41 protein-coding genes are annotated in these 45,708 nt (G+C 58.8%); 16 read left to right on the plus strand and 25 right to left on the minus strand.

Annotated features, from left to right (window positions below):
- Positions 1–175 precede the first annotated feature (175 nt).
- Complete coding sequence (locus H8S59_RS09060; RefSeq protein WP_187521186.1) at positions 176–1,381, plus strand: DUF5924 family protein; 1,206 nt, start codon at positions 176–178, stop codon at positions 1,379–1,381.
- Positions 1,382–1,390: 9 nt separating this feature from the next.
- Here H8S59_RS09060 and H8S59_RS09065 read toward each other — a convergent pair whose 3' ends face one another.
- The 5 genes from H8S59_RS09065 to H8S59_RS09085 form a co-directional block, all read right to left on the minus strand.
- Positions 1,391–2,632 (minus strand): nucleoside recognition domain-containing protein, encoded by a 1,242-nt coding sequence (locus H8S59_RS09065; RefSeq protein WP_095092988.1) that lies wholly within the window; start codon positions 2,630–2,632, stop codon positions 1,391–1,393.
- A gap of 217 nt (positions 2,633–2,849) precedes the next feature.
- Positions 2,850–3,590 (minus strand): penicillin-binding protein activator LpoB, encoded by a 741-nt coding sequence (locus tag H8S59_RS09070; RefSeq protein ID WP_187521187.1) that lies wholly within the window; start codon positions 3,588–3,590, stop codon positions 2,850–2,852.
- 3 nt (positions 3,591–3,593) lie between these two features.
- The gene (gene lpoB / locus H8S59_RS09075; protein ID WP_187521188.1) at positions 3,594–4,181 is read right to left on the minus strand and encodes a penicillin-binding protein activator LpoB; all 588 of its coding nucleotides are present in this window, start codon (positions 4,179–4,181) and stop codon (positions 3,594–3,596) included.
- A gap of 38 nt (positions 4,182–4,219) precedes the next feature.
- Entirely contained in the window at positions 4,220–4,591 is a 372-nt protein-coding gene (locus H8S59_RS09080) for a YcfL family putative periplasmic lipoprotein (RefSeq protein ID WP_187521189.1), read from the minus strand.
- Positions 4,592–4,603: 12 nt separating this feature from the next.
- Positions 4,604–6,001 (minus strand): COG3014 family protein, encoded by a 1,398-nt coding sequence (locus H8S59_RS09085; protein ID WP_187521190.1) that lies wholly within the window; start codon positions 5,999–6,001, stop codon positions 4,604–4,606.
- A gap of 349 nt (positions 6,002–6,350) precedes the next feature.
- On the opposite strand from H8S59_RS09085, the gene H8S59_RS09090 reads away from it, so the two are divergent.
- A complete protein-coding gene (locus H8S59_RS09090) occupies positions 6,351–6,851 on the plus strand; it encodes a GNAT family N-acetyltransferase (protein WP_425504570.1) in 501 nt (166 codons plus the stop codon).
- 107 nt (positions 6,852–6,958) lie between these two features.
- On the opposite strand, the gene H8S59_RS09095 is transcribed toward H8S59_RS09090, so the two are convergent.
- The 17 genes from H8S59_RS09095 to tagH form a co-directional block, all read right to left on the minus strand.
- Entirely contained in the window at positions 6,959–8,305 is a 1,347-nt protein-coding gene (locus H8S59_RS09095; protein WP_214658259.1) for an MFS transporter, read from the minus strand.
- A gap of 421 nt (positions 8,306–8,726) precedes the next feature.
- Positions 8,727–9,488, minus strand: coding sequence for a hypothetical protein (locus tag H8S59_RS09100; protein WP_246475153.1), 762 nt, complete (start codon positions 9,486–9,488; stop codon positions 8,727–8,729).
- 372 nt (positions 9,489–9,860) lie between these two features.
- Positions 9,861–10,304: a hypothetical protein gene (locus H8S59_RS09105; RefSeq protein WP_187521192.1), complete on the minus strand. Its 444-nt coding sequence runs from the start codon at positions 10,302–10,304 to the stop codon at positions 9,861–9,863.
- 13 nt (positions 10,305–10,317) lie between these two features.
- Positions 10,318–10,764: a PspA/IM30 family protein gene (locus H8S59_RS09110; RefSeq protein ID WP_095092984.1), complete on the minus strand. Its 447-nt coding sequence runs from the start codon at positions 10,762–10,764 to the stop codon at positions 10,318–10,320.
- Entirely contained in the window at positions 10,761–11,666 is a 906-nt protein-coding gene (gene ssp4, locus H8S59_RS09115; RefSeq protein ID WP_095092983.1) for an Ssp4 family T6SS effector, read from the minus strand. The genes H8S59_RS09110 and ssp4 overlap by 4 nt, the downstream gene beginning before the upstream one ends.
- Before the next feature lie 94 nt (positions 11,667–11,760).
- The gene (tagQ, locus tag H8S59_RS09120) at positions 11,761–12,696 is read right to left on the minus strand and encodes a type VI secretion system-associated lipoprotein TagQ (protein ID WP_095092982.1); all 936 of its coding nucleotides are present in this window, start codon (positions 12,694–12,696) and stop codon (positions 11,761–11,763) included.
- An 86-nt stretch (positions 12,697–12,782) separates the two neighbouring features.
- Positions 12,783–14,504, minus strand: a complete 1,722-nt coding sequence (locus tag H8S59_RS09125) for a formylglycine-generating enzyme family protein (protein ID WP_187521193.1) — start codon at positions 14,502–14,504, stop codon at positions 12,783–12,785.
- On the minus strand, positions 14,497–15,699 hold the full coding sequence (locus tag H8S59_RS09130) for an ABC transporter permease (protein ID WP_187521194.1): 1,203 nt from the start codon (positions 15,697–15,699) through the stop codon (positions 14,497–14,499). Before H8S59_RS09130 ends, H8S59_RS09125 begins: the two co-directional genes overlap by 8 nt.
- Positions 15,699–16,415, minus strand: coding sequence for an ABC transporter ATP-binding protein (locus H8S59_RS09135; protein ID WP_187521195.1), 717 nt, complete (start codon positions 16,413–16,415; stop codon positions 15,699–15,701). Before H8S59_RS09135 ends, H8S59_RS09130 begins: the two co-directional genes overlap by 1 nt.
- Entirely contained in the window at positions 16,415–19,447 is a 3,033-nt protein-coding gene (locus H8S59_RS09140) for a serine/threonine-protein kinase (protein ID WP_187521196.1), read from the minus strand. Before H8S59_RS09140 ends, H8S59_RS09135 begins: the two co-directional genes overlap by 1 nt.
- An 11-nt stretch (positions 19,448–19,458) precedes the next feature.
- Positions 19,459–20,178: a PP2C family protein-serine/threonine phosphatase gene (locus H8S59_RS09145; RefSeq protein ID WP_187521197.1), complete on the minus strand. Its 720-nt coding sequence runs from the start codon at positions 20,176–20,178 to the stop codon at positions 19,459–19,461.
- On the minus strand, positions 20,179–20,829 hold the full coding sequence (gene tagF / locus H8S59_RS09150) for a type VI secretion system-associated protein TagF (protein WP_095092976.1): 651 nt from the start codon (positions 20,827–20,829) through the stop codon (positions 20,179–20,181). It abuts the gene before it with no gap.
- A complete protein-coding gene (tssM, locus tag H8S59_RS09155) occupies positions 20,826–24,332 on the minus strand; it encodes a type VI secretion system membrane subunit TssM (RefSeq protein WP_187521198.1) in 3,507 nt (1,168 codons plus the stop codon). The genes tagF and tssM overlap by 4 nt, the downstream gene beginning before the upstream one ends.
- Entirely contained in the window at positions 24,329–25,651 is a 1,323-nt protein-coding gene (locus H8S59_RS09160; RefSeq protein WP_187521199.1) for a DotU family type VI secretion system protein, read from the minus strand. Before H8S59_RS09160 ends, tssM begins: the two co-directional genes overlap by 4 nt.
- A 6-nt stretch (positions 25,652–25,657) precedes the next feature.
- On the minus strand, positions 25,658–26,992 hold the full coding sequence (gene tssK / locus H8S59_RS09165) for a type VI secretion system baseplate subunit TssK (protein WP_187521200.1): 1,335 nt from the start codon (positions 26,990–26,992) through the stop codon (positions 25,658–25,660).
- A 15-nt stretch (positions 26,993–27,007) separates the two neighbouring features.
- Positions 27,008–27,511: a type VI secretion system lipoprotein TssJ gene (gene tssJ, locus H8S59_RS09170; protein ID WP_095092972.1), complete on the minus strand. Its 504-nt coding sequence runs from the start codon at positions 27,509–27,511 to the stop codon at positions 27,008–27,010.
- A gap of 48 nt (positions 27,512–27,559) precedes the next feature.
- A complete protein-coding gene (tagH, locus tag H8S59_RS09175; RefSeq protein ID WP_187521201.1) occupies positions 27,560–28,987 on the minus strand; it encodes a type VI secretion system-associated FHA domain protein TagH in 1,428 nt (475 codons plus the stop codon).
- A gap of 401 nt (positions 28,988–29,388) precedes the next feature.
- Here tagH and tssA point away from each other — a divergent pair, with 401 nt between their 5' ends.
- From tssA to H8S59_RS09230, 11 genes are all read left to right on the plus strand, one after another.
- Positions 29,389–30,405 (plus strand): type VI secretion system protein TssA, encoded by a 1,017-nt coding sequence (gene tssA / locus H8S59_RS09180; RefSeq protein ID WP_187521202.1) that lies wholly within the window; start codon positions 29,389–29,391, stop codon positions 30,403–30,405.
- Between the two features lie 97 nt (positions 30,406–30,502).
- Positions 30,503–31,018 carry a type VI secretion system contractile sheath small subunit gene (gene tssB, locus H8S59_RS09185; RefSeq protein ID WP_027900005.1) on the plus strand — a complete coding sequence of 172 codons (516 nt, stop codon included), beginning with the start codon at positions 30,503–30,505 and terminating at the stop codon, positions 31,016–31,018.
- Positions 31,019–31,033: 15 nt separating this feature from the next.
- On the plus strand, positions 31,034–32,527 hold the full coding sequence (gene tssC / locus H8S59_RS09190) for a type VI secretion system contractile sheath large subunit (protein ID WP_027900004.1): 1,494 nt from the start codon (positions 31,034–31,036) through the stop codon (positions 32,525–32,527).
- Between the two features lie 137 nt (positions 32,528–32,664).
- Complete coding sequence (locus H8S59_RS09195) at positions 32,665–33,153, plus strand: Hcp family type VI secretion system effector (RefSeq protein WP_095092969.1); 489 nt, start codon at positions 32,665–32,667, stop codon at positions 33,151–33,153.
- 66 nt (positions 33,154–33,219) lie between these two features.
- Entirely contained in the window at positions 33,220–33,669 is a 450-nt protein-coding gene (locus H8S59_RS09200) for a type VI secretion system amidase effector protein Tae4 (RefSeq protein WP_027900002.1), read from the plus strand.
- The gene (locus H8S59_RS09205) at positions 33,669–34,109 is read left to right on the plus strand and encodes a hypothetical protein (protein ID WP_095092967.1); all 441 of its coding nucleotides are present in this window, start codon (positions 33,669–33,671) and stop codon (positions 34,107–34,109) included. The genes H8S59_RS09200 and H8S59_RS09205 overlap by 1 nt, the downstream gene beginning before the upstream one ends.
- Positions 34,106–34,618: a type VI secretion system baseplate subunit TssE gene (tssE, locus tag H8S59_RS09210; protein ID WP_371856676.1), complete on the plus strand. Its 513-nt coding sequence runs from the start codon at positions 34,106–34,108 to the stop codon at positions 34,616–34,618. Before H8S59_RS09205 ends, tssE begins: the two co-directional genes overlap by 4 nt.
- On the plus strand, positions 34,615–36,474 hold the full coding sequence (gene tssF, locus H8S59_RS09215) for a type VI secretion system baseplate subunit TssF (RefSeq protein ID WP_187521203.1): 1,860 nt from the start codon (positions 34,615–34,617) through the stop codon (positions 36,472–36,474). The genes tssE and tssF overlap by 4 nt, the downstream gene beginning before the upstream one ends.
- On the plus strand, positions 36,438–37,490 hold the full coding sequence (gene tssG / locus H8S59_RS09220) for a type VI secretion system baseplate subunit TssG (protein WP_187521204.1): 1,053 nt from the start codon (positions 36,438–36,440) through the stop codon (positions 37,488–37,490). The genes tssF and tssG overlap by 37 nt, the downstream gene beginning before the upstream one ends.
- A complete protein-coding gene (tssH, locus tag H8S59_RS09225) occupies positions 37,483–40,173 on the plus strand; it encodes a type VI secretion system ATPase TssH (protein ID WP_187521205.1) in 2,691 nt (896 codons plus the stop codon). The genes tssG and tssH overlap by 8 nt, the downstream gene beginning before the upstream one ends.
- Positions 40,174–40,220: 47 nt before the next feature.
- Positions 40,221–42,161, plus strand: a complete 1,941-nt coding sequence (locus tag H8S59_RS09230; RefSeq protein WP_187521206.1) for a type VI secretion system Vgr family protein — start codon at positions 40,221–40,223, stop codon at positions 42,159–42,161.
- Between the two features lie 14 nt (positions 42,162–42,175).
- On the opposite strand, the gene H8S59_RS09235 is transcribed toward H8S59_RS09230, so the two are convergent.
- The 3 genes from H8S59_RS09235 to H8S59_RS09245 are packed head-to-tail and all read right to left on the minus strand — an operon-like array spanning position 42,176 to position 44,441.
- Positions 42,176–42,709, minus strand: coding sequence for a hypothetical protein (locus H8S59_RS09235; RefSeq protein WP_095092962.1), 534 nt, complete (start codon positions 42,707–42,709; stop codon positions 42,176–42,178).
- The gene (locus H8S59_RS09240) at positions 42,706–43,983 is read right to left on the minus strand and encodes a PAAR domain-containing protein (RefSeq protein WP_187521207.1); all 1,278 of its coding nucleotides are present in this window, start codon (positions 43,981–43,983) and stop codon (positions 42,706–42,708) included. The genes H8S59_RS09235 and H8S59_RS09240 overlap by 4 nt, the downstream gene beginning before the upstream one ends.
- A gap of 23 nt (positions 43,984–44,006) precedes the next feature.
- Positions 44,007–44,441, minus strand: a complete 435-nt coding sequence (locus H8S59_RS09245; protein ID WP_187521208.1) for a DcrB-related protein — start codon at positions 44,439–44,441, stop codon at positions 44,007–44,009.
- Between the two features lie 220 nt (positions 44,442–44,661).
- Between H8S59_RS09245 and H8S59_RS09250 the strand changes: the two genes are divergently transcribed.
- From H8S59_RS09250 to H8S59_RS09260, 3 genes are all read left to right on the plus strand, one after another.
- Positions 44,662–44,913: a hypothetical protein gene (locus H8S59_RS09250; RefSeq protein ID WP_187521209.1), complete on the plus strand. Its 252-nt coding sequence runs from the start codon at positions 44,662–44,664 to the stop codon at positions 44,911–44,913.
- 129 nt (positions 44,914–45,042) lie between these two features.
- Entirely contained in the window at positions 45,043–45,375 is a 333-nt protein-coding gene (locus tag H8S59_RS09255) for a hypothetical protein (RefSeq protein ID WP_187521210.1), read from the plus strand.
- An 86-nt stretch (positions 45,376–45,461) separates the two neighbouring features.
- Positions 45,462–45,653 carry a hypothetical protein gene (locus tag H8S59_RS09260; protein WP_095092956.1) on the plus strand — a complete coding sequence of 64 codons (192 nt, stop codon included), beginning with the start codon at positions 45,462–45,464 and terminating at the stop codon, positions 45,651–45,653.
- The last annotated feature ends 55 nt before the right edge of the window (positions 45,654–45,708 follow it).

Here is a 45,708-nt window from a genome sequence, read left to right on the forward strand (position 1 = left end):
TTGTTCTGATTGATGAATTGCTATCGCGAGCAAGCTCACTCCTACAGGGTTTTGTATTAGCCGTTCCGCCGGCGCGGCTCCCGAGATAGCCGTATCAAAACACCGAACAATGAATTCGCTGGCAGCGCTGTTATCCTGCTGACCCTTTTACCTCATCACCAAGTGAATCGCTGAAATGCCTCAATGGAAATCCCTGATCGTCCGCATCGTTGAACTGATGAAACGTTATCCGGGGCTTATTGCGGCGGGTGGTTTCATTTCGGGTATCGCCAGCTTCATTCTGGTGGACCGTCAGGAAGGCCTGGCTACCTGGATTGCCGTGGTAATGCTGCTCAGCTGGCTGTGGCTGATGGTCGAAGGCAGCGCCATGGTGTTGTTCACCAAAGTGTTCAAACGCAAGATTCCTGAAGGAATACTGCGTTACGGCACGCAGATGATTCACCAGGAAAGTCTGTTCTTCGTTCTGCCGTTCTTCTTCATCACCACCACATGGAACAGCGCCCAGGCGATTTTTACCGGGATGCTCGGCGCAGCCGGGCTGATTTCCATCATTGACCCGCTGTACTACAAATGGCTAGCTCCGCGGCGCTGGCTGTTCATGGCCTTGCACACGCTGACGCTGTTTGCCGCCTTGCTGACTGCGCTGCCGATCATCCTGCACCTGACCACCGCAGAGAGTTACAAGCTGTCGCTGGGCATCGCGATGCTGCTTTCATTCCCCAGCCTGATATCGAGCTTCCCGGTCACCAGTTGGCGGCGCGGAGTAGGGGTTGTGGTCACGATTCTGGTGATCGGCGGCGCAGGCTGGTTGCTGCGTTCGTGGGTGCCGCCCGCGACGCTGTGGCTGACCGAAGTGGCGGTCAGTACTGACTTTGATAACAAGAATCGCACGCCAACCGACAGTGTTACTGAGGTCAGCGCTAACCAGGTGCGCAACAGTGGCCTGTATGCCTACACCTCGATCAATGCGCCGCGTGGTCTGGATGAGCGGATTTACCACGTGTGGCGGCACAACGGCAAAGAAGTCGACAGGATTGCGCTGGACATCCATGGTGGCCGCAAAGAAGGCTACCGAGCGTGGACCCACAAACGCAATTTCCCACAGGATGCGGTGGGCAAATGGCAGGTGAGGGTGCTGACCGAAGACGGGCAGATGATCGGCGTGCTGCGTTTCGAAGTGACCGCGACTGATCAGGCGCCTGTCACTCGACCTTCTGGCCGGATAATCCGTCTCAAGCCGGGTGGCGATGACCGCAACAGTGCGGCTGATGAGCCTGCGCCGCAGCGTTTAGAGCCCGAGGCAAAAGAGCCTGAAAAGGCTCAGCCTGAGGCGGCCGAGCCTGACGTCAAACCTGAAAATACCGAGCCCGCTGCTCAGTAACCTTGACGCTTACTGCGCAGTTGCGCCGAAGAACCAGTAAGTGACCATGATTGCCGCGATCACACCGGCAAGCTCGGCCAGCAGCGCGCAGCCTACGGCGTGGCGTGCGCGCTGGATGCCAACGGCACCGAAGTACACCGCCAGCACGTAGAACGTGGTTTCGGTACTGCCCTGAATCGTCGCGGCAGCCAGCGCTGCAAAGCTGTCCACGCCTTGAGTCTGCATGGTTTCGATCAGCAGCGCCCGGGCGGCACTGCCCGAGAACGGCTTGACCATTGCCGTCGGCAACGCATCGACAAATCGTGTGTCCACCCCCAGCCACTGAACCAGATGACGAATACCTTCCAGGCCCATATCCAGCGCGCCCGAAGCACGCAGCACGCCGACCGCACAGAGCATCGCTACCAGATAGGGCAACAGGCCTTTGGCGACGTCAAAACCTTCCTTCGCCCCTTCAACAAACGCCTCATAGACCTGCACCTTGCGTAACGCACCGATCACCAGAAACAGGATGATCAGCCCGAACAGCGTCAGGTTGCCGAGGATAGAAGAGAGGCCCGCCAACGCCGCTGCCGACATGGTCGCCAACAACGCCATGAAACCGCCGAGTATCAACGCACCGGGGATCAGGTAGGCCAATACGACCGGGTCCCACAGCCGCAGTCGCTGCATGAATGCCACGGACAGCAGACCCACAACCGTCGAGGCACTGGTTGCCAGCAGGATCGGCAGAAACACCAGCGTCGGGTCTACCGCGCCTTGCTGTGCGCGGTACATGAAAATCGAGACAGGCAGCAGCGTCAGCGAAGACGCGTTGAGTACCAGAAACAGAATCTGCGCGTTACTGGCCGCGGTCTGGCTGGGGTTGAGCTCTTGCAGCGAGCGCATGGCCTTGAGGCCGATCGGCGTTGCCGCGTTATCCAGGCCCAACGCGTTGGCGGCAAAGTTGAGGGTGATCAGACCAAGAGCAGGGTGGCCTGCAGGGACTTCCGGCATCAGGCGCAGAAACAACGGCCCCAGAATTTTCGCCAGCCAGTCGACGATCCCGGCTTTCTCCGCAATTCGCAGAAAACCCAGCCACAGCGTCAGCGTGCCGAACAACAACACCATGACTTCAACCGACAGCTTGGCCATGGCAAAGATGCTTTCGACCATGGCCGCAAAAATGCCGGCGTTACCGCCAATCAGCCACTGGCCGAATGCGGAAATTGCTGCAATCAGAAAAAAACCGAGCCATAGAGCGTTAAGCATTCACAAGTCCCCCGCAAGATGCCGCGATGATAGCGGTGCGGGGGCAAACAACAAACCCTGAAGAGATTTTCATTCGCCATGGAGACTGCGATGGCGTGGGACCGGCTTTAGCCGGGAAGGCGGCATTTCTAACGATACAGATGTATTGAATATCCCGGCCTCTTCCCGGCTAAAGCCAGTCCCACGACACATAAAATCTCTTACAGGAACTGAGGAGTCAGCGCAAAATCTTCGGCGCTTCATCCCTTGGCAGGTTGTTTTGCTGCTGCGGCTGCCCGATGTATTCCACTTCACCACGCAATTGCTCACGCAGTTGACGAGTGACATCCACACCCAATGACTGAGACACGTCGCGCACAACGCGAGGGCGATTCAGAGAGACTTTGACGTCGCGGCTGTTGACCAGCTTGGTGTCCTGCCCTTCGCCCATGGCCGTGAACGCCGAGGTGATCTCGAAGGTACGGGTATTGATCAAGCTGAAGTCAGCCACCAGCGTCAGACCGAGAATCGCCGAATAACTGTTGGTGTTCGCCAGTTCGCCGATGTCCTGCTGGAAATCGATATCCGATACGGTTCCGAACAACACGTAATCCGCGCCCTTGAAGCTGCCGCTCTTGATGCGCTTGATGACGTCATAAACGTCTTCTTTGGATTGAGCCGTGTACGGCGTGCCTTGCACCAGCTGGAACATACCGGACTTGATGATTTCGCCCTTGATATCACCACTGAATTTGCGCAGCTCGCCCTGCTCGATGTAGCTGTAACGCGCTTCATATTCGTCGTAGCTGGACGAGCCACTGGCGCTGTAGCGGTTGGCTTGCAGGTTGCTCTTGGCTGAGACGGTGTGGATATAAGCTTCCACGCGTTCCTGAAAAGCCAGGTCAGCCACGGCGATTTTCGGTGCAGCCTGAACGCCAAAGGCGCACATCAGGCCGAAGATGCCAATCCATGCACGCATTGCTTAACGCTCCGTGGTTTTGCGGATTTCTTTTTCGTCCATCCATTCGGCCAGACCGCTTTCGACGTCGATCAATTGCAGGCTGAATTTATAGAAGACGTCTTTGTAATCAGCGCTGCGCTTGACGATGGAGCTGATCGAGCCTTCCAGTCGGTACTTGGCAGCGATCATATTGCCGGTTTTGCTGACAGTCGACTTCTTGTACAGACCGCTCTGGTTTTGCAGTTTGAGCTGATCAACCTGGCTCTGCATTTCAGTGTTGTCGCTGGCGAAGCGGGCGGTGCCGGACTTCATCAACTGAGTCTTGATGGACGTGGTGATTTCACGCGTGTCGATGTACTCGCTGGTCTTGTTCTTCACGTCGTAAACCTGAACCACCGGACGACCCTGCAGGATCCCGGATTGAGCCAGGGAGCGAGTCATGGACTCGGCGATCATTTGCAGATCGGTGGAGCCGAATTCGTTGGTGATGGTTTCAACAGCTTTGGTATCGCCGTAGCTGATGTTCTTGCTGCCCAGCGATGGCGAGTTGTTGGCGCAACCGGTAGCCAGCAGGGCGACAGCGGCGATGGAGCAAAGGCGGATAAACATGCGGTAGTTCTCTTCAACTGAACAAATGAGGGGGGGGCTCAAGGCGTTTTCACTTCGAGGCGAAAGTCAGTGGCTTTCGGCGTCGGCGCAATAGCGGGCAGGTAGCTGGTCTGGGTGCCGTATAACGTCGTGCTTTTCCACGCCTCTGCATCGGCTACGGGAAACCCATCGTTACCCAGCCAGGCGAAGCGGTAATACATCTGTTTGTTGTAGCTGCTGGTGTTATTGAGTTGCACGTTGACGGTCATGAACCCGTTTTCGCGAGCCACACGCATGGCGCCAACTTCGATGTTCTTCATGTTACCCAGCGACACCACTTTGCTGGCAGCACTGCCGGGAGCTGGCGGTGGTGGTGTGGCACATCCGGCGAGCAGGGCCAGGGTGATTAGGCCGAGAATCTTGATACGCATGGGGGTCTCCATTCAGGGTTGTTTTGTGGTCGCGATGGCTTGCGGTGCCGTTGATGGGGTTACCTGAGCCATCAGGCCATCGGTGTAAACCTGATTGCCAATTGCACGCAGTGCGACGACTTGATAGCGCTGGTCGACCTTAACCTGCACGTGCGTGCCTCCGGTGGTAGAAGGCAGAATCACGGTGTGCGTGCCTTGTGGCAGACGCAGGCGAGCAACTTGTGTGTTGTCCGGCAGGGTTCGCCAGGTGCGGGTATCTGCACCCTCGGTAATGGCTGAGGCGATACCCACGGCCAGACCGGCTAGCGGGTTCACATCATTGATCTGCTTTTGCGCCACGCCGCGAGTGATTGCACGAACTGTGGTGCGCAGGATGATTCCTGGCATGTCGTCACGCAGAGCGCGGCGAGACATGTCCGTGGTGCTGTTGAGCTTGGTCAGGTTGATCTGCTGGCCGTCGAGGCCAATCTGGGTGAAGGCTGCGGTCGTGGTATCCGGCTTGATCACCGGGAACGACAGTGGAGTAATCACCAGATTGCCGCTGATGGGCAGGGGCAGCGGAATACGTACCGAATCGCGAGCGGGAGCGAAGCCGCTCTGTACGACGATCAATACTTCGCTGTAGCCGTCTTTGCTTTCATTGCCATCAAGTTTGAGCAGCGCTTCATCCAGCAATGGCGTGTTCGGGCGTAGTTCGGCTGCCTTGCGATAACCCGGCGCAGCGAGGCCTTTTTCGCCCATGGCTTCATAGACAAAACCCGACAGGTAATGACTGAACGCACTCTGATAGCTGTTCTTGAGGCCAACAACTTCAGGCGCATCAAGCGAGGCTACCGGGTAGCCCTTCAAGTCCTTGAACTGGGTTTTGACGCCCTTGTTCTCAGCTTCTTCTTCGCTCTTGAGGTATTCCTTATCACGCAGTTCAGCGATCACCGCTTCACGTTCGTGAGTTTTTTTGATTTCGACGCGGGCGCCTTCGAAGTCGTTTTTCGCCAGCAGGTTCAAGGCCATCTGCGTCGTCAGCATGACCTTTTCGTAGTCATAGCCTTCGTAGCGACGCACCTTGTCGTTGACCAGAAAACTGCCGAACTGGGCCAGGTACTTATCGGTATCGAGCTTGACCGACTCTTCCCACTGGTACACCACGTTGTCGGCGGAACGCCATGCGGCCTGGCTACCCGCGAGGTCGCCTTTGGCGCGGAGTAATTCGCCTTTCTCGAAATAATAGAGCAGGTCCTTATCGACGCTGGTGTTGTTCTTTTCCAGTACGCCCAACGCGCCGTCAACGTTACCGCTGGCCAGTTGCAAGTTGGTTTCTTTGAGTTCGGTATCGTAGCTACGGAAGGCAGAGCAGCCCGCCAGTTGCACTGCGGCGAACAGCGCAAGCGCAGTCAAGGCACGAGAAGACATGAGGCGTTCATTCCCTGAAATAGATAGCAGGGACTGAGTCATCTGCTATGCAAATCCGTTTGAGTGGGCAACCATTACCAGCCGCCCGGCGAGCCCCTTTGTGCGAGCTAATGTCACTTGCAGCCGAGGGCGCGGGATTATAAGCCGCATTCCAGTGCTGACAATGGCTTTTTGATGGCTCACAGGTTTTTAGGCCGATTCCTACACTTGAAGAGAGAATTCCCTCACGCATGCGGGTAATCACGATGTGCCTTGAGGCGGATCCAAGAGGGGGTTATACGATCAATGTAGCTGTGCAAATATCTCCTTTTTAGTTGTTGTTCATATCAAGGAGGCCTGCGTCTTGCCCATTTCAACCGTCAGCGACATCGAGATTCGCCGCTTTGAACCCGCTGATCAGCAAGGCGTGATTGACGTCATCCTGCCGATTCAACGTGAAGAGTTTGGCATTGCTATCAGCGCTGAGGATCAGCCGGATCTGCAGGCCATTCCTGACTTCTATCAGGTCGGCAACGGCGATTTCTGGGTTGCTAAACATCAAGGCCAGGTCATCGGCACCATCGGCCTCAAAGACATCGGTGCACAGCAGACCGCCTTGCGAAAAATGTTCGTTGCAGCGCCGTTTCGTGGGCGTGAGTTTGGAGTGGCGGCGCAGGTGCTCAGCACATTGCTTGAAGACGCATGGCAACGAGGCGTGCAGGAAATCTATCTGGGCACCACCGACAAATTCCTCGCCGCGCATCGGTTTTACGAGAAGCACGGGTTTGTTGAAGTGGCGAAGGAAGACCTGCCGGAGAGCTTTCCAGTGATGAAGGTGGACAGCAAGTTTTACGTGTTGCGGCGGGGGTGAGAAGAGTAATTGTTGGAGCGAGGCTTGCCCGCGAAGACGTCATCTCAGTCGATATATGTTGACTGATAGGACGCTTTCGCGGGCAAGCCTCGCTCCAACAGATTTTTCTACTTCTGTTCCACCGCATGCGCCCAACGATAATCAAGGCGTGGTGCGCGGACTTTAACTTTGCGCTTGGTCTTGGTCAGTGTCGGTTCGAACACAGGCTCAGGGTCACGCAGGAAGGCTGTCATGACTGCGCTCAGGGCATACAGGCCAGTGAATGCCCAGACCACGCCAGCAAGGCCGAAGCTGTCCTGGAAGATCGCGACCACAGCAGGGCCGACCCAGGTCGATGCGCCTGCGCCGAGGCTCAGGACTGACAATGCAGCGGCTTTGTTCTGCGGCGCGAGGGCTGGTGCCAGTGCCGACAGCGGTACGAAGCATGCCAGCGTCAGGCCGTAGAAGGCGCCGAAGATCGAAGCGATAAGGAAGTCATTCGGGAAAGCCTGCGGCATGAAGAAGAACAGCGGCGTGCTGATCGTGCTGCCGACGGCACCCAGCCACAGGATCGTATTGCGATAGCCAATCCGGGTACTGATGATGCTGGAAGCAAGGTTGCCGATGATGTTGAACACAAACACGATGGTCAGCAGTCGCAGCCACTCTTCAAGGCTGAAGCCTACGGTGTGCATGAAGAAGCCAGGCATGATCACCAGAAAGCCGAACATTGACGAGGTGTTGATCACGCGCACCAGACCGGCAAGCGACACCTTGGGCATTTCCCACATGATGGTGATGTTCTTGGCCATCGAGACCAGCGGTTTTTCACCTTCCGGCGCCAGACGCTGCATACCATGTGCTTCGCGCATGCCCACCAGACCAATCACGCCACCCACAACCACCAGCGCAAACGACAACCAGAAAGTCGCCATGGCACCGATCAACGGGATGCTCACGCTGGCGACCAGCGAGCCAAGGGTTGGCAGCCCGGCTGCGTAGGCAACCCAGAACCAGCCAACGGCCATGCCCATTTTGCGGGAAGGCGTTGCTGCGGCGATCCAGACCAGGAAACCATAGGCGAACAAGGGGTAGCCGAAGCCACGCAGGCCGTAGGTCAGGAGGATCATCGAGTAGCTGAGTTCCTGCAGGCCGTAGATCAGGAACAGAACTTCGAAGGCGCTCCAGATCAGCAAGCCGAGAATCATCACGCGCTTGGGGCCCCAGATGTTCGACAGCGCGCCGGCCAGCCAGGAGGAGACACCGACGGTGACACCGTAGATGGTAAAGACCATGGCGATTTCGTCGGCAGGCATGCCGCGTTCGCTAAGGAAAGGGGAGAGATAACCCAGTTCGACGCCATCGCCGATCATGAAGATAAGCAGGCCGACGAAGCCCCAGAACATTGGATAGGGGATGCCGGTTTTCTCGCAGAATCTGGCGAGTGCAGTGTTCGGAGTGGATTGATCGCTCAATTTTCCGGTCCTTCTTTTAGGTACAGCACGGCGTTTGGTGACGCCGTATGAATGGCCTCAATGAGGTTGAAAGGCAGGGTTGCCCGACACGCTGTTGGCAAATGCGCGAACACAGAACGTGTGGACTTTCATCTGATGCAGGATCGCCGCTATACGACTTCAATGACCCATGAATCTATGTTTTTTATAGATTTTCGAGCCCGTTTGCTTTTTGTTTATCCCATCTGGGAGCGATGATGGCAACCGCTCTAGACCGGGCCACCTGTGGCGGGATGACGCACCGGTTTGCATGTGGTCCCCAGTTTATAGGGGGAAGGGCGTTACAAAAGATGTCGGAAAAAAGTGGCAAAAAAATATCAATCGAGTGGATTGCTAGCAATATGGATGGGCATAACGGCATTTCTGCCATCACGACACGCGCTTAACTCAGCGGATTGAAGCCATCACCGGCCGAGCAGAAACGCTCCTGAACCGCCTGGCTGGCGTCGCTGCCATCTCTGTCGCGCCGCTTGCCCCATTCGCGACATTTTTCCCGGAAGTAAACTTTGGCGCCTTTGCGGCATTCCCGGTGTTCGATTGAGCCGCGCCGATAGTTGGCGCAGACGCTGGTGCCGTCGATACGGTTGTTATTGATCGCCCACTCGGCAGCGTAGGTGCGTTTACCGTCCCATTGCCAAACGGTGGCCCGCTCGACGTTGAAGGCTGTCACGCGCTTGGTGCGCGCAGGTTGTTGCTGGTCGCTTTTGTACTTCGCCATGTAGGACGCGCTCACCAGACCGCGTGCGTCTGGGTTCTCGGTTGTGCGGGGGAATTGACCGTAGCGGCAAGTAGCTACGGCTTCGTCGATGATGTTGTCTGGTTTTATGCAGTCGGCCAGCGGTTTGGTCGTGATCAAGGCATCCTGCGTGTAAATCGGCGGCACCGGGTTTGAGCTGATAGGCAGCGTGAGCGCGGGGGTGTGGTGCACGGTCACACGGCTAACGGCACTGCTTAAAAGATCGCTGAAATCCACCAGCAGATAGCCTGCGGCAACGACGACCAGCAACGGCACGAAAATGCGCCGCCAGGTTCGTGCAGTGCTGGAAGAGTGGCGTCTATACGCCCGAGGCGCGTCATCAGCCTGAGCGTGCAACTGCTCAAAGGGATTGAGTTTGTCCCGAGGCTGGCTCTCGCTTGAATCCATACACTCTTCCTTGATGTGGGCTGCGCATCCTTTGCGCCAGGTGAGTCGAGGGTAAACCGATTGAAAGTGTTTCGCCAGCGTTACACAGGGTGCGGTGCTCAGGAGCTTTTCGATGTACTGACACTGCGTTGTCTTGCTCTTGTAGGACTGCCGGGCGGCACTCTGCTTTAGCCGGGTGAGCGGTATTTCTGCAGAAGAAAATTTAGCGACTGCCCTGACGTTCTCCCTGCTAAAGCCGGTCCTACGGGATGAGCGCGGTCTCTGTGGGAGCCGGGCTTGCCCGCGATAGGGTTTTGGTGATCTACCTGACAGATAGCGGTGTCTGTATCGCGGGCAAGCCCAGCTCCCACAAAATCTGACGGTGTCGAATCACTAGTGCTTACGGCCTTTGCTCCGGGCTTTTATGCGCTGCTCGCGGATTTTGACCAACTCCTCCCGCATCTCGCGATGCCGCTTACTATTGAGCAGTAATAAACCCAGCAGAGGAAACAACAGACCTGTTGTGTAGGAGAACATGTGCGGCCTGTAGCCAAAGGTAAGCAGCACCGTGAGCAGGCTGATTATCAGCAATGCGACGATGATCCAGACACCCCAGGTCCTCCCCCGAATCATCATGAAATTACCGAAACACAGCACCACCGAGAGCGCGATGGCTGCCATCGCAGAGTAGCTACCCCGCTCGGAATACTCGCGAAAGTAAGTACTGCTCGCCAATGAGATGGCGACACTTATGGAAAATACCGCGAGAAAGAATGCGCCGATGAACGCTGGGAAATAACGAGCGAGAAATGCCTGCAAGCTGTCGGTATGGTTCATTGATGGTATCGACTCACTGACGCTTAAGGCCTTTTTTCCGGGCTTTCACGCGTTGCTCACGAACTTTGACCAGTTCCTCCCGCATCTCGCGATGTCTTTTCGAGTTGAGCATCAGCAGCCCAAGCAAGGGTAGAAGTATGCCGGTGGTGTAGGAGAATATGTGGGGCCTGTAGCCGTAGGTGAGAAGCACCGTGAGCAGGCTGATTATCAGCAATGCGACGATGATCCAGACACCCCAGGTGCGGCCCCGGATCATCATGAAATTACCGAAACACAGGAGCACTGTCACAGCAATCACGGCTACGAGTGTGTAGCGAGCCTCAAGCGGATGTCCTCGAAAATAAGTGCTGCCAACCAGTGAAATCGCACAACTCAAGGAAAACAGCGCGAGGAAAAATGTGCTGATGAACGTTGGGAAAAACCGGGCCAGAAAGTCTCTGAGGCCATCTGTGTAATTCATGGGGCAAGTTCCTCATAAAGCCCAACCGCTATGGATTGCACTGTCCCTGAACCAGCCAGTCCAATGGATGCACCTAACGCATCTCTGATTTGAGTCGTAGTTGCATGCTGTATCTGGGTGGGAGTGAAGCGCTTGGGCAATACACCTGCCGCCTGTTTTAGTCTTAAGAGCTTGCTAGTCAGCTCCGGCTGTCGAAGTGATAACAATTCATCTGTAAGCGCCTTTCGCTGTTGCCGGGACAATCCTTTGGAGGTCTCATACCAGCTTCGGCCAGTCGCCGCTTTACGAGCTTTTAGAAATTTAAAAGTAGTCAGTCCTGATGCTCCAACTCCCAGCAGAGAGACAGCATCCAGAACCGGCATGAGTGTTTGGTACCACTCTTCGTTATCCATTGCGTCATTAGCCGCAGGGTTTTCAGCTTCTTTGAAGGTGCGTACGGCGCCAACAGCGCACTGAACACTGCTTGCAGTCGCAGCAGCAACCCCAATCCCCGCCACCACAATACTAGCCCCCGCTGTAAACGGCACCGCCACTGTTCCGCTGAACACCACGAGCCAGCCCAGTATTGCGCCAGCGCAGGACAGGGTGGCGCCGACCGCTTCCTTGACCACACGTGATTCGCGCGGGTTGTTTTGCACTTCGTGGGCAAACTGGGCGGGGGCGATGTATTTCTTGGCTTCGCGCAGGATGATGCGCTTGGGCTGGATGCTGCAGATTGGCGTGAATTCGCGGAGGGTGACGACGTTGAAGTCGGCGTCGATGTAGACCACGCCAGCACCCACGATGCCGGGGTCGGCATCAATCGCGGCGAACAGCCGGGGCAGGTTGATGCGGCTTTCGATGCGTTGGCGGGCCAGGAATTGAGAAGGGTTGTTGCTCAGTCCGGTGAGAATCTGGGTCATGTTATTTCTTCCTTGTCATGCACGATAACCGCCACCAGCCCCCTCATTCAGAGAGGGCCGATGGCGGTTATCGATTACAGCGACAACCAGTCAATCAAACGTTAGGGCAAGGAACCGGAGCCCAGTCGCCTACGTCAGGGCTTTTGCACATGCCCTCAACCTGGCTTTTACCAGCAGTAGCAACTTTGTCGCTTTCAGCCTGCTTGGCTTTGGCGTCGACCAGGGTTTTCTCGGTCTTCACGGCTTCTTGTGGAACGACCGGCAGTTTGGCTTTCGCTGGCTGCTTGGTCTTTTTCTTGGTGGTCGTTGCGGCAGCTGGAGCAGCGTCGGCTGCAGCCACGGTTGCAACGTCGGTGCGCTGTACGCCGACTTGTTGCAGGTCTTTTTCGTAAGCCTGGGTGTAGTTGCTCAGGTCTTCACTGGCACGACCGTTTACGGCAGCGATCAGGTCGTTGGATTCTTTCAGGCCCGATACGATTTCTGCCAGGCGCTTACGGCCTTCGGTGTCGTTGATGGTTTTGGCTTTGCGGGCCGTCATCAGGTTGGCGAACTGCTGCTGATAGCAGGACTGCGAAGCACGAGCGTAAGCGGTGCTGCGGTCGATGTCAGCGGCGCTCTTGTTGATGTCGCCTGCGTACGAAGCGATACGCTGCTTGTCATCGGTGATCTGCTTCTGACGCTCGGTGTAGTAACCGGCTGCGCCACCGACTAATGCCCCGCCCGCTGCGCCGATGGCGGCGTTGCGGCCACGCTTCTCGGAGTCACCGGTCAATGCGCCGGCCAGTGCGCCACCCACAGCGCCCAATGCGGCACCGGTAGCGACCGATTTGGTCATGTCCGAATCAGTGCTGCGCAGGTGTTGTACCGGCTCGTAGCATGTCGGGTAGTACTCGACCTTGGTGGTCGCGCCTACTTTGGACACTGGCGAGCTGGCGCAACCGGTAAGAATGACCGCGCCAAAACCAGCCGCGGTCATCATCAGAGCGCGACCAGTGGAACGGGTGAGCAGGGGTTTACGGGACAAAAGCATATTTGCGTTCTCTTCTTTAGTTTGGACTAGCCCGACGCGGCTTACAGCCGCCCGAGTCCCCTCTGTATTTGCAAGACTACGACGGGTCATTGCTGACCTGCCGATGCAAGCAATTCCTTCAATATCGCCGCCGGATCGGCCCGCTTTTGCTGGCGGTAGTTACCGACATGACGCACGAATAGTGTTGCCCGTGTCACCAGACTCTTGCCGATGATCGGTTTGCGATTGAGTTCTTCCTTGATGCGCTGGAATTGCGCCTGGATCACCGCATCGGTGTAGCGGGTGCCAGTGGCCAGGTTGTCGATGTAGATCGCAACGGCGCCATCCAGCGCGCTGCGGCCGTTATCCAGCGCCGTGCCGAATAGCTTGGCGGTCGCCTCATCCTTGGCGTCCAGCGCCTGCTGCTGGCTCTTTTTGAGATTGGTCAGGCGAATGTTGTAGTTGCTGATGGTTTCAGCCACCAGCGCCGCTGACTGGATCAGGTTGCCCGCGGCCTCTTCGCGCTGTCGGGCGATCAGCGAGACGTTGCGCTTGAGCTCTTCGTTGACCAGTCCCAGCTCGGCTTGCAGACGTGTATCGGTGCTGGCAGCGATGATGCTGTCGAGGCGCTTGGTCGGGTCCTGGGCGTCATCAATGGCGTCGGTCAGCGAGGCCAGGCGACCTTCCTTTTCCCACTGGGTAAACAGCTCTTTGTAGCGTGAGCGGGGTGCCGACAGCGCGCCGATGGCAACCCTGAAACCAGTGGTTTCATTGCTCTGTTCGGTACCGTCGGCGGCAAACAGCGGGTACTCGCGTCGCATGCCGGTAAACAGCGTGCCTTCGCCCTCCAGATAGTTGCCGCCCTTGGCCACGAAGCCGCCATAAGTGCCCTGACGACGTCCGGCATGTACCAGCTGGAAAGATTCCTGAACCATTTCCGCCGCGTTGCCGATGACGTCGAACATGCCGATGGGGTTAGGCAATTTGGTGCCAATGGGCGTCAGTCTTGCGGCCTGGCCGGTACCGCCCGCGACCTGGTTGAAGACCGCCCAGTCGGCAAGCGGGCCGTCGCTTTCGCTGCCTTCAACCCTGCGAGGAAACAGCCGGGCTTCAAGCTCTTGGCGATTGACCGCCTGACCGCCCCGCGCCGCGAACTCCCACTCCACTTCAGTGGGCAGGCGAACGAATCCGATACCACCGTCCTCGGCATCGTTGCCGCGACCGCTGACAGGTAGCAGGTCGCGATGGTTTTTCATCAACCAGGCGCTGTACACCGCCGCAAAGTGTTCGGCTTCGAAGCGTGACAGTTTGACCTTCGGCAAGCGTGCGGCCATGCCCTGGGGCACTTCGCATGCCGGGGCAGGTTCACCGCTGGCCAGCGACTGAGCCTGAGCCATCACTTGCGCGTATTGACGCGCCGTGACTTCGTATTTGCCGATGAAGTACATCATCGGCTTGAGCGGCGTGCCCTTGTCAGTTTTGGGCAGTACGGGGCCAATGGTTTTGCCCCAGTCACTGGACAAGTCCTTGAGGGTGAACTGACCGTTGATGAAGTCGCGTCGGTAGCCGGAAATAAACGATTGTTTGTAGCCGGGTTCGCCTTCGCTGAATGGGTAGCCGAGGCTGATTTCGCGATCATCCAGGCTGCCTTGGGCGAGGATGTAGACGTAGCGGAAGACCATTTCGCCGTCGCAAGGCAACGGCAGGCTGACGTCATCCGGCAGTGGCTTGGGGTTGTCCAGTTTGTAGGTGTCGTCGGCCAGTACCTGACCGGCCATACATAGCGAGACAACAGCCAGTGCCAGCGCGGCTCTGCGCAACTCAAACATCTCGAATTCCTTCTGAAGCTTCAATTCGGGCCACGCGCCAGCCGCCCATCGCCGCAGCGCTGAGGCTGGCACCGAGCACGGCGAGCAGGGCGACGAAGTAGTGAACAGGTAGCAGGTGGCTGGCGTATTCATTGGTTGCTTGCGCGAACAATCGGTTCAGGCCAGTTTCGGCCAGGCCATACACGCCCGCCGCGAGCAGGGCCGCCAGCCCGCCGCTGTAGAGGGCCTGGAGCACCACGAACAGGAGCAGCGCGCCGGTACTGAAACCGAGCAAACGCAATACCGATAGCTCACGTCGTTTACGCTCAACGGCCGCCAGCGCCCCGGCGAAAATGGCGGCGAATGCGCCAGTGACGGCCAGCCCGGCAATGATCCAGAAGGTGATGGACAGGTTGTTGCTCAGGGACCGAACCTGATCAATAGCCTGGGCCTGAGTGGAAACCAGTTGTCCGCTGTCAGCGAAATACCGGCGCAGGGACTCAACGCCATCGAGGTCGTTTGCGTACAGCCGGAACGCCGGGTAGACCCGCTTTTGCGCAGACGTTGTCGGGTCGCCAGCCCAGCCCAGCACTGTGACTTCACGGCCATCGCGGTAATCTTCGGCAGCTTCCAGCAGGCTCAAAGTCGCGAACATTGCATCGCGCTCGAAGGCCGCCAGCGGCAACACCGCCAGCACTTGCAAACGAGTGCGTTGCACCTGTGCCTGCCCGGCGAGTTGCCGGGTGAAGGAGGCGTCCAGCCAATCGCCCGGTTTGCTGCCAAGTTTTTCCGCAGCGGTGTGGCTGAGGACCACGCTGTTGATCTGCACGGGCACTTTCAAACCTTCCAGCAGCGGATCACCGGCCGCCGTGGGGATCATCTCCACGTTCACCGCGGGACCTGCCGCCTGGCTGTTCAAATCTGCGGTGGCTGCGATTTGTCGAGTGCGCGGGATGGCGAATGCCACGTCAGGCCGTTGTGCCAGGAGCTCGACGAAGCTTCGGGTGAAGCGGCCGCCGCCCATGGGGATCACCTCGCGCACGCCGGGGTCGTGCTCCAGCCGTTGGGTCAGGCTAGTGATCAAACCGAACTTGAGGCCAAACAGCACCAGCAGCGGTGCTATTACGGCCACCAACGCCAGCACGGCGCAGGCCGAAAGGCGTGCATCAGCGCGGTAGTCTTGCCAGGCCAGGCTGGCCACCAGAGAAGGGCGCATCAGCGGGCCTCCTCAAGGGTTGCCGTGACACCGCCGTCCGGGTCGCGTTGGCAAGCAATCCGCAGGCAGCCCAGGCCGTTCGTACGTGCCAGCGTTTCGTCGTGGGTGGCGATCACGCAGCAGGTCTGCTGATCTGCTGCGCCTCTGAGCAGAAGCTGCATGACCCTATTGGCGTTGAACGGGTCCAGTGCTGCGGTGGGTTCATCGGCCAGCAACAACTGCGGCGAGTGAGCCAGCGCCCGCGCACAACTGGCTCGTTGGCGCTGGCCAACGGAAAGCGAAGGTGGCTTCTTGTGCAGTTGATCAGCGATTTCCAGTTGTTCAGCCAGGCGCTGCACGCGACCGTCGTCCTTCAGGCCAAGTAATTGTCGGGGCAGGGCGATGTTGCCGCGCACATCGAGATAACTCAGCAAGCCGCCGGTTTGCAGCACGTAGCCCAGATGACGGCTACGCAATTGCGCCAGATGGTTTTGCTGCGCGTTACGCCACAGGCCGCCGATGTCGAATTCGCCTTGTGACGTCGAGAAGTCAAAACGCTGGGCATGATCCGGTGACAACACCAGTGCCAGCAGATCCAGCAGCGTGCTCTTGCCACTGCCGCTTGGGCCGAGCAACGCCCATTGTTGCCCGGCAGTCAGCTCCAGGCGCGGAATCACCAGGCTGTAACGCTGGCTACCCGAGCCTCGCGTCTTGCGCACATCTCGCAGACTGAGCATCAGGGCAGCGTCGACAGCGGGACGCGATACAACGCGTCGCCCGGCTCGGCGTCACCGAACCGGACCCAGTTGGCCAGATCATTGTGGAAGGTTTCATACAGACGGATTTTCGAATCCAGTTCGTCGATGAAGTCTTCCTGTTCGGCCACGCTCAAGGACAGCCACAGGTCCTGAGTCATGCTCAGCGCCTTGCTGCGGTAAGGCAGGCCGTCGAGGTATTCACCAAGAATGCCGCCTTCGGCCAGTTTTGCGCCTTTGCGCAGGGCCGAAGGATCACGGCTCATGTACGCGCTGGCGCTGGCGATCTCCTGGAAAAAGTCCTTCGGTGAGGTTTTGGTTTTGCGTGCGGCATCAACGATGAGCTTCAGGGATTGCTGCAGGTCGTTGAGTTGCAACTTGGTCAGCATCACGCAAACCTGAAACGCGGGCAGTGTCGGGTTGGTCAGGTCGCGGTCAGCGGCCCAGGCGCTGACCAGTTGGGGGGCCTGGCTGGCAGATTTACGGCCCAGGAAATCCATATGCATTGCATAACCGATGGCTGCTGATTTGTCGGCAACGCTGGGCGCAGCGGCCAGATTCGGTACAGCTTGCGTTTGATTGCTGCGCACCTGATGCACAAGGTCGGCGAACACCGTGCCGATCTCATCGACCTGCGCGCCGAATTTGTTGACGTCACCGCCCGCCACCGGGATGTAGAGATCGCCGATTTTCGGGTTGGCGTCGGCGGTCAGCGTTCGATATTGCTGCTCGGCCTGCGCATGGTTTTTCTTGCCTGCGTCGGTGCGCAGGTGCAGTGCATAGATTTTGATCTGTTTGCTCAGCGCCGCCTGACGGACTTCCGCCTCGTTCATTTGCGTGCTGCTGTAAGGGTCGTTTTTGCGCAGAGAACCGGCATCACTGACCAGCAGGATCAAGCGCCCGCCGTAGCCTGACCAATCCATGTCGTTGACCGCCCGCATGACCCCGGCGAACGAATCTTCGTTGAAGGAATGGCTCGATACCGAGGTTGCCTTGACCTGACTGGCCAGTCGCATGAATCGCTCTGGATCGCGGCCCTGATCAAGGGTGATCAGGGTTTTACTCAAGTATTCCAGCCCAGGGGTCTTAGTGACGTTGTTGCGAAACCCGACCATCCCGAAGCTGACACTGTCCAGCTCGCCGCGCTGAGCGATCTTGCTCTGCAGTTCGTGCACGACGGTGCGAACCTGATCGATGTAGGGCTGCATCGACACCGACGTGTCCACAACCAGCACCACGGCTGTGCGGAAGCTGTCGGTGCTGGCCTGTGGTTTAGCGTTCGCGCTCTCGGCAGATTTGCGTTGCTCGCTGCCGGGATCGATGGACGCCACATTCAACAACTGAACAGGCTGGCCGTTTTCATCAAAGGTTTCCCGGGATTCGAAAATCGGCAACAGGTAGAACTGATCCGGCGGTACTGCGCTGGCGCTTGGCTCCAAGGCTAGAACCTGCTGGCTATCGTCAGGGTCGTTTTGCGCCTTGAGCAAGAGGTTTCTCGCGGCAGTAGTGTTGCCCAGCATGTTTTCCAGCTCGCCGGGCTGGCGCAGGAACATCACGGGTGAACGACCGGAGCGCTCAGTGAATTTAAGCACCAGGCTTTGCTTCCAGTCGCTGACCTGGGCTGCAGGTAACCAGCCTTCGCTGCGTCCATCACTGGCCGCACCGACGCGCAGCCATTGGGCGCCATCGACGGTCTGGCGCTGATAAACGTAAAGCACCGAAAACGACGGTAATGGTTTGTTTGGCTGACCACCCGGTTCGCTCGCATAGCTCGCCCCGGGCTTGCTCAACACACGCTGGAACAGGGTTTTCTTGCCGGGCATCAACAGTGGGCGCTGACCGCCATCGGCGTTGGCCGCAAGGGCCGGATCCACCGCTGTCGATTGACCGACAGGCGTTGTGTTTGCCGCTGGCGAGCGAGTGGTTGTCAGCGTGTTATCTGCTTGGGTCAGTTCCTCTGTGTTTTTCGAGCTCATCCACCAGTAACCCCCGCCCGCGAGGCCCAGGGCAGCAGCAATTGCGACACCGAGCAACGCCAGCATCGGGCCTCGACGCTGTCCGGAAGCCTCTGTCTTTTCTGCTGTCGGTTTTGCCTGTGGGGGCGGCGGAGACGTTGGTGCGCTGCGGGGAATCTCGATGGACTCCGGGGTGATCCCGGCCAGATCAAGACCAGCCTGTGGTGGAATCGGCAGCGGTTGAACAATTGTGCTTTCAGTGGCTGTCGCGGGCAGATTATCCAGCGCGGCGATCAGTTGTTCGGCATTGGCAAAACGCTCCGCCGGGTCCTTGGCCAACAGCCGGCGCAGAACGTCCTGATAGCGGTCGTGATGAATCGGCAGCTCTGGCAACGGCTCGGTCAGGTGAGCCAGCGCGGTGGAGAGTGCGTCGACGCCTGTATACGGCAGCCTGCCGACGAGGATCTCGTAAAGCACCACGCCCAGGGCATACAGGTCGGCGCGCCCGTCAATGTCCTGTCCACGCGCCTGTTCGGGGCTCATGTAGCTGGGGGTGCCCACGGTAAAACCGGCCTGAGTGAACTGCGTGCGGTCGTCCAGGGATTTGGCGATACCGAAGTCCGACAGCACGGCTGTGCCGTCGGCCCGGAACAGGATGTTGGCCGGTTTCACATCGCGATGGACCAGCCCTTGAGCATGGGCGTAACCCAGCGCTGAGGCGATCTGGCGGATGAACAGCAAGCCCTGCTCGGGACTCAGGCCCGCAGCGATGCGTTCCTTGAGCGTGCCGTTGGGCAAGTATTCCATGGCCATGTAGTACAGCTCGTCCACATTGCCGATGTCATGGATGGTGACCGTGTGCGGATGCGACAACCGCGCGAGGGTGCGTCCTTCGCGCAGGAAGCGTTCGCAGAAGCTGGGGTCGGCGGCGAGCGACGCGGCCATGATCTTCAGCGCCACCTTGCGTTGCAGTGAACGCTGGGTCGCCAGATAGACCGTGGCCATGGCGCCTTCGCCAATCTCACCTTCTATGTCAAAACCGGGTATCAGGATATCCATGGATGCTTTCTTCAGTTGGCTTTGACGACGATTGCCGTGATGTTGTCGGGGGCGCCACGCGTCAACCCGAGGTGTATCAGGCTGCGCACCACCTGATACGGGTCGCTGTGGCCAAGTACGTCGCGAATTTCATGGTCTTCAGCGGTCTTGTTAAGGCCGTCGCTGCACAGCAGATAGGTATCGCCGGGGACGATCTGAAGCGGAACCATGGCCAGCTCCAGTCCTTCTTCCACGCCAATGGCGCGGGTCACGATGTTGGCGCGCGGGTGCACTCTGGCCTGTGCTTCGCTGAGCAGCCCGCTGTCTTGCAAGTCCTGAACGTAACTGTGATCGCGGGAGATGCTCTCCAGCACGCCGTCGCGCAAGCGATACAGGCGGCTGTCACCGGCCCACAGGCATACACCTTCGTCCTGTCTTACGGCGAGCAACACCAGCGTGCTGCCCATCATGCTCACGCCACGGGTTTTGGTTTCTTCGCGCACCGTCGCGTTGACCTCGGCCATCCGGGACCGCAACTCGCGGGTGTACAGCGACAGATCCTGCGACACCGGAATACCTCGCAAACTGTCCACTATCAGGCTGCTGACATAGTCCCCGGCGGCGTGACCACCCATGCCGTCGGCCACAGCCCACAGACCGTTTTCGGTCAGCTCCAGCGAGGCATCTTCATTTATCTTGCGCACCATGCCGACGTGGCTGTAGCAGGCAGATTTATAGGTGATGCGAGACATCTAGTTCGTGGCTCCTTGCCCAAGCAGAAAACTGCCGAATTGCGCGGCGGCTGGCAGTCCTGCGCAATGCAGCAGGCCCGGCGCGATCTGTTCCGAGCCTTTGCCCCACCACAGACTCGAGTGGTCACAGGCCTTGTCCACCAGTGCAGCGCTACGCTGCGCAGGCTCCGTCGCTGTCATTCGCTGCAAACCGGCGAAGTTGCCGTGAGGCCGTCGCGGTGTGACAGGCAGTGCGCCCAGCCCTTGCAGGCCGCTGTCGAAGGCTTCGAAGCTGGCGCCCTCGTCCAGCGTCGAGAGCAGCAATGATTCGGTCTGCTCAAACCAGTCTTCGGGTCCGGTAACCACTGCGCCCAGGCTGTGATCGTTGGCCAGAGGTTGAGCGATGGTCAGGGGGAAATAACGCCCGACCCGGTCAATACTCGGCATCAGCACACCCACCACGGCATCAGGCCCGCACACACCGGGGGCGACTGCAAAACGCCAGAGCGGGCTGACCAGATAGGCGTCCAGCCACCGGCTGCCCAGTTGTTGCTGGCTAGCGAGCAACCCGGCAGCGAGCCAGGCGTCCCAAGGCTTGATGAAACTCTGTGGCAGGCCACGGCTGACAAAATCGCCGCGGCTGGCCAGCTTGCCGTAAAACCCTGTCGTCATAACCGCTCCGGCAGGCTGAAGCCGCTGAGGACACGACTCTTGAATGGGTTGAAAGCACTGTTGGCGCGCAGCTCGTAGGAGATGCTCGCGCTGTCGACCCGCAGGCGCAGATTGAAACGGTCCGGCGAGCTGCCCGCGACCAGATCCGATTGCTCCAGCAGGCGGAACCAGGCCCAGGGACCGTCCAGGGTAATGGCCGAGCGACCACTGGCCGATGGCGGCGAAATCGACATGCGGACCACGCCGATGCTCCCTGCATTCGGCCATTGCATCGCCACAGGGCGGCTTGGGCCATGGTCGTAACTGATCTGCTGGCCATCAAGGTCGAGCAGGAATTGGGTGATCGAAGCATCCATGGCCACGGGCTTTAGCTCGAAGCGCACCATCGGCTGGGTTCCACCAGAGCGGAAGAACGCATCGCGGATCGCTGCGGCACGCTGGAAGGTTTGCAGCACGCCCGCATTGATCCCCAGTTTCTGTGCCGCACCGGGCTGCCAGCGCCAGGTGGAAGCCGATGTATCGACGTAAGGTTGCAGGTATCTGCGGAAGTAGTTGTCCATCACTCCGCCAACCCCGAAGAACTGGCCGAAGTCATCCAGCGTGGCATCCCGATTGCTGCCGGGCGACAGGGGATAACGCCCGCTCAGGGACTGGCGATAAACGTTGACCACTTCGCTTACCCAGGCGGCGTTCAACTGGTTACGCACCCCGCCCATCATCGTATTGGTGGTGGAACTGACCACGGATTTGACCAGGCCTTGCACCAGAGGCGGTTGGCGCTCTGCCGTCAGGCTGACGCGCTGAGCTGCGGCAGTGGCCGAGTTTTTCGCCTCGCCAAGCAGCGCATCACCGCTGGCACCGACCATGGCGCTGACCTGTACATACAGCGCATTCATGTCCGCCAACAGACCGTCAATGGCGGCCGGTTCGCCTTCGCCCTTGCTGACCAGACTGTTGAGTTCGGCAAAGTGCGCACTGACCGGGTCTTCGCTGCTGACCGGCGTTGCGGTGTTGCTCGCCGGTTGTTCCTGACCCAGCAACGAGCCGAGCTTTTGCTTGAGCTGATCGACGTTGCCGTCGACTTTCTTGCCTTGAGCGGCGAGCAGTTTTTCTTCCTGTTGCAGGTCTGTTTCTTTGGCGACTGCGACCAGCAGTTTCTTCAGGGGCGACGAAGGTCCGGAGAGGACACGCAGCACGTCCGCGGCTTGTGCCACGCTGGTGATGGGCACGAAGTCGATGTCGGCGAGCAGGGCGTCCCAGTTCCGCAGGTAGTCCTGGAAATACAGGCGCCTTACGTCTGCGGCGAGGCTGGCAACGTTCTGTTGATCAGCCTGATCGCGGCCCAGCACCCATTGCTCTTCTGCCAGCGTGCCCGCTTGCGTCAGGCTGGTCGCCAGAAAGGCTTCCCGATAGCCCTTGGCGGTAAAAAAGCCGCTCAAAGGATCGCCTAACGGCTTGCCACTCTTGCGCGCAAACACCAGTGGCGCATCGCGACCGGCCGCCTCACTGAGGCGAAAGTCAGCGACGCCTTCGGGTAATTTGTGTCGCTTGACCCGGTCATAAACGCGTTGCGCAACAGGCAACTGTTGCAGCTGGCGGCGCAGGTCGTCGATCAGGCGCTGGTCCAGTCGTGCATTGGGCGGATGGCGCTCGAACAGCGCCTGCAGATGTTCACCCAATTGCTGGCGTTGTTCCGGCGGCAGATCGCGGGGCAGGTTTTGGTCCCAGTCCAGGGCGATCCAGGCCTTGATGAAGTCGGGATCGTAATGCTCGTTGTCGGCGAGCATCAGGTAGGCCTTCAAACCCTCGTAAAGGTAATCAGAGCTGCCACCGCTGTGCAGTTGCTCTTCAATGCGCGTCACCAGACGGGGGGCAAATACCGCGATGAGAAGTTTGCGATAGACGCTGCCGGACTCTGCCTCAAGCATGTCGCCTTGATAAAGCCCCAGCCCCTCGGACCAGTCTGGTGCATCGCCCGCCAGATGCTTGACCCCATTGAGCAGTGGCAGCACCGCCAGCACATCGCGTTGTGCCGGGCTCAGGTTTTGTACGCTTTGGCCCAAGGGCGCGACCTTCTGATCGACCTGGGCGATGTACGCCTGGTTGGCGCGATAACTGACCCACCACAACACACTGACCGCCAGCACCACCGCGATGGTCGCTGCCAGAACCCCGCGGGCGATCCATTTGCGGCGCCGTTCGACTTTGGGGTTGACGCCCACCAGCCCCCGCTCGGCGAACGCCACTGCGGTGAACAGCTTGTGGATGAAATAACTGCGCCCGGTGCCGCTCTGGCGCGCCAGATGCTGACGGTCCAGGCTCATGCTTTGGGCCATGGCGCCGATCAGGCGGTCAATCGGGCTGCCTTCCTGGGTGCCGCTGGTGAAGTACACCCCACGCAGCAAAGCCCGGTCTTCGTAGGCGTTGGGTTTGAAGACGCCGTCCAGGAAACTTTGCAGACAATCCTTCAACGCGCCGAATTGCTGAGGGAAGCCGTAAATCAAGTCGCGCCGGGCCGGGTCCCGCTCCTGCTGCAAGCGCTCCACCAGGCGTGCGTTGATTCGTTGCTCCAGCAGGGCGAATTCACTGAGGAATTCAGCCAGCGGACCCTGTGCGTTCTTGCCGTCGTCAAGGGCAAAGGTCATCCCCCAGACCTGCTCACGCTCTTCTTTGCTCAAGGCATCGAAGAACTCCATGAAGCCGGGTACCAGATCCAGCTTTGTCAGCATCAGGTAGATCGGGAAACGCACGCCGAGCTGGGTATACAGCTCTTGAATACGGGCGCGGATTGCAACGGCATGCGCCTCACGCTCAGCGTCAGTGCCGAGCAACAGGTCAGACAGACTGATGGCAATGAAAGCGCCGTCGATAGGACGCCGCGAACGCTGATTTTTCAGCAGGTCCAGAAAGCCCAGCCACGCGGCTTTATCGACCTGCGCATGGCTGTCCTGAGTGGTATAGCGCCCCGCTGTATCGAGCAAAACGGCCTGATCGGTAAACCACCAGTCACAGTTGCGCGTTCCGCCGACACCACGAATCGCGCCCGCACCCATCTGCGCCGCCAACGGAAAATGCAGACCGGAATTGACCAGCGCAGTGGTCTTGCCCGAACCCGGCGGGCCGATGATCACGTACCACGGCAGTTCGTACAGATTGCGTCGCTCATCGCCGCCCAACCGGGCTTTCTTGAGCAGTGCCAGCGCTTCGTCCATGCGTTGGCGCAAGGTGGCGAGTTCTTCTGCTGTGGCCACACTGGCCGGGTCCGGAGCCTCTTGCTCAGCCAGACTTTGCATCACTCTGGCGGCCTGACGACGTGCCTGAACGATGCGAAATACCCGGTACGCCAGCCATGCCGCGAACAGCAGGATGATCAGCGCCCAGCGACGGCCTTCCGGCACCAGGGCTTCAAGCAGCGGACCGACAAACCAGATAATCAGACTTAACGCGATCAGGCCCAGAACCGGGACGATCCAGCGAATGAAAAAACCGAAAAACGCCTTCACTCGACCCCCTCCGCCAGAACAGTGATTTCAACCCGGCGATTCTTCGCCCGGCCTTCGCTGGTGTTATTCGGTGCCAGCGGTTCGGTGTCGCTACGCCCTTCGGCGGTAAAGCGCTGCGGCTGACCGGTTTTAGCGGCGAGGATCTGCAAGACCTGCTCGGCGCGTGCCTGGGACAATGCCCAGTTCGACGGGAAACGCAGGGTGGCAATAGGACGATTGTCACTATGGCCGGTGACGCGCACCTGGCCTTTGACGTTGCGAATCGCGTCGGCAATGCGCAGCATCAGCGGCTGGAAATCGTCAACAATGCTGGCGCTGGCGGAAGCGAATAGCTCGTCACCGCGAATGGTCACCACCGAGCGATCCACTGCGTCTTCCACGGAGACCCGGCCTGCCTTGATCTCGTCAGCGAGGAAGCCCGCCAGACGCGGCCGCTCTACCAGCTTGGGTTGCACGACGGGACGGTCAATGGCCTGCACCGGAATCTCGCCCAGTGCATGGATGTTCTTGAAGACCGGTTCGGCATCGGATGCCAGCTTCAGGCGCAGGCCGAAGAGCAGCAATAACAGCAACGCCAGGCCAATGGCTACGCCGACCCAGGGCGGCATGAATTGGGAAAGGCGATCACGGGCCACGCTGAGCCCGCGCCAATGAGGCGACAACTCGCGCTCGTATTCACCCCGCGCACTGCGGATGGCCGCGCTGGTCCGCTCACGCAAGGCGTCCAGCTGGCTGCGACCGTCATTCATGACCCGATAGCGACCCTCGAAACCCAGGCACATGCACAGGTACAGCAGTTCCAGCAGATATAAGCGTTCACGCGGGCTTTGCAGGCAGTGCTCCAGAAGTTGAAAGACCTTCTCGCCGCCCCAGGCTTCGTTGTGCACCGTGATCAGCAGGCTTTGTTTGCCCCACTCACTGGTGCTGCCCCAAGGCGTGCTCAGCACCGCTTCGTCCAGCGCGGTACACAGCGCATAACGGGCCAGCAGCACCTCATTGCGAGCGATACCCGCAGCTTCGGCGTCCTGTTCGAACTGGCGCAGATAACCCAATAATTGTGCGCGCAGACTTGCCGGTGCCGGATGAGCGATGGTGCTGCGCAGGCGCGTGAGCAAGGCCAGCAATGGACCGGCGGCAGACTCCAGCGGGTTCAGGCCTTGTGCCTTGCCGGTCAGCGCAGGGCCAGCGGGAGCAGCAGGTGGAGCCGTCGGTTGCTCCGGACTTGCCGGCTGCGGTCCGCGTCCACCAGGGCGCGGCATGAACTGCGTGCGGTCGTTGGGGGATGCAAACGGGTTCGAAGGATCGTCGTTCCGGGTCATCGCCAGTTATCCTCGGATGGCCCAGAAAGCCAGATTCAGGCCCGGAAAATCACCGGCCACATGGAAGGCAAAGCCACCGGAATTCATCAGCTGTTTCCAGTGCTCACTGCCTCGGTCCAGTTCGTAATAGGTCGAGCCTGCGTGATACGGGATCTGACGGGGCGCAACCGGCAATGGCAGCAGGCCGATGCCCGGCAATTGCAGGTTGACCAGGTCTCGAATGTGTTCCACCGAGCCGACTTTGCTCTGCTGGGCAAAGCGCCCGCGCAAGGTTTCCCCCGGCACGTCGGCGCGGACCACCAGGATAAAGCTGGCGCTGTCGATCAGGCTGCGGTCAGCCAGCATGGCGACATGAATACCGTAAGCTTTCTCGACAATCGGAATCGGCGTGGCTTTGCTGTCGATCAACATCGACAGTGCTTCGCGCAGGGCATGCATGACCGGCGTGAAGCTCAATGCGAGATCGTCATGCTGGTACGGCGGATACTCCGCTGGACGGCGCTCGGCCAGCGAGAACGTAGCGAACTCTCCTGCCAGGCTGACCAGCTCGCTGAACAACCGCTCGGGGTGCAGCGGACTCAGGTGAGTGAGGTGCTGGATCAGAGGCTGAGCCCGATTGACCAGTTGCAACAGCATGAAGTCAGCGATCTCCGAGGCCCCGCCCGCGCCGGACGCTACCACCCGCCCAGCCAATGCTTCGCCGCGTTGATGCAGCAGGCCCAACAGCTCGCTGCGAAACGCGCTCAGCAGCGCGCTGGCCGCGATATCCAGCACCGGCGGGATATAAGTGTCATCCAGCACCAGCGCCCGGTCGGCGCGCTTTTCCTTGATGCGTACCATGCCGATGGCGGCGTAATCACCCAGGCCATCCTGGGCGGTCAACAGCCGCAGCGCACGGGAGCCAATGGCTACCGGTGCGCGGTTCTCGAACGGCGCATTGTCATCGCGCACTTCGCGCACCTGGCTGATGTAACGTGCCGCGCCGGGTTCTTCGCCTTCATCGACCGTGTCGCGCGCGCCAGCACGGCGCAGCGGCAAGGCCAGGTAAATGAGCCCGTCACGCAGATTGTCATCAATGCTCAACGGGCTTGGCGCCAGGTCGTCCTGAGGGATGTTGAACGGCGTCCCATCCGGCAAAAGTCCACGGGCCGAAATAATCGCGAGTTTGCCCTGAGCAAGCAGGCCCTGATCGATCAATAACTCGGAAAACCCCCAGGCACCGGCCGACAATGGCCGACTGCGGGCATCGATGAGGTTTTCCAGGTAACGGTCATGTTGCTGGAAATGCTGTGTTCCAATGAACATGCCTTCCGACCAGACCACTCGATTGTTCCAGGACATGAGTTCTCCGATTGCCTATTGAGCGGGACGGGTTGGGATCGCGGCGTCGGTGCGTATGGCTCGCACGTCGAGGCTGATCTGATATTCGCGGCGTTGGCCGGGGGCGACATCAAGCACCGCACGCCATTGCGCCTGGTCTATTTCGCGGTAACCGACAACGAGCCCGACATGACGGGTTGCAGGGTCAAGAGAGCGCTTGATGCTCAATTGTTCGCCGGGCTGTAGCAGCACTTCGTCCTGGTCGATCAGATCCGGGCCAAGAGTCGCAGGCGCGCGCTCCACGAGGCCAAAGTAATCGGCACGGGTGAAATTGGCGGTGTTCTTGAGTTCAAAAATTCGCACTCGCACGGGTGCTGGCTGGCCGCTGGCGCCGGGATTGAGGCCGGCGATCGCCTGGAAATTCAACGTCAACGCGTTGGCATCGTTTGCACGCTGCGTCGCGTCGGCAGGAGGTGCAGCGTCTTTTGCACAAGAGGTCAGCAGCATGATGAAAAGAGCTGCTACAGCACTACGAAACATCCATTTTTCCTCAATATCCAGGGGCGTTGTCTGTTGCTTGACGTATTGTCACGGACGCCGTAGTCGGGCGCTGTGCTCCTCGTAGGCGCGGCTGAATTCACGACCGAACAGGTCTTGAAAATCATCTTCCGCCTCGCGGGAAATATTGTTGTAAAGCTCGCTGAACTGCTGCCAATACTGGGCTTGACGCGATCCGGGCAGGAGGTTGGAAAGCCCACCGGGTTTACTCATCCGTGTTTCCAGTTCACTGGGCTCGAAACGTTTGAGCAGGTGTTTGATTGCAGCTTCGACCCCTGCCATGACGGCCAGTTGATGCGCACGTAAATCGTCGAAACTGTCGCTGACGGCCTGGTCCGGCGGCATGAACGCCTGATTGCCATGGCGCAGCAGGAGCAGCAGCGCTTCATCGGCATTGGGCGCGAACTTCAGCGGGTTGTTTTCCACCGGGCGGATCATGGTTTGCTGCATCCGGAACTCGCCCTTGAGGCTGGTGCGCGCACGCAGTACATCGATCAGGCCTTCGACCATCAACCGGTAACTGCGGCCGATGGCTTCCATTTGCGCTTCGGCTTGAGCGTGATCGATGCGCAATTGATCCAGCCCTGCGCCGCGCAGAAAGGCTTGCAGCAATTGAGGTTGCGCGTGATTGGCGGCCGGTTCGGTCACCCGCGGCGGTGTCGGTTGCTCCTGGGCCGGAGCCGGGACGGGCGCAGCAACAGCCACAGGAATCGGCGCTGGCGGGATTTCTGGCACAGGTTCAGCGCTGACTGCCGCTGGCCTGGCTGGCGCAGGCGTATCTGCAAACAGATCCCAGTCTTCCGGGATGACACCCGGCGCGGCCGCGGCGGGCACTGGTGTGTCGAACACTGGAGCAGGCGCTATGGGCGCATGAGTGGCCGTCGGCGGCCGAAAGTCATGTCGTTCAGCTGGCACATGGTCCGGCTGAGTAACCGGCGGGACGGCAGACGGCGCAAGAAAGTCGAACAGGTCGGGCAGGGTATCGAACGAGGACGCGCCCGGGAAACCTGACGGGTTCGGCGTATCCAGTGATGCAGAGGCGGGGAAGGGCGACGGGGTCTGCTGGCGACCCATCAGCGCTTCAAAGCTGTTTGAAGCGTCCACGTTGCCGAGGCCGGTTTCAATCATTTGCAGATTGAAATCAATGCGCGCCTGAATTTCGTATTCGCCAATCCGGATAACTTCGCCGTCTTGTAATGGCTCACTGTTTCCGCGACGCAGCCTGATACCTGCGTTGACCAATTCGACACCGTTGGTGCTGTTATCGGTCAAATAATAACGGCCGTCTTTATATTGAATGACGCAATGTCTGGCTGAAACGAGGCGTTCCGGATCAGGTAATACCCAATCATTGTCCGTGCTGCGGCCAATCGCTATCACGCCTTTGTCCATTGATTTTTCGGGACATTGGCCTGGCGTTATCTTGTGATAACTCGTAATGGTCAAACGCAGCGACATCGCGCCTCCTTGCATGCATCGCGAACAAAAAAACGGAAAGATTGTTTCTGCGACAAAACGATTACAGTTTGATCAAAACAGCAAAAATATCCCTTTATATCGGCCATTTCGCTGAATTTCGCGATTGTAAACACACCTTCATGAACATCGTACAGATTGTGACCGCAGAGTTCAGTGAGATGCCAGCCCTGTCACAACTGTTTCACGAGCTTTACAGCTTACCTTGACATTGGCTGTTTCCTACACCAAAAATGCACAACTTCTAAAATTACTGTGATATCGACGTGACATCACAGATCGCACGTTTTCAGCAAAGTTCCGAAGTTGCTCTGAAGAATTTATGCAAAGTGATTGCGATATTTTCGTAACTATTCCCGGACCTCGATAGGGAGATCGATTTGGTGGATGTTCCGTTGTTACTCGCCGCTGTTTCCGCGAATTCTCCGTGTGGCGAAGATCTGGAATATGACGCCGATTTTTTGCAGTTGGAGCGCGACGCACTGGGCAAGCCCGAGCGTGTCATGGGCGATTCAATTCAGCCCGCTGAGCCGCCCCAATGGCGCAAGATCGAGCAGTCCAGCACCGCTCTCCTGCAGCGCAGCAAAGACCTGCGCATCACCCATTTCCTCCTGCAAAGCGCCCTTGCCCTCGATGGCATCCATGGCCTGAGCAACGTCCTTGTTCTGACGCGTGACTTGCTCACGCAGTACTGGGCCGATCTTTACCCGCAGCTCGACGCCGATGACGACAACGACCCGACCGTCAGAATCAACGCGCTGGCCGGTCTGACCTGCGACACCAATATCCAGCTGCTGCGTGAAAGTATTCTGATTCGCTCCCGGGCCTTTGGTCCGATCAGTCTCCGGGCCGCCCTGAATGCCGCTGGCCTGCAGCATTTTGCGGATGAGCGCCTGACGTCCGATGAGTTGGCGGGCGCGCTGCAGGACGTAGATGCCGAGCAGTTGGACGGTATTCGTGCCGCGTTGGGGACTGCTCGTGATGCTGCTGAAGCCATCGAGCAAATCGTCTCCGGGCACGTAGGTTCGGCTCAGGGTGTTGATCTGTCGGCCTTGAAGCAGCCACTCAAACAGGCACTGCAAGTGCTGGGTGAGTCAGCCGCTTACAGCGAGTCCGAGACGCCGCTCACAGAATCAACCGAACCTCGCGAACTTTTCAGCGAATCAAGCGCTCCGATTTCAGCCCGTTCTGCTGGTGCGATCAGTAGCCGTGAAGACGTGTTGCGTAGCCTGGATCTGATCCTCGGTTATTACGCCCGTCACGAGCCTTCGAGCCCGCTTCCGGTGTTGTTGAATCGGGCAAAGTTGCTGGTCAATGCGGACTTCGCAACCATCGTGCGCAATCTGATTCCCGACGGTATGACCCAATTTGAAAATCTGCGCGGACCCGAGGCCGACTGACTCGTAATCGAGTTGTTCTGGCCCGAGTTACGCAACACCGTTACCGGCACCGGCCGATGACGCTAACACCGTCGCATCAGCGACCAGGAGGAGCAACGTGGCGAACAGCAGTTCTCAGAAATTCATCGCGCGCAACCGCGCGCCACGGGTCCAGATCGAGTACGACGTAGAGCTTTACGGTGCCGAGAAAAAGGTCCAGCTGCCGTTCGTGATGGGCGTCATGGCTGATCTGGCGGGCAAGCCTGCCGAGCCGCTGCCGGCCGTTGCCGACCGCAAGTTTCTGGAAATCGACGTCGATAACTTCGACTCGCGCCTCAAGGCGATGCAGCCTCGTGTTGCGTTTCATGTGCCGAACGAACTGACCGGTGAAGGTAACCTGAGTCTGGATATCACGTTCGAAAGCATGGACGACTTCAGCCCGGCTGCCGTTGCTCGCAAGATCGATTCGCTGAACCAGTTGCTTGAAGCTCGCACCCAGTTGGCCAACCTGTTGACCTACATGGACGGCAAGACCGGCGCCGAAGAAATCATCATGAAAGCCATCAAGGATCCGGCGTTGCTCCAGGCTCTGGCAAGTGCGCCAAAGCCGCAGGACTCCGAGCCCAGTGCTTAATCAGGACAAATGATCATGACCGATTTGATGCGTGACAATCAGGCGCCACAGGGCTCCACTCAGGAAACCAGCGAGTTTGCTTCGCTGCTGATGCAAGAATTCAAACCCAAGACCGAGCGTGCTCGCGAAGCGGTTGAAACCGCCGTGCGGACCTTGGCCGAACACGCTTTGGCTCAGACTGACCTCATCTCCAACGACGCGATCAAATCGATCGAGTCGATCATCGCGGCCATCGACGCCAAACTCACCGCGCAGGTGAATCAGGTCATCCACCACCCGGAATTCCAGCAAGTGGAAAGCGCCTGGCGTGGTTTGCATTACCTGGTCAACAACACCGAAAGCGATGAGCAACTGAAGATTCGTGTGCTCAACATCTCCAAGCCGGAGTTGCACAAGACCCTGAAGAAATTCAAGGGCACGGCCTGGGATCAGAGCCCGATCTTCAAGAAAATGTACGAAGAAGAATATGGCCAATTCGGCGGCGAACCTTACGGTTGCCTGGTAGGCGATTACTACTTCGACCAGTCGCCGCCGGATGTCGAGTTGCTGGGTGAACTGTCCAAGGTCTGTGCAGCCATGCACTCGCCGTTCATTGCGGCCGCATCGCCGACCGTGATGGGCATGGGTTCGTGGCAGGAACTGTCCAATCCGCGTGACCTGACCAAGATTTTCACCACCCCGGAATACGCCGGTTGGCGCTCGCTGCGTGAGTCCGAGGACGCACGCTATATCGGTCTGACCATGCCGCGCTTCCTGGCACGTCTGCCCTACGGCGCCAAGACTGATCCGGTGGAAGCCTTCGCCTTCGAAGAAGACACCGACGGTGCCGACAGCGCCAATTACACCTGGGCCAACGCGGCCTACGCCATGGCGGTGAACATCAACCGTTCGTTCAAACACTACGGCTGGTGCTCGCGGATTCGCGGTATCGAGTCCGGTGGTGAAGTGCAGAACCTGCCTGCGCACACGTTCCCGACCGATGATGGCGGCGTGGACATGAAATGTCCGACTGAAATTGCCATCTCCGACCGTCGCGAAGCAGAACTGGCCAAGAACGGTTTCATGCCGCTGCTGCACAAGAAGAACACGGATTTTGCCGCGTTCATCGGTGCCCAGTCGCTGCAGAAGCCTGCCGAATATGACGATCCGGATGCGACCGCCAACGCCAATCTGGCAGCACGTCTGCCTTACCTGTTCGCCACGTGCCGTTTCGCGCATTACTTGAAGTGCATCGTGCGCGACAAGGTCGGCTCTTTCAAAGAGAAGGACGAGATGCAGCGCTGGTTGCAGGACTGGATTCTGAACTACGTCGACGGCGACCCTGCGCACTCCACCGAAACCACCAAGGCCCAGCACCCGCTGGCTGCGGCCGAAGTGGTCGTTGAAGACGTAGAAGGCAATCCGGGTTACTACACCTCGAAATTCTTCTTGCGCCCGCACTACCAGCTTGAAGGCCTGACGGTATCGTTGCGTCTGGTTTCGAAGCTGCCGTCGGCAAAAAGCGCCTGATTCAGCAGTTACCGCAGGACCGGTTTTAACCGGGAGTCAGCACTCACTGCTCCCGCCCAAAAGCCGCTCCTGTGTCGTAGACCAAACGGCGCTGCCGTCTTACACAACCAGTGGCCATCGCCACATCAGGAGAAAACATGGCTGTCGATATTTTCATCAAGATCGGTGACATCAAGGGCGAGTCCATGGACAAGGCCCACAAGGACGAAATCGACGTGCTGAACTGGAGCTGGGGCATGTCCCAGTCCGGCAACATGCACGTGGGCAGCGGTGGCGGTGCTGGCAAGGTGAACATTCAGGACCTGTCGATCACCAAGTACGTCGACAAGTCCACGCCAAATCTGATGATGCTGTGCAGCTCCGGTAAACACATCGACAAGGTTACGCTCACCGTGCGCAAGGCCGGTGGTGAAAGCCAGGTCGAGTACCTGATCATCAACCTTGAAGAAGTGCTGATCACCTCGCTGAGCACCGGCGGCTCGGGCAGCGATGATCGTTTGACTGAAAACGTGACCCTGAACTTCGCTCAGGTTCTGGTCGACTATCAGCCACAAAAAGCAGACGGCACCAAAGACGGCGGTGCGGTCAAATACGGCTGGAACATTCGTTCGAATACCAAGCGTTGATCGCAGGCGCCCCCGTTCACTCGGGGGCGCAACTTCACGTTCGATCTTTTGCCGGATGCCTGAACCATGGCCAAGCCTTCGTTTATCAATCTGTGGAATGGCTATCCCCCATATCCCGGGCCAGCTGCGTGTGACGGGCCATGGTCCAATCAATGCGCCATTCGGATGAGTATCGCGCTGTGCGCTGAGCGAACTCTGCCGGTCAATTCGTCAACCTACACCGAGCCGCGCTGTGCTCATGGCCATGCGCGTGGGGCTGAGTCCCTGGCTAACTGGCTGTGGAAGAAGAAGCAGCTTGGGCCGCCAAAGATTTACACCAACAGCCCGGCTGACCGGCTCAGCTTGATTAACAAGACCGGGATCATTTTCTATAAAGATTTCTACTATCAGCCCAACGATCCAGACGGCAGTCCGAGCGGTGACCACATCGACTTGTGGAATCGTGGTCTAACTGCAAGCAAGGGCAGTGACTACTTCGTTCGCGCCAAGGCTGTCTGGTTTTGGGAGCTGAACTGATGCGCCTGTTCGCCGGGTTCACGTTGCTGTCTGCCAGCCTGCTCAGCCTCACTGCATGTGCAGCTCAGCCGTCTGCCACCAGTAGCAGCACGCTGACGACGGCCGAAATTGCCGGTCAGCCTGTCCATCTGAGCGACGGGCAGGGCCGTTGCGTCCTGACTCGCAAAGGGAGCGCAGCGCTAACGCTGGATATGCAGTGGCCATGTCGCTTCAGTGAAGATCGGCAACACAAAGTGCGAGTGGAGGATTTTCGCAAGGCACTGATCGTCATGGTCGAGCGTAGCGAGCCTATGCCGCCGCCAAGTACTGATTGCCTGACCGATTTACAGCCTGTTCGCTTCTACAAGGGCAAACTTGAGGCCGCGCCAGTGAGTCGGATTGCCGCTTGCGGCCCAGGCTTCTGGGATCAGAAAACCTTTACCTGGCAGTTCGACTGGTGAGCGACCTGACCCTGCGCGAGCGTCTGCAACCGTCGTTGCTTGACCGCCTGACTGACCACGACCCGAGCAACCCTCAGGAAAGTGCCGACAAACGTGTCCTGTCCTTGAGTCAGCTCAAGGCTTCAGTGCTGCGCGACCTGGCGTGGTTGCTCAATACCACGTCACTGCTCGATGCCGACGCGACGCTCAACACCCCAGCAGGTACATCTGTGATCAATTTTGGCTTGCCGGCTTTGGCGGGCAACAGTGCTTCGAGCATCGATATCGGCGCGCTGGAAATACTGATCCATCGCGCCATTGCCACGTTTGAGCCGCGCATTTTGCGCAACACCTTGCGGGTGAGGGCACGGGTCGGGCAGGGCGAAATGAACCACAATGCCCTGAGCTTCGAGATCGAAGGGGACTTGTGGGCCGAGCCGGTGGCCTTGCCGTTGTTGCTGCGCACGGATCTTGATCTTGAGTCCGGGCACGTTACCGTAGCGCCTGCTGAACAGCGGAGACGTTCATGAATCCGCGCCTGCTGGCCCTCTACAACCAGGAGTTGCAGCACGTCCGCGAAAGCGCGGCGGAGTTTGCCAAGGAATACCCGAAGATCGCGGGCCGCCTGACGCTTTCGGGCATGGACTGTGCCGATCCCTACGTGGAACGCCTGCTGGAAGGTTTCGCCTATCTGACGGCGCGGGTGCAGCTCAAGCTCGATGCGCAATACCCGACCTTCACGCACAACCTGCTGGAAATCGCCTACCCCCATTACCTCGCACCGACACCGTCGATGACCGTGGTGCAAATGCAGGCCGATACCGACGAAGGTTCCCTGGCCAGCGGTTTTACGCTGCCGCGAAACAGTGTCCTGCGAGCTGCGCTTGGCCGTGACTCGCAAACTTCCTGCGAATACCGCACTGCTCACGCCGTCACGTTGTGGCCGTTGCAGGTCAGCCAGGCAGAGTATTTCGGCAACCCTTCGGCGGTGCTGGGGCGTCTCGCAGCGAGCGAATCCAAAGCCAAAGCGGGCTTGCGCATTACCCTGCGCACTGGTGCCGAGCTGGCCTTCAATAAGCTGAGTCTGGAAAGCCTTCCGCTTTACCTCAGCGGGGTCGATGAGCAACCGTTCCGCCTCTACGAGCAACTGCTGGGCAGCGCCTGTGCGGTATTCGCTCGCCAGCCCGGCAGCGACTGGGTCGAGCGACTGCCCGCAGATGCACTGCGCTCCTGTGGTTTTGATGACCGTGAAGCCGCGCTGCCGGTCGTGCCGCAGGCGTTTCAGGGCTATCGGCTGTTGCAGGAATACTTCGCGTTGCCACAACGTTTTCTGTTCGTCGAATTTGCCGAGCTGGCCCGTGCCGTGCAGCGTTGTGACGGACAGGAACTGGAGCTGATCATTCTTTTTGATCGCTTCGACCAGAGTCTTGAAGGCTCCGTCGGCCGCGACCAGTTCGTGCCGTTCTGCTCACCGGCTATCAACCTGTTCCCGCGTCGCGTGGACCGGATTCACTTGTCTGACCGGGTCAATGAGCACCATGTGATCGCCGACCGCACCCGGCCGATGGATTTTGAAATTCACTCCCTGACCGGCGTAACGGGCCACGGCACCGGGCCGGATCAGCCTTTTCTTCCGTTCTACGCCGTGCGCGATCCTTCACGTTATGGCCGCGATAAGGCGTATTACACGGTACGGCGCGAGCCGCGGGTGCTGTCCAGTGAACAGCGCCGCAACGGCACGCGCTCGACGTACGTTGGCAGCGAAACGTTCGTCAGCCTGGTAGACGGTCAGCAGGCGCCTTATCGTCAGGATCTGCGGCAACTGGGCGTCAGTGCCTTGTGCACCAACCGCGACCTGCCGCTGTTCATGAGTGTGGGGAGCGGCAATACCGACTTCACGCTGGCCGACAGCGCGCCGGTGTCGGCCGTACGTTGTCTGACCGGCCCGAGCCGTCCGCGAGCCAGTCATGCGCACGACAACAAGGCCTGGCGTCTGATCAGTCAGTTATCGCTCAATTATCTTTCGCTCAGCGAACAGGGCCAGGGCGCTGCGGCGCTGCGCGAACTGTTGCGCTTGTATGGCGACAGTAACGACGCCGCCCTCCAGTTGCAGATCGAAGGCCTGCGAGAGGTCAGCAGCAAAGCGGTGACCCGCCGACTGCCGATGCCCGGGCCGATCGTGTTTGGCCGAGGGCTGGAGATCACGCTTGAGTTTGACGAAAACGCGTTTCGAGGTACGGGCGTGTTTCTGCTCGGTGCCGTTTTCGAGCGCTTCCTGGCACGTTACGTGTCGATCAACAGCTTTACCGAAACGGTGATTCATACCACCGAACGCGGTGAGATCATGCGATGGAAAGCCAAGCCCGGACGCCGCCCAACTCTGTGAGCACGATAACGTCAATGCAGAGCGAGCCCTGGGAATACGATTTCTTCCAGGCGCTGCGACGTATCGAATGCGAATACCCGGATCTGCCCCGATTCGGCCATTCGTTGCGCCTTGCAGATGATCCACTGCGCTTAGGGCAACAGCCTGATTGCGCCTTCGCACCGTCGACACTGGCCTCCATGAGCCCGGCCGAAGATGGCAAAGCCCCGCGACTGGAGCAGTTCTTCTTTGGTCTGGGCGGACCCAATGGTCCGTTGCCGCTGCACATCACCGAATACGTGCGCGAACGTCAGCGCAATAACGGCGATAGCGCCAGCAAACGCTTTCTGGACGTGTTCCACCACCGGCTGTTGAGCCTGTTCTACCGCGCATGGGCAGAAGCCAGCCCGACCGTCAGCCATGATCGTCCTGACGACGATTACTGGGCGGCTCGCCTGGCTGCCCTGAGCGGGCGCGGTATGCCGAGCCTGCTGGAGCAGGGGCTGATTCCCGACACTGCAAAGCTGCATTACAGCGGCCATCTTTCTGCCCAGACCCGTTACCCCGATGGGCTGCGGGCGATCCTCTCCCACTATTTCGGTTTGCCGGTGGAGATCGAGGAATACGTCGGCCAATGGCTGGAGTTGCCGGAGCGCACTCGCGTCGGCGTCAGCGGCCATCAACTGGGCATCGATTTTTGCCTGGGCAGTCACGTCTGGGACCGTCAGCACAAATTCCGCATTCGCCTCGGGCCGCTCAAGCTCGACGATTACATGGGCATGTTGCCCGACGGTGAGCCCTTCAAGGAGTTGGTGGCCTGGGTCGCCGAATACCTCGGTCACGAACTGGACTGGGATCTGAACCTGGTGCTTCAGCAGCCCGAGGTTCCGAAATTCCAACTCAACGGGCGCCAGCGGCTGGGGTTCAATACCTGGCTCGGTCAGCCACAAACAGACGCCAAGGACTTGATTCTGGCCCGGCACTACGCCGAGCAGGCCACGTCAGCACAACTCTCAAGGAGCAAGAAACATGGGTGAAATCAGTCGCGCCGCGCTGTTTGGCAAACTCAACAGCGTCGGCTACAAGGCCATCGAAGCGGCTACGGTCTTCTGCAAGCTGCGGGGCAACCCCTATGTGGAGCTTGCCCACTGGTTTCACCAACTGCTGCAGCTTCAGGACTCGGACCTGCATCGCATCATTCGTCAGTTCAATGTCGAGCCTGCTCGCCTTGCCCGTGACCTCACCGAAGCACTGGACCGTCTGCCGCGTGGCTCGACGTCCATCACGGACCTGTCTTCGCAAGTCGAAGAGTCTGTTGAGCGTGGCTGGGTTTACGGCAGCCTGATGTTCGGTGAAAACCAGGTGCGCACCGGCTACTTGCTGCTCGGCATTCTCAAGACCCCCAGCCTGCGTAACGCCTTGCTGGGGCTGTCGTCCGAGTTCAACAAAGTCAAAGTTGAAACCTTGAGTGAGCGTTTTGACGAATACGTCGGTGACTCGCCGGAAAACGCCCTGAGCGCCAGCGACGGTTTCAATGCCGGTGCCGTGCCGGGTGAAGCCAGCGGCGCCATGGCCCCAAGCGCCATGGGTAAACAGGAGGCACTCAAGCGCTTTACGGTCGACCTCACCGAGCAAGCCCGCAGCGGCAAACTGGACCCTATCGTTGGGCGCGATGAGGAGATCCGCCAACTGGTCGACATCCTCATGCGCCGTCGCCAGAACAACCCGATCCTCACCGGTGAGGCGGGCGTGGGTAAAACCGCCGTGGTCGAAGGTTTTGCCTTGCGCATCGTCGCCGGGGACGTGCCGCCGTCGCTCAAGGACGTCGAATTACGCAGCCTGGACGTCGGCTTGCTGCAGGCCGGGGCGAGCATGAAGGGTGAGTTCGAACAACGTCTGCGTCAGGTGATCGAGGACGTTCAGGCGTCGCCCAAGCCGATCATTCTGTTTATCGACGAGGCCCATACTCTGGTGGGTGCTGGCGGTGCGGCAGGCACTGGCGATGCTGCCAACCTGCTCAAACCGGCGCTGGCTCGCGGCTCCTTGCGAACCGTCGCCGCGACGACGTGGGCCGAGTATAAAAAACACATCGAGAAAGACCCGGCACTGACCCGTCGCTTTCAGGTCGTGCAAGTCGCCGAGCCTTCGGAAGACAAGGCCCTGCTGATGATGCGTGGCGTGGCGTCGACCATGGAAAAACACCATCAGGTGCAGATTCTCGACGAGGCCCTGGAGGCCTCGGTGAAGCTGTCTCACCGGTACATTCCGGCCCGTCAGTTGCCGGACAAGTCAGTCAGCCTGCTGGACACCGCTTGCGCCCGCGTTGCGATCAGCCTGCATGCGGTACCGGCTGAAGTCGATGACAGCCGTCGCCGTATCGAGGCGCTGGAAACCGAGCTACAAATCATCGCCCGCGAGCATGCGATTGGCGTGGATATTGGTGCGCGGCAGAACAACACTTCTGAGTTGCTGAGCAGCGAGCGCGAACGTTTGCTGGAGCTTGAAGGCCGTTGGGCCGAAGAGAAGGCGCTGGTTGATGAGCTGCTCGCGACCCGCGCCCAATTGCGTGAAAGCGCGGGCGTTGTAGACAGCGATGCAGGCCGCGAAGCACAACCCGAAGCCCACGCTGGATTGCGTGAGCAGCTGGTTGATCTGCAAAAGCGCCTGAGCGCTTTGCAGGGCGAGACGCCGTTGATTCTGCCCACGGTCGATTATCAGGCAGTGGCTTCAGTGGTTGCCGACTGGACCGGCATTCCAGTCGGTCGTATGGCGCGCAACGAGCTTGAGACCGTGCTCAACCTTGATCAGCACCTGAAGAAACGCATCATCGGTCAGGATCACGCGCTGCAGATGATCGCCCGACGCATCCAGACCTCCCGCGCTGGGCTCGATAACCCGAGCAAGCCGGTAGGCGTATTCATGCTGGCCGGTACATCGGGCGTCGGCAAAACCGAAACCGCACTGGCGCTGGCCGAGGCCATGTACGGCGGCGAACAGAACGTCATCACCATCAACATGAGCGAGTTCCAGGAAGCGCACACCGTTTCGACCCTCAAGGGCGCACCTCCTGGCTATGTCGGCTATGGCGAAGGCGGTGTGTTGACTGAGGCCGTGCGCCGCAAACCTTACAGCGTGGTGCTGCTGGATGAGGTGGAAAAAGCCCACCCTGACGTGCATGAAATCTTCTTCCAGGTTTTCGACAAAGGCGTGATGGAGGACGGCGAGGGCAGGGTCATCGACTTCAAGAACACCCTGATCCTGCTGACTACCAATGCCGGTACCGAACTGATTTCACACCTGTGCAAAGACGTGCAGAATCTGCCCGACCCCGAGAATATCGCCAAGGCCCTGCGTCAGCCGCTGCTGGAGATTTTCCCGCCTGCGCTGCTCGGCCGACTGGTAACGATTCCTTACTACCCGCTCAGCGACACCATGCTCAAGGCCATTACCCGCCTGCAACTCGACCGGGTCAAAAAACGCGTTGAAAGCACTCACAAAGTTGCGTTCGATTACGATGACGCGGTGGTCGACCTGATTGTTTCCCGCTGCACCGAAACCGAAAGCGGCGGACGGATGATTGACGCGATTCTGACCAACACCCTGCTGCCCGACATGAGCCGTGAATTCCTGACCCGCATGCTCGACGGCAAGCCCTTGGCGAGCGTGAGCATCAGGGCACTGGACGGCGAATTTGATTATCAGTTTGGCGATGCCAACTGAGCGTGCGAGCTCTAGCTAACTACTCTGGCTATTTAACGGAATAACCCATGCTGTTCACCCAACTCACACGTCTGGCACAGATCAACAGCCCGCTCGGGCCGGATGTGCTGCTGCTCAAGAACATGGGCGGCGGCGATGAGCTGGGGCGGATGTTTGATTACACCCTGCAGCTCACGTCCACTGATGGCGCCATCGACCTCAACCAGTTGCTGGGCAAACCCATGAGCCTGTCGCTGCGCCTGGATGACGGCAGCCAGCGCTATTTTCACGGGATTGTCGCGCGTTGCAGTCAGGAGGTCGGCCAGGGCCAGTTCGCCAGCTATCAAGTCACGTTGCGCCCTTGGCTGTGGTTGCTGACTCGGACGTCCGATTGCCGGATATTCCAGAACCAGACCATCCCGCAGATCATCAAGCAGGTCTTTCGCGATCTGGGCTTCTCGGATTTCGAGGACGCCCTGAGCCGCCCCTATCGGGAGTGGGAATACTGCGTCCAGTACCGGGAAAGCAGCTTCGACTTCGTCAGCCGCCTGATGGAGCAGGAGGGTATTTATTACTTCTTCCGCCATGAAAAGGACCGTCACGTGCTGGTGCTCGCCGATGCTTATGGCGCACATCAAAACGCTCCGGGTTATGCCTCGGTGCCGTATTTCCCGCCTGATGGTCAGCACCGCGAACGCGACCACATCAATGACTGGCGGCTGGCTCAGGAAGTCCAGCCGGGTTCGCTGGAGCTTAACGACTACGACTTCCAGCGTCCGTCCGCCAGCATCAACGTGCGCTCGGCCATGCCCCGGCCGCACACGGCGGGCGATTACCCGCTGTACGACTACCCCGGCACTTACGTGCAAAGTCAAGATGGCGAGCATTACGCCCGCACGCGCATCGAAGCGCTGCAAAGCCTGCATGAGCGCGTCGAGCTGAGCGGCAATGCCCGAGGCCTCGGCACGGGGCACCTGTTCAGCATGACCGGCTTTGGCCGCGAAGATCAGAACCGCGAATACCTGATTGTCGGCGCGCGCTACTACATCGCCCAGGAAAGCCATGAGTCAGGCGCGGGCTCAGCCGGTCCACAATTCGAAAGCGCCCTGACCTGCATCGATGCCCAGCAAAGCTTTCGACCGCTGGCCAGCACCTCAAGGCCCATCGTCAAAGGCCCACAAACCGCCATCGTCGTGGGCCCCAGCGGCGAGGAAATCTGGACCGACCAGTTTGGCCGGGTCAAGGTGCATTTCTACTGGGACCGGCACGACCAGTCCAACGAAAACAGCTCCTGCTGGATCCGTGTGTCTCAAGCATGGGCGGGCAAGAACTGGGGCTCGATGCAGATTCCACGGATCGGTCAGGAAGTGATAGTGAGCTTTTTGGAAGGCGATCCGGACCGCCCGATCATCACCGGTCGCGTGTACAACGCGGAACAGACCGTGCCCTACGACCTGCCCGCCAACGCGACTCAAAGCGGTATGAAAAGCCGGTCCAGCAAGGGGGGTACGCCCGCCAACTTCAATGAAATCCGGATGGAGGACAGGAAGGGCGAGGAGCAGTTGTACATCCACGCCGAGCGTAATCAGGACATCGTCGTCGAAGTGGATGAAAGTCACTCGGTGGGGCATGACCGGCATAAGAGTGTGGGGAATAACGAGACGGTGACGATTGGTGCGGATCGCGTTCGGGCGGTGCAGTGCAATGACGTCCTGCAAGTTGGCGGCACCAAGAGCGACAGCGTCAGCACCCAGTACCTGATCGAGGCAGGCGCGCAAATTCGCCTGGTGTGCGGTCAGAGCGTGCTGGAGATGAACGCCAGCGGCGAGATCAACATCTCCGGTACGTCGTTCAAACTCTACGCCAGTGGCAAGGGTGACATCGACACCGGCGGGCGACTGGACCTTAACTCCGGAGGAGCAACGGCCCTGGATGCCAAAGGCAAGGGCATCAAGGGCACCATTGATTCATTGGTTGCTGCATTTTTTCCGAAGAAGCCGGGCGCGTGAAACCAAGGGTGCGTTCAGATATTGGAGGGCACCTGGTCCGGTCCGCCAAACTGGTGAAGTATTCTCAAAGCCGTGCGAACCATCGGATCCCATAGCCCGTTCTGGCTACCCGATGGTTCACCGGCCCATCGGGTGTCCGCCATTAGCTCTGTCTTGTTAGCTTCCATCTGTGCTTTGAGCTCTTTGGCTACAGGGCTCATGTCAACTTCAAATAGCCCGGCATATAAACCGGTCGGCTCCGAGTGCTTCTCGCTCAGGAAGTACCGGTAACACAACAACCATCTTTGGGCCATATACATGGCGCGGTTTCTATCCGGGTAGGTCCTCAGCATTTTTAGCAGCGCCTGAACGAATTGCTCCGGAAAATCCGGATCGCCGATTTCGCGCCAGTAAGGCAGGATCAGCAGTTTGAAGGCGACGGGGACGTTTTGCGGCTCGTCGTTTTCGTCCTTGGTTTCGAAAAAGTAAAACGGCTCGCCCACCAGGAATTTGTCGAGTTCGTCGTTGGCCATCGCCAGAGCAAGAACATTGTTTGGGTCATAGGTCATTGAATTCTCACTGCTTTTTGCGTGGCCATAACCACGTCAGGATTATTGCCGTGATAGATGGGCACCTTGTCCAGTACGGCCTCGCGCATTCCGCCTGGATGGGTCACGCCGCCCGGTCGCCACAGATTGTTGACACCACCCTCGTTGCCGGTTGGCATCAGCACTTTTGGCGCATCGAGGTTCACCATATATATTTTTTCGCCTACTAGCGATCCGGGCTCGTACCCCAGTGCGGACTCGAGCACTGACACATCACCGCTTTTTTTGTAAGCCGCCACCGCGCCTTCCATGTCGGATTTAGCCATGACGAATTTACTCGGGTTGAATCCGTCGCGGCTTGAAGTGACGACCTCAGTCTCTGTAAACAGAAAGCTGCCGCCTTCCTCGAATTTTTGCAGGTGTGCGTCTATGTAAGACTTCTCTAGATACTCGTGAGGCGGTGGTCGGCTGCCTTTCGGCATGCTCATGATTTCTTGTTCAGTCCGGCCAGGCAGGTAACGCGGGTCCTTGCCGAGCCTTGCCATTTTCGGGCTGAGGCCCAGCATTGCCATACCCGCCACACCCTGCAGCAAGTCTCGGTAGCCTGGCCCTAGCCGATCACCGAGTTCGCCCAGCAACGCCATGCCGCCCATGGTCGCGCCACCAATCAACAGCGCAGTGCCGAGCGCAGCCCAGCCGGCCATTGCAGCCAACACCAAACCGCCTCCGGCGGCCAGCAGACCCAGCGCTTCCAGGCCGGTATGCATCCAGCCTTCAATATCGAGGACAAACGCAACCGCGATTGTGGGGCCGCCAATAAAAGTGTCGTCGCTACCGCTTTTGATGTGGGCACCGCAGACCATTTTGCTGTGCAGCCGGGCGGCGGGTTTGCCGTTGATATAGACAGTGGCGCTCCCTTCGGCGATCAGTACGGGGAATGGCCAGTAGGGATGGTTGGCCGGGAAGCCGCTGCATGATGAAGACGCATCCTCACCTGCCCGCATTGCCTCGCGGTCATTTATGTAGACGTTGAAACTGCCCCTTATGAGCGTTCCTGTGGCGGGTTCGGGCAAATTGAAGATCGTACTCAGACCTTTGACGATCTGGAACATCGATAGCCCACCCGCAGCCACAGAGCCAGCCATGATCGCCAGGGCTACGCCACCGGTAGCGACGGTTGCGGCGATGACTGCAGCGCCCACCATGGCACCGATCACCGCACCGCCGATCATTGCCGCGACGCCAAAACCGTGGGCTATTTCATCGCCTAAACGAGCTGCTGCTTGTGCATCCATGCGCTGAAAAGTTCTTGAGTGGATTAAACAGCCGGGGGTAAAGGAATCATGGATTGCATAGCCTGCTTCCAGGCGGGTTCATGATGAATGAGGTCATCCACGGTCGTCGTCAGTGTTGTAATCAGCACGGCGGGTTTACGTTCGACGAACACCTGGCGGAGCATCAACTCACGACCTTCGCGTTGCCAACTGTAATCGAGGAGTGTTGCAGCATGGGCATGTAGAACGAAATCCCAACGCTTGATGAGTTTGAAGCCTGGTAGCTGCTGTTCAGCGCTCGACAGTTGAGCCTCGATGTAGTCAGCAAACAGCGCGTCGCCCTGGCTAGGGTCACGGCTGATAACAAAGCTGGCTTCTTTCGCAGTGCCTACCGCTGGCAGCTTGAAAATATTGATGCTTTGATCCTGCCAGGCATCAGGGATGTCCAGGTCAGCTTCCTGCAGTCTGTATAACGGCATGGTGCTTATCACTTTCCATATTATGGGGCTCGGATGGAGGAGAATTTTCAAGCAATAAGGGGGAGTAATCAAGGACCTGAGGCCAATAGAAATCCCTGTTCGTAGCGTGGTTCTCGTTTTTGGAAACCGCTGGCAGTGGATGGAGAGTTTTAATTATCCGCATCGGCGAATGCATCCTCGTTCCAAAAGGAACCTGGGTGATCAAAACGATGGGAGTTCCATGGTGAATAGGGCATCTGAATTGCTGGCTGCGTTGGACAAGCTAATTTTCGCATTGAAAAGCACAGGCAAAATGGGGCACGGGGAATTCTTCGCGAAGAAGTCTATCGAGCTTCAGGCAGGTGTCACTGCCGATGCTGCGATTCAAGAACTTTCGACCTGTAGCTCAATTGCGCAGCATGGTGATTTCACTTTCAGCGAAGAGCGGCTACTGGAGGAGGTTGTGGAGGCAGCGATCAGAAGCCGCAATTGACTATAATTTCCTGGGCTTCTCGCCCGCCGAACGTTGGCCGAGAAGAGTTACTGTGACAGGCCTCAAAGACTGCTGTTGAATCGTTTCCCACTACAGATACGGATGGGGTTACCTAAACGGAGGTTTTGATTGATCAACGAAGCGTTGAAGGCCTTTGTTGAAAAAGCAGATGGCGATGTCGTTCGTGTGAAGGTCAACGACCGCAATCTCTCTACCGAGCTAGATGCCATAGGGTTCGTTGGGGCGCTTGAGGATGGGCTCTTTGAGCGGTACGTCGCTGATGATGTAGAAAAAGCCAAGGTATTCGATTCACTTCGTTTGCTCCACATCGCCTTCTCCAACGGCAAGGAATGGTGCCCCGCGGAGGTGTTTGAATATCTGCGTGATAAGGCATTGCTCAGTGGAGAATTTGTCAGGGTTTCGTGGACGCAACCGGGGCAGTATCGGCTTGAGCTTGTTTGATCCACGTCCTGTGAGGCGGCTTGGCAAACCGACAAAGCGATCGTCAAATGTCCTTTGAGGGATGAAGACAAGGAGTGTCAAAACCAGTGATCAAATACTTTCTGATAATGACCGCAGTAGCCATTCCCGTTGCCTACTTTTATAACCTTCTGGAAAAGTATTTCGGCGACACGTGGATGACGGTTGGGGTGTTTGCTGTGGTGCTGATTTTTTTACGGGTCGGCCTCTACCTGTACCGTAGATCCAAAGGTATCAAAGATAATTACCTGGACGAGTGACCTTGCTCGGGCCTGTGCGCGATCAGGATGCTAAACCCGTACTTGTAGGAGCGCA

The sequence above is a fragment of the Pseudomonas folii genome (assembly GCF_014357575.1).
GTDB classification, from domain to species: Bacteria; Pseudomonadota; Gammaproteobacteria; order Pseudomonadales; family Pseudomonadaceae; genus Aquipseudomonas; species Aquipseudomonas folii.

Bases quoted from the DNA above. Each gene is read 5' to 3' on its own strand.
- H8S59_RS09110 (WP_095092984.1), bottom strand. From the start codon at position 10,764: ATGAATTACACAGATGGCCTCAGAGACTTTCTGGCCCGGTTTTTCCCA.
- H8S59_RS09130 (WP_187521194.1), bottom strand. From the start codon at position 15,699: ATGCGCCCTTCTCTGGTGGCCAGCCTGGCCTGGCAAGACTACCGCGCT.
- H8S59_RS09125 (WP_187521193.1), bottom strand. From the start codon at position 14,504: ATGTTTGAGTTGCGCAGAGCCGCGCTGGCACTGGCTGTTGTCTCGCTA.
- H8S59_RS09240 (WP_187521207.1), bottom strand. From the start codon at position 43,983: ATGGATGCACAAGCAGCAGCTCGTTTAGGCGATGAAATAGCCCACGGT.
- H8S59_RS09070 (WP_187521187.1), bottom strand. From the start codon at position 3,590: ATGCGTGCATGGATTGGCATCTTCGGCCTGATGTGCGCCTTTGGCGTT.
- tagQ (WP_095092982.1), bottom strand. From the start codon at position 12,696: ATGCTTTTGTCCCGTAAACCCCTGCTCACCCGTTCCACTGGTCGCGCT.
- H8S59_RS09105 (WP_187521192.1), bottom strand. From the start codon at position 10,304: ATGAACCATACCGACAGCTTGCAGGCATTTCTCGCTCGTTATTTCCCA.
- H8S59_RS09140 (WP_187521196.1), bottom strand. From the start codon at position 19,447: ATGGATATCCTGATACCCGGTTTTGACATAGAAGGTGAGATTGGCGAA.
- H8S59_RS09205 (WP_095092967.1), top strand. From the start codon at position 33,669: ATGCGCCTGTTCGCCGGGTTCACGTTGCTGTCTGCCAGCCTGCTCAGC.
- H8S59_RS09160 (WP_187521199.1), bottom strand. From the start codon at position 25,651: ATGACCCGGAACGACGATCCTTCGAACCCGTTTGCATCCCCCAACGAC.
- tssG (WP_187521204.1), top strand. From the start codon at position 36,438: ATGGAAAGCCAAGCCCGGACGCCGCCCAACTCTGTGAGCACGATAACG.
- tagF (WP_095092976.1), bottom strand. From the start codon at position 20,829: ATGACGACAGGGTTTTACGGCAAGCTGGCCAGCCGCGGCGATTTTGTC.
- H8S59_RS09100 (WP_246475153.1), bottom strand. From the start codon at position 9,488: ATGGATTCAAGCGAGAGCCAGCCTCGGGACAAACTCAATCCCTTTGAG.
- tssK (WP_187521200.1), bottom strand. From the start codon at position 26,992: ATGTCCTGGAACAATCGAGTGGTCTGGTCGGAAGGCATGTTCATTGGA.
- tagH (WP_187521201.1), bottom strand. From the start codon at position 28,987: ATGTCGCTGCGTTTGACCATTACGAGTTATCACAAGATAACGCCAGGC.
- H8S59_RS09245 (WP_187521208.1), bottom strand. From the start codon at position 44,441: ATGCCGTTATACAGACTGCAGGAAGCTGACCTGGACATCCCTGATGCC.
- tssH (WP_187521205.1), top strand. From the start codon at position 37,483: ATGGGTGAAATCAGTCGCGCCGCGCTGTTTGGCAAACTCAACAGCGTC.
- H8S59_RS09065 (WP_095092988.1), bottom strand. From the start codon at position 2,632: ATGCTTAACGCTCTATGGCTCGGTTTTTTTCTGATTGCAGCAATTTCC.
- H8S59_RS09200 (WP_027900002.1), top strand. From the start codon at position 33,220: ATGGCCAAGCCTTCGTTTATCAATCTGTGGAATGGCTATCCCCCATAT.
- H8S59_RS09085 (WP_187521190.1), bottom strand. From the start codon at position 6,001: ATGTCTTCTCGTGCCTTGACTGCGCTTGCGCTGTTCGCCGCAGTGCAA.
- H8S59_RS09060 (WP_187521186.1), top strand. From the start codon at position 176: ATGCCTCAATGGAAATCCCTGATCGTCCGCATCGTTGAACTGATGAAA.
- tssF (WP_187521203.1), top strand. From the start codon at position 34,615: ATGAATCCGCGCCTGCTGGCCCTCTACAACCAGGAGTTGCAGCACGTC.
- tssJ (WP_095092972.1), bottom strand. From the start codon at position 27,511: ATGTTTCGTAGTGCTGTAGCAGCTCTTTTCATCATGCTGCTGACCTCT.
- ssp4 (WP_095092983.1), bottom strand. From the start codon at position 11,666: ATGACCCAGATTCTCACCGGACTGAGCAACAACCCTTCTCAATTCCTG.
- H8S59_RS09145 (WP_187521197.1), bottom strand. From the start codon at position 20,178: ATGTCTCGCATCACCTATAAATCTGCCTGCTACAGCCACGTCGGCATG.
- H8S59_RS09135 (WP_187521195.1), bottom strand. From the start codon at position 16,415: ATGCTCAGTCTGCGAGATGTGCGCAAGACGCGAGGCTCGGGTAGCCAG.
- H8S59_RS09195 (WP_095092969.1), top strand. From the start codon at position 32,665: ATGGCTGTCGATATTTTCATCAAGATCGGTGACATCAAGGGCGAGTCC.
- H8S59_RS09080 (WP_187521189.1), bottom strand. From the start codon at position 4,591: ATGCGTATCAAGATTCTCGGCCTAATCACCCTGGCCCTGCTCGCCGGA.
- tssC (WP_027900004.1), top strand. From the start codon at position 31,034: ATGACCGATTTGATGCGTGACAATCAGGCGCCACAGGGCTCCACTCAG.
- H8S59_RS09250 (WP_187521209.1), top strand. From the start codon at position 44,662: ATGGTGAATAGGGCATCTGAATTGCTGGCTGCGTTGGACAAGCTAATT.
- lpoB (WP_187521188.1), bottom strand. From the start codon at position 4,181: ATGTTTATCCGCCTTTGCTCCATCGCCGCTGTCGCCCTGCTGGCTACC.
- H8S59_RS09235 (WP_095092962.1), bottom strand. From the start codon at position 42,709: ATGACCTATGACCCAAACAATGTTCTTGCTCTGGCGATGGCCAACGAC.
- H8S59_RS09230 (WP_187521206.1), top strand. From the start codon at position 40,221: ATGCTGTTCACCCAACTCACACGTCTGGCACAGATCAACAGCCCGCTC.